The sequence below is a fragment of the Cellulomonas sp. GbtcB1 genome (genome assembly GCF_019091725.1).
GTDB lineage: Bacteria > Actinomycetota > Actinomycetes > Actinomycetales > Cellulomonadaceae > Cellulomonas.
Map to the genome: position 1 here is coordinate 1 of NZ_JAGXJG010000039.1, position 40,613 is coordinate 40,613.

General features: G+C 75.9%; 39 protein-coding genes and 1 riboswitch. Of the genes, 23 read left to right on the plus strand and 16 right to left on the minus strand.

The window, feature by feature from the left end; genetic code table 11:
• Window positions 1-1,192, minus strand: a 1,192-nt coding sequence (locus tag KVT14_RS13795) for a UvrD-helicase domain-containing protein (RefSeq protein ID WP_308161075.1), incomplete at its 3' end; no start/stop codon positions are given.
• Window positions 1,193-1,347: 155 nt separating this feature from the next.
• Here KVT14_RS13795 and KVT14_RS13800 point away from each other — a divergent pair.
• Together KVT14_RS13800 and KVT14_RS13805 are read left to right on the plus strand one after the other, a co-directional pair.
• On the plus strand, window positions 1,348-2,085 hold the full coding sequence (locus KVT14_RS13800; RefSeq protein ID WP_217616196.1) for a TetR/AcrR family transcriptional regulator: 738 nt from the start codon (window positions 1,348-1,350) through the stop codon (window positions 2,083-2,085).
• 42 nt (window positions 2,086-2,127) lie between these two features.
• Window positions 2,128-2,352 (plus strand): DUF3107 domain-containing protein, encoded by a 225-nt coding sequence (locus KVT14_RS13805; RefSeq protein WP_147794234.1) that lies wholly within the window; start codon window positions 2,128-2,130, stop codon window positions 2,350-2,352.
• 79 nt (window positions 2,353-2,431) lie between these two features.
• On the opposite strand, the gene KVT14_RS13810 is transcribed toward KVT14_RS13805, so the two are convergent.
• A complete protein-coding gene (locus KVT14_RS13810; RefSeq protein WP_217616197.1) occupies window positions 2,432-3,202 on the minus strand; it encodes a ferritin-like fold-containing protein in 771 nt (256 codons plus the stop codon).
• A 142-nt stretch (window positions 3,203-3,344) separates the two neighbouring features.
• Here KVT14_RS13810 and KVT14_RS13815 point away from each other — a divergent pair, with 142 nt between their 5' ends.
• Both KVT14_RS13815 and KVT14_RS13820 read left to right on the plus strand, forming a co-directional pair.
• Complete coding sequence (locus KVT14_RS13815; protein WP_217616198.1) at window positions 3,345-4,619, plus strand: MFS transporter; 1,275 nt, start codon at window positions 3,345-3,347, stop codon at window positions 4,617-4,619.
• Between the two features lie 263 nt (window positions 4,620-4,882).
• Complete coding sequence (locus tag KVT14_RS13820) at window positions 4,883-6,700, plus strand: DEAD/DEAH box helicase (protein ID WP_217616199.1); 1,818 nt, start codon at window positions 4,883-4,885, stop codon at window positions 6,698-6,700.
• Between the two features lie 191 nt (window positions 6,701-6,891).
• Here KVT14_RS13820 and KVT14_RS13825 read toward each other — a convergent pair whose 3' ends face one another.
• From KVT14_RS13825 to KVT14_RS13835, 3 genes are all read right to left on the minus strand, one after another.
• A complete protein-coding gene (locus KVT14_RS13825) occupies window positions 6,892-7,767 on the minus strand; it encodes an oxygenase MpaB family protein (RefSeq protein WP_308161076.1) in 876 nt (291 codons plus the stop codon).
• A gap of 215 nt (window positions 7,768-7,982) precedes the next feature.
• The gene (locus KVT14_RS13830) at window positions 7,983-8,606 is read right to left on the minus strand and encodes a MarC family protein (protein WP_147794239.1); all 624 of its coding nucleotides are present in this window, start codon (window positions 8,604-8,606) and stop codon (window positions 7,983-7,985) included.
• Complete coding sequence (locus tag KVT14_RS13835; RefSeq protein ID WP_217616200.1) at window positions 8,603-9,445, minus strand: PHP domain-containing protein; 843 nt, start codon at window positions 9,443-9,445, stop codon at window positions 8,603-8,605. The genes KVT14_RS13830 and KVT14_RS13835 overlap by 4 nt, the downstream gene beginning before the upstream one ends.
• Before the next feature lie 77 nt (window positions 9,446-9,522).
• On the opposite strand from KVT14_RS13835, the gene KVT14_RS13840 reads away from it, so the two are divergent.
• Window positions 9,523-11,091, plus strand: coding sequence for an aminopeptidase P family protein (locus tag KVT14_RS13840; RefSeq protein WP_217616201.1), 1,569 nt, complete (start codon window positions 9,523-9,525; stop codon window positions 11,089-11,091).
• Window positions 11,092-11,157: 66 nt separating this feature from the next.
• Here the strand turns inward: KVT14_RS13840 and KVT14_RS13845 are convergent, their stop codons facing one another.
• Window positions 11,158-11,907, minus strand: coding sequence for a general stress protein (locus KVT14_RS13845; RefSeq protein WP_217616202.1), 750 nt, complete (start codon window positions 11,905-11,907; stop codon window positions 11,158-11,160).
• A gap of 161 nt (window positions 11,908-12,068) precedes the next feature.
• Here KVT14_RS13845 and KVT14_RS13850 point away from each other — a divergent pair, with 161 nt between their 5' ends.
• The 9 genes from KVT14_RS13850 to KVT14_RS13890 all read left to right on the plus strand — a co-directional run bounded on the left by KVT14_RS13850 (window position 12,069) and on the right by KVT14_RS13890 (window position 21,218).
• Window positions 12,069-13,412: a CBS domain-containing protein gene (locus KVT14_RS13850; RefSeq protein WP_217616203.1), complete on the plus strand. Its 1,344-nt coding sequence runs from the start codon at window positions 12,069-12,071 to the stop codon at window positions 13,410-13,412.
• Window positions 13,405-13,950: a DUF1003 domain-containing protein gene (locus KVT14_RS13855; protein WP_217616204.1), complete on the plus strand. Its 546-nt coding sequence runs from the start codon at window positions 13,405-13,407 to the stop codon at window positions 13,948-13,950. The genes KVT14_RS13850 and KVT14_RS13855 overlap by 8 nt, the downstream gene beginning before the upstream one ends.
• Window positions 13,951-13,999: 49 nt before the next feature.
• The gene (locus KVT14_RS13860; RefSeq protein ID WP_217616205.1) at window positions 14,000-15,166 is read left to right on the plus strand and encodes an Mrp/NBP35 family ATP-binding protein; all 1,167 of its coding nucleotides are present in this window, start codon (window positions 14,000-14,002) and stop codon (window positions 15,164-15,166) included.
• 301 nt (window positions 15,167-15,467) lie between these two features.
• Window positions 15,468-15,755: a PspC domain-containing protein gene (locus KVT14_RS13865; protein ID WP_217616206.1), complete on the plus strand. Its 288-nt coding sequence runs from the start codon at window positions 15,468-15,470 to the stop codon at window positions 15,753-15,755.
• A gap of 107 nt (window positions 15,756-15,862) precedes the next feature.
• Complete coding sequence (locus tag KVT14_RS13870; RefSeq protein ID WP_217616207.1) at window positions 15,863-16,669, plus strand: DeoR/GlpR family DNA-binding transcription regulator; 807 nt, start codon at window positions 15,863-15,865, stop codon at window positions 16,667-16,669.
• A gap of 5 nt (window positions 16,670-16,674) precedes the next feature.
• Complete coding sequence (gene galK / locus KVT14_RS13875; protein ID WP_217616208.1) at window positions 16,675-17,937, plus strand: galactokinase; 1,263 nt, start codon at window positions 16,675-16,677, stop codon at window positions 17,935-17,937.
• A 238-nt stretch (window positions 17,938-18,175) separates the two neighbouring features.
• Complete coding sequence (locus KVT14_RS13880; protein WP_217616209.1) at window positions 18,176-19,204, plus strand: efflux RND transporter periplasmic adaptor subunit; 1,029 nt, start codon at window positions 18,176-18,178, stop codon at window positions 19,202-19,204.
• Window positions 19,201-20,019, plus strand: a complete 819-nt coding sequence (locus KVT14_RS13885) for an ABC transporter ATP-binding protein (protein WP_217616210.1) — start codon at window positions 19,201-19,203, stop codon at window positions 20,017-20,019. Before KVT14_RS13880 ends, KVT14_RS13885 begins: the two co-directional genes overlap by 4 nt.
• Window positions 20,016-21,218, plus strand: a complete 1,203-nt coding sequence (locus KVT14_RS13890; RefSeq protein ID WP_217616211.1) for an ABC transporter permease — start codon at window positions 20,016-20,018, stop codon at window positions 21,216-21,218. The genes KVT14_RS13885 and KVT14_RS13890 overlap by 4 nt, the downstream gene beginning before the upstream one ends.
• A gap of 4 nt (window positions 21,219-21,222) precedes the next feature.
• Here KVT14_RS13890 and KVT14_RS13895 read toward each other — a convergent pair whose 3' ends face one another.
• On the minus strand, window positions 21,223-21,795 hold the full coding sequence (locus tag KVT14_RS13895) for an ArsR family transcriptional regulator (RefSeq protein ID WP_217616212.1): 573 nt from the start codon (window positions 21,793-21,795) through the stop codon (window positions 21,223-21,225).
• A 56-nt stretch (window positions 21,796-21,851) separates the two neighbouring features.
• On the opposite strand from KVT14_RS13895, the gene KVT14_RS13900 reads away from it, so the two are divergent.
• Window positions 21,852-23,165 carry an MFS transporter gene (locus KVT14_RS13900; RefSeq protein WP_217616213.1) on the plus strand — a complete coding sequence of 438 codons (1,314 nt, stop codon included), beginning with the start codon at window positions 21,852-21,854 and terminating at the stop codon, window positions 23,163-23,165.
• Window positions 23,166-23,233: 68 nt separating this feature from the next.
• On the plus strand, window positions 23,234-24,460 hold the full coding sequence (locus KVT14_RS13905) for a hypothetical protein (RefSeq protein ID WP_217616214.1): 1,227 nt from the start codon (window positions 23,234-23,236) through the stop codon (window positions 24,458-24,460).
• Between the two features lie 96 nt (window positions 24,461-24,556).
• On the opposite strand, the gene KVT14_RS13910 is transcribed toward KVT14_RS13905, so the two are convergent.
• Both KVT14_RS13910 and KVT14_RS13915 read right to left on the minus strand, forming a co-directional pair.
• Window positions 24,557-25,369 (minus strand): exodeoxyribonuclease III, encoded by an 813-nt coding sequence (locus KVT14_RS13910; RefSeq protein ID WP_217616215.1) that lies wholly within the window; start codon window positions 25,367-25,369, stop codon window positions 24,557-24,559.
• Between the two features lie 58 nt (window positions 25,370-25,427).
• The gene (locus tag KVT14_RS13915; RefSeq protein WP_217616216.1) at window positions 25,428-26,711 is read right to left on the minus strand and encodes a TetR/AcrR family transcriptional regulator; all 1,284 of its coding nucleotides are present in this window, start codon (window positions 26,709-26,711) and stop codon (window positions 25,428-25,430) included.
• 86 nt (window positions 26,712-26,797) lie between these two features.
• Between KVT14_RS13915 and KVT14_RS13920 the strand changes: the two genes are divergently transcribed.
• Together KVT14_RS13920 and KVT14_RS13925 are read left to right on the plus strand one after the other, a co-directional pair.
• Entirely contained in the window at window positions 26,798-27,733 is a 936-nt protein-coding gene (locus KVT14_RS13920; RefSeq protein ID WP_217616217.1) for an ATP-binding cassette domain-containing protein, read from the plus strand.
• On the plus strand, window positions 27,730-28,539 hold the full coding sequence (locus KVT14_RS13925) for an ABC transporter permease (RefSeq protein WP_308161077.1): 810 nt from the start codon (window positions 27,730-27,732) through the stop codon (window positions 28,537-28,539). Before KVT14_RS13920 ends, KVT14_RS13925 begins: the two co-directional genes overlap by 4 nt.
• Here KVT14_RS13925 and KVT14_RS13930 read toward each other — a convergent pair.
• Complete coding sequence (locus KVT14_RS13930) at window positions 28,517-28,918, minus strand: phosphotransferase (RefSeq protein WP_217616218.1); 402 nt, start codon at window positions 28,916-28,918, stop codon at window positions 28,517-28,519. The genes KVT14_RS13925 and KVT14_RS13930 overlap by 23 nt on opposite strands.
• 165 nt (window positions 28,919-29,083) lie before the next feature.
• Between KVT14_RS13930 and KVT14_RS13935 the strand changes: the two genes are divergently transcribed.
• Both KVT14_RS13935 and KVT14_RS13940 read left to right on the plus strand, forming a co-directional pair.
• Entirely contained in the window at window positions 29,084-30,655 is a 1,572-nt protein-coding gene (locus KVT14_RS13935; protein WP_217616219.1) for a cytosine permease, read from the plus strand.
• Window positions 30,652-31,407: an isochorismatase family protein gene (locus tag KVT14_RS13940; RefSeq protein ID WP_308161078.1), complete on the plus strand. Its 756-nt coding sequence runs from the start codon at window positions 30,652-30,654 to the stop codon at window positions 31,405-31,407. The genes KVT14_RS13935 and KVT14_RS13940 overlap by 4 nt, the downstream gene beginning before the upstream one ends.
• 405 nt (window positions 31,408-31,812) lie before the next feature.
• Here the strand turns inward: KVT14_RS13940 and KVT14_RS13945 are convergent, their stop codons facing one another.
• From KVT14_RS13945 to KVT14_RS13955, 3 genes are all read right to left on the minus strand, one after another.
• Window positions 31,813-32,691 carry a bifunctional methylenetetrahydrofolate dehydrogenase/methenyltetrahydrofolate cyclohydrolase gene (locus tag KVT14_RS13945; protein ID WP_217616220.1) on the minus strand — a complete coding sequence of 293 codons (879 nt, stop codon included), beginning with the start codon at window positions 32,689-32,691 and terminating at the stop codon, window positions 31,813-31,815.
• A 13-nt stretch (window positions 32,692-32,704) separates the two neighbouring features.
• Window positions 32,705-33,994 carry a serine hydroxymethyltransferase gene (gene glyA / locus KVT14_RS13950; RefSeq protein WP_217616221.1) on the minus strand — a complete coding sequence of 430 codons (1,290 nt, stop codon included), beginning with the start codon at window positions 33,992-33,994 and terminating at the stop codon, window positions 32,705-32,707.
• Window positions 33,995-34,058: 64 nt separating this feature from the next.
• Window positions 34,059-34,146, minus strand: a riboswitch (ZMP/ZTP riboswitch).
• Between the two features lie 61 nt (window positions 34,147-34,207).
• A complete protein-coding gene (locus KVT14_RS13955) occupies window positions 34,208-34,714 on the minus strand; it encodes a GNAT family N-acetyltransferase (RefSeq protein ID WP_147794258.1) in 507 nt (168 codons plus the stop codon).
• A gap of 135 nt (window positions 34,715-34,849) precedes the next feature.
• Between KVT14_RS13955 and purU the strand changes: the two genes are divergently transcribed.
• Genes purU through KVT14_RS13970 form a run of 3 tightly spaced genes read left to right on the plus strand, consistent with a single transcriptional unit; the run spans window position 34,850 to window position 36,827 of the window.
• A complete protein-coding gene (gene purU / locus KVT14_RS13960) occupies window positions 34,850-35,713 on the plus strand; it encodes a formyltetrahydrofolate deformylase (RefSeq protein WP_217616222.1) in 864 nt (287 codons plus the stop codon).
• Window positions 35,714-35,773: 60 nt separating this feature from the next.
• Window positions 35,774-36,418, plus strand: coding sequence for a nucleotidyltransferase domain-containing protein (locus KVT14_RS13965; protein WP_217616223.1), 645 nt, complete (start codon window positions 35,774-35,776; stop codon window positions 36,416-36,418).
• Between the two features lie 4 nt (window positions 36,419-36,422).
• Window positions 36,423-36,827 carry a hypothetical protein gene (locus KVT14_RS13970; protein ID WP_217616224.1) on the plus strand — a complete coding sequence of 135 codons (405 nt, stop codon included), beginning with the start codon at window positions 36,423-36,425 and terminating at the stop codon, window positions 36,825-36,827.
• A 14-nt stretch (window positions 36,828-36,841) separates the two neighbouring features.
• On the opposite strand, the gene KVT14_RS13975 is transcribed toward KVT14_RS13970, so the two are convergent.
• From KVT14_RS13975 to KVT14_RS13985, 3 genes are all read right to left on the minus strand, one after another.
• Window positions 36,842-37,627, minus strand: a complete 786-nt coding sequence (locus KVT14_RS13975) for an ATP-binding cassette domain-containing protein (RefSeq protein ID WP_217616225.1) — start codon at window positions 37,625-37,627, stop codon at window positions 36,842-36,844.
• 46 nt (window positions 37,628-37,673) lie between these two features.
• The gene (locus KVT14_RS13980) at window positions 37,674-38,792 is read right to left on the minus strand and encodes an ROK family transcriptional regulator (protein WP_308161079.1); all 1,119 of its coding nucleotides are present in this window, start codon (window positions 38,790-38,792) and stop codon (window positions 37,674-37,676) included.
• Window positions 38,793-39,014: 222 nt separating this feature from the next.
• On the minus strand, window positions 39,015-40,232 hold the full coding sequence (locus KVT14_RS13985; protein WP_217616226.1) for an NADP-dependent isocitrate dehydrogenase: 1,218 nt from the start codon (window positions 40,230-40,232) through the stop codon (window positions 39,015-39,017).
• Between the last annotated feature and the right edge of the window lie 381 nt (window positions 40,233-40,613).

Below are 40,613 nucleotides of genomic sequence, written 5' to 3' on the forward strand. Positions count from 1 at the left end.
GGCCCCCCACTCGGACCCCGGGCGCCGCGGTCCCGCACACCGGCGCCCCGGCCCCCGGCACCGGCAGCGCCCGCCGGTGCGCCGCGCCGCCGACCACCGCGATCCGCTCGGCCACGCGCGCCGCCACGCCCCGGAGCACCGGCCCGTGCCGCCGCACGCCGTCGAGCACCAGCCGCGCCGCGCCGAGCTCGCCCGGCCCGGTCCCGGCCACGTCGGCCCGCCCGACGAGCGCCGGCGTCGCCCCGCGGAACGTCTGCACCGCGGCGTCCGGGTCGGCGAGCAACAGCAGCCGCGCGCCGTCGTCCTGCAGCACGCGCAGCAGCCGCGCCGTCGCCTCGGTCGCCTCCTGGTAGTCGTCGACCACCACCAGCCGCCACCGCGGGCGGGGCCCGGGCAGCTCGTCCTCCCAGGTGCGCAGCACCTCGGCCGCCTCCTCGACGACGACCGCCGGGTCGTAGCGCGCGCCGGCGTCGGGCGTGCTCGCCCGCAGCGTGGTCACGTCCACGTACTCCTGGTACAGCCCCGCGGCCGCGACCCACTCGGGCCGGCCGTGCCGCTCGCCGAGCAGCGCCAGGTCCTCGGGCTCGACGCCGCGCTCGGCCGCGCGCATGACGAGGTCGCGCAGCTCGCCGCGGAACGCGCGCAGCGTGAGCGCCTCCTCCGGCACGCCGGGGGGCCAGGCCAGCGGCACGCCCTCCCCCGCCGCGTGGCCGGCGAGCAGCTCGGCGAGCGCGAGGTCCTGCTCGGGCCCGGAGATGAGGGTCGGCGCCGGGTCCCCGAGGAGCGCCGCGCGCGCCCGCAGCACCGCGAACGCCGCGGCCGCCGGGGTGCGCACCATCGCCTGGCCCGTCGTGCGCCGGACCCGCGCGCCGATCCGGTCGCGCAGCTCGGCGGCCGCGCGGCGCCCGGACGCGAGCACCAGCACCTCGTCCGGCGACGGCAGGTCCGGCGAGGGGAACAGCCCGTCGTCGTCCGCCCCCAGCGCCGCCGCCACCGCCTCGACGGCGAGCAGGGTCTTGCCCGTGCCCGCCGCGCCGACGACCAGCAGCGCGGGGTCGGCGCCCGCCACGACCCGGTCGACCACGGCCCGCTGGTCCGCGCCGAGCCGGACCGGCGGCGGCACGTCCGCGAGCGCGGGCCGCACGAGGCGCAGCCCGGCCGCGGAGGGCGGGCCGGCGGGGGTCGGGGTCACGGCCCCGATCCCATCACACGGCACCGACACCCGAGGCACCCCGAGCGCGCGCGTCCCCAGCCCGTCGGCGGGGCCCTCGGAGGGCGGCCGGGCCGGTGCGTGCGTAGCCGCGGACGCCCCGCTGAGCGCCCGCCCGCCGTGGCTATCATCGCCCGATGGACCAGCCCCCCGCCGGCCGCGGACGCCCGGCGCGCATGCCCCGCGCGCTCCGCCGCGCGCAGGTCCTGGCGATCGCCCAGGAGCTGTTCACGTCCGAGGGCTTCCACCACGTGTCGATGGACGACATCGCCGACCGCGCCGAGGTGAGCAAGCCGGTGCTGTACCGGCACTTCCCGTCCAAGCTCGACCTCTACCTCACGGTCGTCGACGCCCGCGGGGACGAGCTGCTGTCCGCCGTCGACGCCGCCGTCGCCATGCACCCGCCGGGCGAGGTCCGGCCGCACGACGCGCGCGCCATCCTCACCGGCGTGGTGCGGGCCTACGTGGACTTCGTCGACGGCGCCGGGGAGTCGTCCGCCCTGCTGTTCGAGTCCGACGTCCGGCACGACCTGGAGGTGCGCGCGCGGGTCGAGCGGGCCACCGAGGCCGTCACCCGCCGGCTGCAGTCCGTCCTCGGCGAGGTCGCGGGCGTGCCGGCGGAGACCGCCGCCCTGCTCGCGCCGTCCGTCGCCGCGATGGCCCAGGCGGCCGCGACCCGCCGGCTCCGGTCGCCCGACGGCAGCACGGCGCGGGACACGGCCACGCTGGTCGCCCGGCTGGCGTGGGGCGGTGTCGCCGACTTCGTGCCCGGGGACGCCGGGGCCGCCGCGGACCCCGGCCCCGAGCCGGACGACGTGTCCACCCAGGGCGAACGCGGCCCGCTGGACGGCCCCGCGGGCGTCCGCCCGGCCTAGGATGACCGGGCAGCGACACGACGGACGAGGAGACGACGAAGCGTGGACATCACGATCGGTGTGCAGAACCTGCCCCGCGAGCTGGTGATCGAGTCGGACCAGACGGCCGACGAGGTCACCGCCGCCGTCACCGAGGCCCTGAACGGCAAGCCGGTGCTCGAGCTGACCGACAACCGGGGCCGGCGCGTCATCGTGCCGTCCGCCTCGATCGGCTACGTCGAGATCGGCACGGAGTCGAAGGGCCGCGTCGGCTTCGGCGCGATCTGAGCAGCACCCGCAGACGCAGCGACGCCCCGCACCGGTGATCCGGTGCGGGGCGTCGTCGTCCCCGGCGGGGCTCCCGCCGTCAGGCCGTCAGGCCCAGGCGGGACATGCGGCGGGTGTGCTCGGCCGTGAGCTCGCCGAACAGCTTCGCGGGGGCCGCACCGTCGGCCTCGGCCGCAGCGGCCGGCGCCTCCGCGACGGGCGCGGCGGCGGGCTCCTCGGCCGCGGCCCGGGCCTCCGCCTCGCGGCGGGTCACCAGCCGACCCAGGGCGGGGTGCGCGGACATCGCCTGCTGGACGACGCCGAGCGCCTCGCCGACCAGGCGGCGGCCCCACAGCGCGAGCCGGGACACCAGCACCTCGTCCTGCGCCCCGGCGGCCTCGAGCTCGCCGACGGCGAGGTTCGCGTGCGCCGCGTCGTCCAGCACCTCGAGCAGGAGCGCGCGCGACCGGTCGTCGACGGCGGACGCCGCGATCCGGCAGAAGTCGTCGGACACGCCGTCGGCCACGTAGGACCGGAGCAGCCGCTCCCACCAGGTGCTGGGCTGCGTGCGCGAGTCGAAGTCCTCGAGCAGCCGCGCGTACGCGCCGAGGCACCGCTCGGGCTCCCCACCGAGCTCGACGACGCGGGCGAGCACCCGGTCGCGGCGGTCGACCGCGGCAGCGGCCAGCCGGCTGAGCTCGAGCTGCTGGGCGGTGGTGGGGGCGACGCGGGCGTCCTCGGCGAGCCGGTTGAACGCGACGTGCTGCAGGTGGGCGACCAGCCCCAGCAGCTCGACGGTGTCGGCGGCCTCGGGGGCGTGCTGCGCCGGCGGCTGGGCCTGCGGCTGGGCGTCGTGGGCGACCTCGGTCATCCGTCCAGGGTAGCGCCGTGCCCGCAGGGGGCCTCGCCCGGGCCGGGTGCACCCGGCTACGATGGGGCCAGCTGAGGGACACCGGACGCGACCTGGAGGCGGGGAGGCGCGTCGCCCGTCTCGTGCACCCGGAGGGTCCCTCGTGTCCGCCCTGAGCGCCTACGCGCGTCTGTTCCGCCTGGCCGGCCCGGCCTACGTCCTCGTCGCCTTCCTCGGCCGCCTGCCGATGGCGATGGCCCAGCTCGGCACCCTGCTGCTCGTCTCGACCGCCACCGGCACCTACGGGCTCGGCGGCCTCGCCGCGGGCGCGCTCGCCGTCGCGAACGCGGTCGGCGCGCCGGTCGCCGGCGGCCTCGCCGACCGGTACGGGCAGCGCCCCGTCGTCCTCGTGCAGTCGCTCGCCGGCGCGGCCTCGCTCGGCGCGCTGACCCTGCTCGCGCACCAGGGCGCGGGCGGTGCCGCTCTCGTCGCGGTCGCCGCCGTCACGGGGCTCACGCTGCCCCAGGTCGGGCCGCTCGCCCGCGTCCGCTGGCGCCCGATCACCGCCGGCACCGGCCCCGAGCAGCGCCGCCTGGTCGACGCCGCGTTCTCCTACGAGGGCGCGGTCGACGAGGCGTCGTTCGCCATCGGCCCGGCCCTGGTCGGCGTCGTCGCCGTGTGGCTGTCCCCCGCCGGCGCGCTCGTCACCGCCGCCGTCCTGCTGGCCGTGTTCGGCACCGCGTTCGCCCTGCACCCGACCGCCCGGCGCACCGCGACCGGCCCGCACGCCCGCCCCTCCGGCCGGCTGCTCACCCCGGCGTTCGCGGTGCTCGTCGTGGCGCAGGCCGCGGTCGGCGTGCTGTTCGGCGCCACCCAGACCGGCACCACCGTGCTCGCGACCCAGGCGGGCCAGCCCGGGCTCGCGGGCCTGATCCACGCCGTGCTCGGCGTCGGCAGCGCGGCCGCCGGCATCGGCACCGCGTTCATCCCGGCGCGGATCGGGCAGGAGCGCCGGGTGCTCGTCGCCGCGTGCGCGCTCGTCGCGCTGTCCTGGCCGCTGCTGCTGGTCGACTCCCTGCCCGCGCTGACCGCCGCCGTCGCGGTGCTCGGGTTCGCCGTCGCGCCGTACATGATCGGCGTGTTCTCGCTGGGCGAGCGGGTCGTCCCCGCGGGGCGCACCGGCGCGGCGATGACGGCCCTCGCCTCGGCGACCGGCGTCGGCTACGCGCTCGGGTCGAGCATCGCCGGGCGGCTCGCGGACGCGTCCGGGCACACCGCCGCGTTCGCGGTCACGGTGACGACGACCGCGGTGGCGCTGCTGGTCGCGGCGACGCAGCAGCGCCGGCTGCGGGCCGCGGTGCTGGCGGCGGGGACCGCGCGCGGCGCGGACGGGGAGGCCTCCGAGGAGCGCTCCCCGGAGGGGGCCGTCGCGGGCTGACGACCGGCCGCGCGCCGCAGCGGAGGGGGCGGCGCGCGGGCGGCGGGCCGGTCCCGGCGCGCTCCGGGCGGTCTCCGCCGGACTCCCGGCACGCCTGCCGCCCGCCACCTCCCCGCGGTGCCGGCGCCCCTGCGCGTATCATCGGGCGTGTTCATCGGTTGCCCGGTCGTCCCGACCACGGTGCGCCGAGCGAACCGCGGCGCCCACGGCGCCCGGCCCGCTCTCGCTGACTTGCACGATCGGCTGCCGGACCACCTGTGGCGATGCCCGTCGCGGACCCCCTCGCGGGGCGCGACGCGCGGCACGCCACCTTCACGAGTGAAGAGCAGTCCGTGACCTCGACCGAACCCAGCACCACCGACGCCCTCGCGCCCGAGGACGTCGCCGTGGAGACCATCGACACCCCCACCGCCGCCTCCGTGCAGGCCGCCGACGTGACCTTCGCGGACTTCGACGTCCGCCCCGAGATCGTCCAGGCGCTCGCCGACGCCGGCATCAGCACCCCGTTCCCCATCCAGGCGATGACCCTGCCCGTGGCGCTGTCCGGCCACGACATCATCGGCCAGGCCAAGACCGGCACCGGCAAGACCCTCGGCTTCGGCGTCCCGCTGCTGCACCGCGTCGTCGCCCCCGGCGAGGAGGGCTTCGACACCCTGCCCGCGCCCGGCAAGCCGCAGGCGATCGTCATCGTCCCGACCCGCGAGCTCGCGGTGCAGGTGGCCGGCGACCTGGAGACCGCGTCCAAGCGCCGCTCCGTGCGCATCGCCCTGCTCTACGGCGGCCGCGCCTACGAGCCGCAGATCGAGATGCTGCAGCGCGGCGTCGAGGTCGTCGTCGGCACGCCGGGCCGCATGATCGACCTGATGAACCAGGGCCACCTGGACCTGTCGCGCATCAAGTGCGTCGTGCTGGACGAGGCCGACGAGATGCTCGACCTCGGCTTCCTGCCCGACGTCGAGAAGCTGCTGGCACGCACCCCCGCCTCGCGGCACACGATGCTGTTCTCGGCCACCATGCCGGGCGCCGTCGTCGCGATGGCCCGCCGCTACATGACCCAGCCGACGCACATCCGCGCGAGCGAGCCGGACGACGCGGGCCAGACGGTCAAGAACATCAAGCAGGTCGTCTACCGCGCGCACGCGCTCGACAAGGTCGAGGTGCTCGCCCGGATCCTGCAGTCCGAGGGCCGCGGCCTGACCATCGTGTTCGCCCGCACCAAGCGCACCGCCGCGAAGGTCGCCGACGAGCTCGTCGAGCGCGGGTTCGCCGCCGGCGCGCTGCACGGCGACCTCGGCCAGGGCGCCCGCGAGCAGGCGCTGCGCGCGTTCCGCAACGGCAAGGTCGACGTCCTCGTCGCGACCGACGTCGCCGCGCGCGGCATCGACGTCGACGACGTCACCCACGTCGTGAACTACCAGTGCCCCGAGGACGAGAAGACCTACCTGCACCGCACCGGCCGCACCGGCCGCGCGGGGCACAAGGGCACGGCGGTCACGTTCGTCGACTGGGACGACGTCCCGCGCTGGTCGCTGATCGACAAGGCGCTGGAGCTCGGCTTCCCGGAGCCGCAGGAGACGTACTCCTCCTCGCCGCACCTGTACACCGACCTCGGCATCCCCGAGGGCACCACCGGGCGCCTGCCGCGCTCGAAGCGGACCCGCGAGGGCCTGGACGCCGAGGTGCTCGAGGACCTGGGCGAGACCGGCAAGCGCCACTCGTCCGGCCGGGACTCCGGCTCGCGCGACGGCGGCCGCGGCGGCCGGGACTCCGGCGGGCGCGGCGGCTCCGGCCCCCGCGAGGGCGGGCGTGGCGAGGGCCGCGGGCGCTCCGAGGGTGGCGCACGGTCCGAGGGCGGCGAGGGCGGTCGCTCGCGCAGCCGGCGTCGTGGCGGCTCGGGCGAGACCCCGGCGGCGTCCGGCGCGGTCGAGGGCTCGACCGGCCCCGCCGAGTCGACCACGGGCCCCGCCGAGGGCCGCGAGGAGGGCGCCGCCCCGCGCCGCCGGCGCAACCGCCGCCGCACCCGCGGCGGACGCCCGGGAGGCGAGGGCGAGTCGGCCCCGGCCGCTCCCGCGGAGGCCTGAGCCTCCCGCAGCACGACGACGAGGGCGCCCCGGCCACCCGGCGGGGGCGCCCTCGCACGTCCCGGGCGGGACCGAGGGTTTCCCGGCGAGGTCGAGGGTTTCCGGGCGAGGTCGAGGGGTTCTCCGGGGGTCTCAGCAGCAAACACTCGACCTCGGCGCGCGCCGCGCGGCGCGTACGCAGCGCGGCGGCGTCAGGCCGCGGCGTCCGCCGTCGGCGGGGCCGGGGTGGTCGCCAGGGCCCAGCGGATCAGCCGGGTGATGGCGTGCCCGCCCGCCGGCGCCAGCGTCGCGTCCAGCCACGGCACGTCCGGCAGGCCGAGCGGGGCCCGCGCCGCTCGCGGCAGGCCGGCGATCGCCGCCGCCGCGAGCACCCCGTACGGCAGCCGGACCGGCACGGGCAGCGGCGGGTCGGCGAGCAGGAACTCCGCGGCCTCCCGCGCCGCCGGCGTCCCGCGGAGCTCCGGGAGGTAGGAGTCGAGCGCCGCGTGCAGCCCCGCGGCCGTCTCGGGCAGGTCCTCGGCGCCGAGCGCCCGCCCCACCCGCGCCGACTGCGCCACGTAGGCGTCGCAGCCCGCGGCGTCGAGCGGCCGCGCCCCGTACCGCTGGTGCGCGGTGAGGAACGCGTGCGCCTCCGTGATGTGCACCCAGCGCAGCAGGTGCGGGTCCGAGGCGGCGTACGGCTCGCCGTCCTCGGTGACGCCGATGATGCGGTCGTGGATCGCCCGCACGGTCGCGACCGCCTGCGCCGCGTGCTCCGCGGTGCCGAACGTGGTGACCGCGAGGAACGTGCTGGTGCGCTGCAGCCGGCCCCACGGGTCGCCGCGGTACCCGGAGTGCGCCGCGACGGCGGCCATCGCCAGCGGGTGCCAGGACTGCAGCAGCAGCGCGGTCAGCCCGCCGACGAACATCGACGCGTCGCCGTGCACCCGCCGGATCGCGTCGTCCGGGCCGAACCAGCGCGGCCCCGGGGTCAGGTGGATGCGGTCGCGCACCTGCGGGCCGCGCGGGCCGGCGACTCTGGCGAACAGCTCGTCGCCGAGCCGCCCGCGGAGGGAGGGAGTGCTCACGCGCCGATCCTCGCCCCGCACCCCCGCGAGGGCCACCGGGGCGGCCGCCGACGCCATCCCGCTCACCGAGTGCCTACCCGACACGTCGACTGCCTATCCCCTGGGTAGGCAGTCGACGTGTCGGATGTGCACTGGCAAGCGCGGCGAGCGCGGCGAGCGCGGCGTGGCCCCGGAGGCGGGCGGCGGGGGCCGCGTCCCGCGGGCGCGACCGCGCGCTACGCCGCCTTGACGAACGCCGTCACCGCGTCCGCCACCAGCTGGACCGCGATCGCCGCCAGCAGCAGACCGGCGATCCGGGTCACCAGCGTCGTGCCCGAGTCGCCCAGCAGCCGGTGGATGAACCCCGCGAATCGCATGGCCAGCCAGAGGCACACGTGCACCAGCACGATGCCGACCGCGATCGCCACCCAGTCGGCCAGCGTCCCGTCGCTCTGCTGCACGAACACCATCACCGCGACGATCGCACCCGGCCCCGCGAGCAGCGGCGTCCCGAGCGGCACCAGCGCCACGTTGACCTTGGAGTTCCCGGACGGCTGCGGCTCCTCGGACTTGCCGGTCAGCAGCTCCATCGCGACGAGGAGCAGCAGCAGCCCGCCGGACGCCTGGAGCGCGGGGAGCGAGATGTGCATGTACGACAGCAGGCTCTGCCCGAACACCGCGAACGCCAGCACGACCCCGAAGGCCACGAAGATCGCCTGCCGGGCTGCGCGGTTCCGCTGCTGCCGGGTCATGGCGCCGGTGAGCCCGAGGAAGATCGGCACCGTCCCGGGCGGGTCCATGATGACGAACAGGGTGATGAAGACCTCGGACAGCAGCCGCCAGTCGAGCACGGCGCTCATCCGCGCACCACCGCCGTGCGGCCCCGGCGCTCGATCTCCGCGAGCACCTCCGGCGCCGTCGTGTTCTCGCCGAGCACGTTGTCCTTCCCCGTCCCGTGGTAGTCGCTCGACCCCGTGACCAGCAGCCCCAGCCGGTCGGCGAGCGCCGTCAGCCGCGCGCGCTGCTCGGGGGTGTGGTCCCGGTGGTGCACCTCGAGCCCCGCGAGGCCCGCCTCGGCCAGCTCCTCGATGTCGGAGTCCGGCACCACCCGGCCGCGGCCGTCGGCGCCGGGGTGCGCGAACACCGGCACCCCGCCGGACGCCAGCACCGCCTCGACGGCCTCGACCGCCTCCGGCGCGTAGTACGGCACGTAGTACCGGCCGCGCGCGGACAGCAGGTCGGCGAACGCGGCGGTGCGGTCGGGCACCACGCCGAGCGCGACCAGCGCGTCCGCGATGTGCGGCCGGCCGACGACGGTGCCGGGCGACTGCTGCGCGAGCACGTCGTCCCAGGTGATCGGCAGGTCCTCCGACAGCCGCTCGACGATCGCCCGGCCGCGGTGCAGCCGCGCGTCCCGGGTCTGCGCGACCACGTCCGCGAGCGCCGGGTGCGCCGGGTCCTGCAGGTACGACAGCAGGTGCACGCTGACGCCGCGCGACAGGGCGGACACCTCGGTGCCGGGGACGAGGGCGACGCCGAGCCGGCGGGCGGCGTCGGACGCCTCGGCCCAGCCGGCCGTCGTGTCGTGGTCGGTCAGCGCGACGACGTCGAGGCCGGCCGCGGCGGCCGAGGCGACCAGCTCCCCCGGGGTCTCGGTGCCGTCGGAGACCGACGAGTGGGTGTGGAGGTCGATGCGCACCGCGCAAGGCTACTCACCGGTACCGGTGACCTGCGCCGTCCGCCCCCTGGTCCCGCCCGCGGTGCCAGACTGGGCGCATGGCCACCGACCCCACGCCCGAGACCCCCGCGCCCGCCCTGTCCGAGCCCGCCGAGGGCGAGCAGACGCTCGCCGACCGCGGCTCGAACCGCAGCCAGCGCCCCCAGTCGGCCGCGTTCCTCGACTGGGTGACCTCCGGCTGGGCCGAGCGCCCGGCGAGCACCGCGGTCGCGGGCCCGGCGGCCCCGTTCACCGCCGCACGCCGCGCGCGCCTGGCCGCCGCCTTCCCGGGCGAGCGCCTGGTGGTGCCCGCCGGCGCGTACAAGGTGCGGTCGAACGACACCGACTACCGGTTCCGCCCGCACTCCGCGTTCGCCCACCTCACCGGCCTGGGCGCCGAGCAGGAGCCCGACGCGGTCCTGGTGCTGCACCCCGCCGCGGACGGCGAGGGCGACGAGCTGCCCGGCGGCGGCCGGTCGACGCACCGCGCCGTGCTGTACATGCGCCCGCTCGCGGGCCGGGACACCGAGGAGTTCTTCTCCGACGCCCGGTACGGCGAGTTCTGGGTCGGCCCGCGCCCGACGCTCGAGGACATGGCGACGGTCACCGGCATCGCGACCGCGCACAGCGACGACCTGCGCGACGCCCTGGCCAAGGACGCGGGCGCCGACGGCGTCCGGGTGCTGCTGGTCCCGGGCGTGGACGAGGCGGTCGAGGCCGTCGTCGAGGAGATCCGCGCGACGGAGGACGCCGGGGAGCGCGACGCCGCGCTGGTCGAGGCGCTGTCGGAGCTGAGGCTGGTCAAGGACGAGCACGAGGTCGCCGAGCTGCGCAGCGCGGTCGCCGCCACCGCCGAGGGCTTCGCGGAGGTCGTCCGCCGGCTGCCCGAGGCCGTGGCGCACCGCCGCGGCGAGCGCGTCATCGAGGGGACGTTCCTGTCCCAGGCGCGCGTCGAGGGCAACTACGTCGGCTACGAGACGATCGCCGCCGCCGGCCCGCACGCCACCACCCTGCACTGGACGGACAACGACGGGCAGGTCCGCGAGGGCGAGCTGGTGCTGATCGACGCGGGCGTCGAGGTCGACTCGCTCTACACCGCGGACGTCACGCGCACCCTGCCGGTCGACGGCACGTTCACCGACGCGCAGCGCCGGGTCTACCAGGCGGTGCTCGACGCCGCGGACGCCGCGTTCGCGGTCGCCGTGCCGGGCAACCGGTTCCGGGACGTGCACGCCGCCGCGATGGACGTGATCGCCGGCCGGCTCGGCGCGTGGGGCATGCTGCCCGTCTCCGTCGAGGAGTCGCTCAGCCCCGAGGGCCAGCAGCACCGCCGCTGGATGGTGCACGGCACGAGCCACCACCTCGGGCTGGACGTGCACGACTGCGCGCAGGCCCGCCGGGAGATGTACCTGGACGCGGTGATCGAGCCCGGCATGGTGTTCACCATCGAGCCGGGCCTGTACTTCCAGGTCGACGACCTCCGGGTCCCGGAGGAGCTGCGCGGCATCGGCGTGCGGATCGAGGACGACGTGCTCGTGACGGCAGACGGCAACGAGAACCTGTCGGCCGCGCTCCCCCGCACCCCGGAGGACGTCGAGGCGTGGATGGCGGGGCTGCTCCCCCGCTGACGCCGCGGTCCCGGCAGCACGACGGCCCGGTCCCCCTCCGCGCGAGGGGGACCGGGCCGTCGGTCGTCAGTCCTGCTTCTCGGCGCCCGGCTGGGTCTCGGGGGCGCCCGACGGCGGAGCGGCCGGCGGCTGGGGGGCGAGCTGCCCGTAGCGGGGCTCGGCCGGGGGCTGCGGCGCGAGCTGCCCGTACCGCGGCTGCGCGGGCGGCTGGCCGGGGGCGACCGGCGGCTGGCCCGGCGCGGGCTGCCCCGGCGCGGCCTGCTGGTACGCCGCGGTCGGGTCGGAGGGTCGTGCGCCCATCGGGTGCGCCGGCGGCACCGGCGTCGCCGCACCCACCCGCACGCCGCCGACCTCGCGCAGCATCTGCCGCGCCTCGTGCGCGCGCTCGGCCCGGCACAGCACCGCGTACTGCGCGGCGACGATCTGGCTCTGGGACGTGAAGTCCCGCTTCCCGCGGCTGGTCGCGTAGACGAGCACCGCGAGCAGCAGGCCCGCCGCGCCGCCGAACAGCACGGCCGCGAACAGGATCCCGGAGGAGCCGCCGGACAGCAGGAACAGCAGGCCGATGAACACGCCGAACCACGCGCCCGACCCGAACCCGCCCATCGCGACGCGGGCGTAGGTCAGACGACCGGTGACGCGCTCGACCATGCGCAGGTCGGTGCCGACGATCGTCACCATCTGGACCGGGAACTGGTGGTCCGAGAGGTGGTCGACGGCCTTCTGCGCCTCGAGGTACGTGCCGTAGGACGCGACCGTCTCGCCCTGGGGCAGGGTGGGCGTCTGGGGGATGCGGGCACCGCCGGTGAACGACATGCGTCCATCCTCGCCCCGCGGGGGGTCGCGGCGCCAGGCGGCACGGCCGATACGCAGGGGTTTCATGGTCCGCGTCCAGGCTCCGGCCAGGGTCGCCCGGGCTCCGGGACCACCCGCGTCGCGGCGCGCCGCACGGCCGGGCGCCGTCTACGCTGACCACCGTGAGCGGCACCGGGACCCGAGTCTTCGTCGCGCGCCTCGCCGGCACCAACGTCTTCGACCCCATCGGCGACCAGGTCGGGCGGGTCCGCGACGTCGTCGTGCTGCTCCGCCCCAAGGGCGCCCCGCGCGCCGTCGGGCTGGTCGTCGAGGTCCCGGGCAAGCGCCGCGTGTTCGTGCCGCTGACCCGGGTGACCGCGATCGACGCCGGCCAGGTCATCTCGACCGGCCTGGTGAACATGCGCCGGTTCGAGCAGCGCCCGTTCGAGACCCTGGTGGTCGGCGAGCTGTTCGACCGCACGGTGCAGCTCGCCGACGGCACCGGCTCGGCGACGGTCGAGGACGTCGCGATCGAACGCCAGCGCAACGGCGACTGGCTGGTCGCCAAGGTGTTCGTCCGCAAGCACACGGGGCGCGGCGGGCTGCTGCGCCGCCGCGGAGTCCCCGAGCTGCTCGACATCGACGAGATCGCCGGGCTCGCCCGCACGGCCGCCGACGCGCAGGGCGCCGCGCTGCTGCTCGCGCAGTACGACGAGCTGAAGCCCGCGGACCTCGCCGACGTGCTGCACGACATGGGCTCCACGAGGCGGATGGAGGTCGCGGCCGCGCTGGACGACGAGCGCCTCGCCGACGTGCTCGAGGAGCTGCCCGAGGACGATCAGGTCGCGATCCTGTCCCACCTCGAGCGCACCCGCGCCGCCGACGTGCTCGAGGCGATGCAGCCCGACGACGCCGCCGACCTGCTCGGCGAGCTCCCCGACGACCAGCAGGCCGAGCTGCTGGCGCTCATGGAGCCCGAGGAGGCGCGGGACGTCCGCCGGCTGCTCGCGTACGAGGACAACACCGCGGGCGGCCTGATGACGACCGAGCCGGTCGTCCTGGGCCCCGAGACGCCGATCGCCGCGGCGCTCGCCCACGTGCGCCGCAAGGACCTCACCCCCGCCCTGGCGTCGATGGTGTTCGTCGTCCGGCCGCCGCTGGAGACGCCCACCGGGCGGTTCATCGGCGTCGTGCACCTGCAGCGCCTGCTGCGCGAGCCGCCGCACGAGGCGATCGGCGCCCTGGTCGACACCGACATCGACCCCGTGCCCGCCGACGCCCCGCTGCTCGCGGTGACCCGCCGGCTCGCCACCTACGACCTGCTCGCGATCCCCGTCGTCGACGACGACCGCCGCCTGCTCGGCGCCGTCAGCGTCGACGACGTGCTCGACCACCTGCTGCCCGAGGACTGGCGCGAGACCGACGAGGAGGTGCAGCCCGTCCCGACGGGCGAGGTGCCCGCCGTCGGCGCCCGCGGCTCCCGCCCCGCGGCACGCCCGACCCCGAGGGGAGGCCGCCGTGGCTGACCGTCTCGACACCCCGAAGACCGCGCGCCGCAGCCTGCTGCCCAAGCTCGAGGACGACGCGTTCGGCAAGGTCTCCGAGGGCATCGCCCGGTTCATGGGCACGCCGAAGTTCCTGCTCTGGCTCAGCCTGTTCTGCGCCGCCTGGCTGGTCTGGAACTCCTGGGGCCCGGAGCACCTGCGGTTCGACAAGGCCGCCAACGGATTCACCGCCCTCACGCTCATGCTGTCGCTGCAGGCGTCGTACTCCGCGCCGCTGATCCTGCTCGCGCAGAACCGCCAGACCGACCGCGACCGCGTGCAGGCCGAGCAGGACCGGCAGCGCGCCGAGCGGAACCTGGCGGACACCGAGTTCCTCGCCCGGGAGATGGCGGCCCTGCGCATCGCCCTGTCCGAGGTCGCCACGCGCGACTTCGTCCGGTCCGAGCTGCGGAACCTGCTGGAGGAGCTGGTCGAGGAGCGCGAGGCGGCCGCCGAGCGCGACACCGGCGACGACCCCGCCGGTCCCCGCGAGCGCGAACGGGACCGCGCGACGCCGTAGGCGCCAGGTCCCGGAGGGTCGCCGCGCGGGCGCACCTACGATGGACGACATGTCGCCCGCGCTGGACACCCGTGACCCCGAGGCCGTCGCCGCCGCCGTGCGGGAGGCCCTCACCCGGGTGCTCGACCCGGAGATCCGGCGGCCGATCACCGACCTCGGCATGGTCCGGTCGGTCGACGTCGACACCACTCCGGCTGCGGGCGCGCTCGTCACCGTCGGCATCGACCTGACGACCGCCGGGTGCCCGCTGCGGGATACCATCACGAAGGACGTCACCGCGGCCGTGCGGACCGTCGAGGGCGTCGCGGACGTCCGGATGGCGCTCGGCGTGATGAGCCCCGAGCAGCGCGCGGCCCTCACCGAGCGGCTGCGCGGCGGCGCCGAGCCCGTGATCCCGTTCAGCAAGCCCACCTCGCTGACCAAGGTGTTCGCGGTCGCGTCGGGCAAGGGCGGCGTCGGCAAGTCGTCGGTGACCGCCAACCTCGCTGTCGCGATGGCGCAGCAGGGGCTGCGGGTCGGCGTCGTCGACGCCGACATCTACGGCTTCTCGATCCCGCGGATGCTCGGCGTGACCCAGCCGCCGACCCGGGTCGACGAGATGCTGCTCCCGCCGATCGCGCACGAGGTCAAGGTCATCTCGATCGGCATGTTCGTCCCGCCGGGCCAGCCGGTCGTGTGGCGCGGGCCGATGCTGCACCGCGCGCTCCAGCAGTTCCTCGCGGACGTGTTCTGGGGCGACCTCGACGTGCTGCTGCTCGACCTGCCGCCCGGGACCGGCGACATCGCGATCTCGGTCGCGCAGCTGCTGCCGGGCTCGGAGCTGGTCGTCGTGACGACCCCGCAGCTCGCGGCGGCGGAGGTCGCCGAGCGCGCCGGCTCGATCGCCACCCAGACCCGGCAGGGCGTCGTCGGCGTCGTCGAGAACATGGCGTGGCTGGAGCAGCCGGACGGCTCCCGGCTCGAGCTGTTCGGGTCCGGCGGCGGCGCGCGGGTGGCCGAGGGGCTGTCCCGGTCGACCGGCACGACCGTCCCGGTCCTCGGCCAGGTGCCGCTCGACATCCGGCTGCGCGAGGCGGGCGACGGCGGCACGCCGGTCGTGCTGACGGACCCGGACTCCCCCGCCGCCGTCGCGCTGCGCGGGATGGCGACGGCGCTCACGGCGCGGTCGCGGGGCCTCGCGGGGAAGTCGCTGGGCCTCACGCCCGTCGGCCGCTGACCGCACCGGGCGCTCCCCGGGCGTCCCGTCCGCGACCGGGGTCCGTCCCCGGTCGCTGCGGCGCGCACGCCCCCGGTCGGACGGCCGTGGCCGCGCGCCCCGGCGCCGTCCCCCCGCGGACGGACCCCGCTCGTCCGCGCGGGCGACCCGCGACCGGCGCGGCGGGGCCGCCTGCGTCGCCCGTCCGGCCGACCCCGGTCCCGGCGATCTCAGGGGCGGTCCCGGGTCGTCCCCCGATGTGCCGCACCCCCGCTCCCCGGCAGTGTTCTCGGCATCGCAACCGACCGGAGGAGAGATGACGATGAACGGGATCTACGGCTTCATGTGGCGGCACGGCCTGGTCCGGCCCCGGGAAGGCCGGGTGCTCGGCGGGGTGTGCGCGGGACTCGCGCGGCGTGTGGGCATCGGCGACTGGCCGATGCGCTGGCTCGCGCTGATCGTGCTGGTGGTGCTGCCGGGCACCCCGGTGCTCCTGTACCCGCTGCTCTGGATCCTCCTGCCGCACCAGGAGTGGGTCGAGCGGTGGCACGGTCCCGAGGCGTACGCCCGGGCGTTCCCCCTCGCGCCGGCCGCCGCCGCGGCCGCCTGAGCCGGCGGCGCACCGCGGGCGTCCCTCCGGCCCGCGGTGCGCCGCCACCCCGCGCCGCCCGCGCCTCGGATGTTGGTTCGTGTGCGGTCCTGGTGGATACTGTCGCGGTGCTCGCCAGCCAGCGTCAGGACCGCATCCTCGCGGAGGTGCGCGCGCACGGGGCCGTCCGGGTCGCCGACCTGGTCGAGCAGCTCGACGTCTCCGAGATGACCGTCCGCCGCGACATCACCGAGCTCGACCGCGCCGGCCTGGTGCGCCGCGTGCACGGCGGGGCCGTGGCCGCGGACGGCGGGCCCGGCCGCCCGACCGACGAGCCCGGCTTCGCCGAGAAGAGCACCTGGGCGACGGCCGAGAAGCGGGACATCGCCGCGCTCGCCGCCCGCACCATCGAGCCCGGCCAGGCCGTCGCGCTGTCGGCCGGGTCGACCGTGCACCTGCTCGCGCAGCAGATCGCCGCCGACCCCGCGCTGCGGCCGCTGACCGTGGTCACCAACTCGCTGCCGGTCGCCCGCACCCTGCACGAGGCAGCGGGCGGCGCGCTCGACGTGATCCTCACCGGCGGCAGCCGAACCCCGTCCGACGCCCTCGTCGGCCCCGTCGCCGACACCGCGCTCGCGACGCTGCGGGTCGACCGGCTGTTCCTCGGCGTGCACGGGCTCGACGAGTCGGGTCTGATGACCCCGAACCTCGCCGAGGCCGCCACCGACCGCGCGCTGCTGCGGTGCGCGGCCGCGGTGACGGTGCTCGCGGACCACACGAAGTGGGGCGTGGTCGGGCTCGCCCGGATCGCGTCCCTGGAGGAGGTGGACGTCGTCGTCACCGACGCCGGCCTCCCCGAACCCGCCCGGGCGGTGCTGGCCGACGCCGGCTGCGCGCTGCTCACCCCGACCGACCACCAGCCCGAGGAGCGATGACGCGCATGGAGCAGCAGCACGAGGACACCCCGGTGTGGGTCGGGGCCTGGGAGCCCGCCGCGGGGGCCGAGCGCGTCCGCGCGCTGTTCGCCGACCGGTTCGGCGCCGAGCCCGACGGCACCTGGTCCGCGCCGGGCCGGGTGAACCTCATCGGCGAGCACACGGACTACAACGGCGGCCTCTGCCTGCCGTTCGCCCTCCCCCACCGCACCTACGTCGCCGTGCGCCGCACCGACGGCGACACCGTGCGCCTGGTGTCGGCGCAGGAGAGCACGGGCGTCCGCGAGGTCGCGCTGTCCGAGGTCGCGCCCGGCGCGGTGAGCGGCTGGCCCGCCTACGTCGTCGGCGTCGCCTGGGCCCTGCGCCAGGCGGGCCACGAGGTCGGCGGCTTCGAGATCGCGGTCGACTCGTGCGTCCCGTACGGCGCGGGCCTGTCCTCGTCCGCGGCGCTCGAGTGCGCGGCTGCCGTCGCCCTCGACGCCCTGTACGGCCTCGGGCTCGCGGGCACCGCCGACGCGCCGGACGACGCCGGGCGCGCCGCGCTGGCCGACGCGTGCATCCGCGCGGAGAACGAGATCGCCGGCGCGAGCACGGGCGGCATGGACCAGGCGGTGTCGCTGCGCGCCCGCGCCGGCCACGCCCTGCTGCTCGACTGCCGCGACGGGTCGACCCGGCACGTGCCGTTCGACCTGTCCGCGCACGACCTCGCGCTGCTCGTCATCGACACCAAGGCGGAGCACGCGCTCGTCGACGGCCAGTACGCCGCCCGCCGCGCCGCGTGCGAGGAGGCCGCGTCCCGCCTCGGGATCGCGACCCTGCGCGAGATCGACCTGGACGGTCTCGGCGACGCGCTGGCCGCGCTAGCGCACGGCACCGGGCCGGTCGGCGAGGGCCGCGACGAGGTCGAGGTGCTGGTGCGCCGGGTCCGCCACGTCGTGACCGAGATCGCGCGCGTGGAGGAGTTCGTCGGGCTGCTCGACGACGACCGCGTCGAGGAGGTCGGGTCGGGGATGGACGCCTCGCACGCCTCGCTCCGCGACGACTACGAGGTGTCCTGCCGCGAGCTCGACGTCGCGGTCGAGGCCGCGCGGGAGGCCGGCGCGCTCGGCGCCCGGATGACGGGCGGCGGGTTCGGCGGCTCGGCGATCGCGCTGGTGCGGGCCGACGCGGTGGACGCCGTGGCGGGTGCCGTCGCGGCGGCGTTCGCGGCCGAGGGCCTGCACGCGCCGGCGTTCCTGGTGGCCACCGCGAGCGCCTCGGCCGCCTGACCCCACGCCGGGCGTTCGCCGAGATCGGTGCTTCTCGCCGAGATCGGTGCTCCGGACCACCGATCTCGGCCCGGAGCACCGATCTCGGTGCGCGACGGCGCGGGCCGCGGGCGCCCGGTTCGTCCTCGTGGGAAGTCGGTGGCCGAAACCGGCCCCGGTAGTCCGCTTCGCGCGGTAGCGTTCGCCGCGAGATAGCGTGCGGCACCCCGGACCGCGCGCGTGGACCGGAGGAGGCGCCGTGGGCGTCACGCGCCGGATCGTGTTCCCCGCGATCCGCATCGTCCTGTGGGCGGTCATCGCCGTCGCGCTCGCGAAGATCGCGTTCGCGGGCGCCGACCGGGTGTCCGCGGCGGAGGACCCGCTGCGGCCGTCCGCCCAGGTCACCGAGCCGCAGGTGCAGGTCACCACCGGCACCGTCACCAACGCCGTGACCGTGTCCGCGTCGGTGGTCGCGGACGCCCCGAAGCCGGTGCGGGCGACGCTCGCCGGCACGGTGCACCGGCTGCTCGCGGAGGACGGGCAGGCGGTCGCCGCCGACACCCCGGTGCTCGAGCTGCGCTCGGAGACCCCGGTCGACCCCACGGTGACGACCGACCCGGAGACCGGGATGCAGACGGTCACCGAGAACAAGCCGAAGGTCACCCGGCAGACGGTGGTCGCGGGCACGGCCGGGACGCTGCGCCTCTCCGTGCTGAAGGACCAGGTCGTGGCGGTGGGCGACTCCGTCGGCACCGTGACCCCGGGCACGCTGTCCGTCCAGGGCACGCTGACCCCGGACCAGCAGTACCGGCTGGTCGACGCGCCGGGCGAGGCCACCGTCACGCTCAAGGGCGGCCCCGCGCCGTTCACCTGCACCGGGCTGCGGATCGGCGCGGCGGCGCAGGACGAGCCCGCGGACCCGCAGACCCCCGACGCCGGCGCCTCCACCTCCGGGACCGTCTCCTGCGCGGTGCCGGCCGAGGTCACCGCGTTCCCGGGGCTGGGCGCGGACATCGAGATCGTGAACGGCACCGCCGAGGGCGCGCTCGTCGTGCCGGTGACGGCCGTGCAGGGCTCCGTGCAGAACGGCAACGTGTGGGTCGTCGGCGCCGACGGCGCGAGCGAGCAGCGCGCGGTGGTCCTGGGCCTCACCGACGGCAAGCAGGTGCAGATCGCCGAGGGGCTGGCCGAGGGCGACACCGTCCTGGAGTACGCCCCGGTGTCGAGCCTGACCGACGTCGACTGCACCGACCCCGCCACCGCCGACCCGAACGTGTGCGGCGGATGAGCCTCCTGGAGCTGACGGACGTCACCCGGTCCGTGCGGCTGGCCGACGACCGGGTGCTGCACATCCTGCGCGGCGTCACGCTGAGCGTGGACGCCGGCGAGCACGTCGCCGTGGTCGGGCGCTCCGGCACCGGCAAGTCGACGCTGCTCAACCTGCTCGGGCTGCTCGACTCCCCCACCGAGGGCGAGTACCTGCTCGACGGCACCTCGACCCGGCGGCTGTCCGGCCGCCGGCGGGCGCGGCTGCGCGGGGCGTCGTTCGGGTTCGTGTTCCAGCAGTTCAACCTGCTGACCGGCCGGACCGTGCTGGAGAACGTCGCCGCGCCGCTGCTGTACGCGCGGGGCCGGCAGTTCTGGTCCCGGAACCGGCTCGCGGCCGAGATGCTCGAGCGCGTCGGGCTGGGCGACCGGCTGGACGACCTGCCCGACAGGCTGTCCGGCGGCGAGCAGCAGCGCGTCGCGATCGCCCGGGCGCTGGTCCGCCGGCCCCGGGTGATCCTCGCCGACGAGCCGACCGGCGCCCTCGACGTCGACACCGGTGGCGCGGTGATGACGCTGCTGGACGACATCGCCCGGGAGTCCGGTGCGGCGCTCGTGACGATCACGCACGACCTCGCCGTCGCCGCGCGGTCCAGCCGGCACTACCGGCTGGCGGACGGCGTGCTGGTGCCGGTGACCCTGGTGGCCCCCGACCGGCCCGGGTCGCTCGCCGAGTGGGTGGGCGACGTCCCGACGCTCGGCGCGACCGCCGACGGGACGCCGGCCGCAGTCGGCGCCGGCCCCGACCGCCCCGCGCTCCCCGGCGGCGCCGCGTGACCGGGCTGGCCGGCGCGCTCGTCGAGGCCTGGGACGAGCTGCGGGTCCACAAGCTGCGGGTGCTGCTGTCGCTGATCGGCGTCGCGGCGGCGGTCACCGCGATCACCGGCGTCACCGCCGCCGTCGACATGCTCGGCCAGGCGATGCGGGAGCAGACCGAGCGGTGGAACGGCCGGGAGACCACGATCAGCGTCTCCGCGTGGTCGATGACCGGCACGGCCGACGGCTCGGCCGCGTCCGCCGCGATGCTCGACGTCGTCGACCGCTACGCGGTGACCTACGCGTCGCGCACCACCTGGGGCCAGGTCGCCGCCGAGCTGCCGGGCGGCGCGCAGGTGCTGAACGGCCAGATGGTCGACCCCGCGTACGGGATCATCCACCGCATCACGCCCGCGGAGGGCCGGTACTTCGTGCCGGGCGACGCGGACCGGCTCTCGCCGACGCTCGTCGTCAACGAGTCGTTCCTCGCCGCGCTCGGCGCGGACGACCTGTCCGGGCACCCGACCGTCGTCCTGCAGGGCCAGCAGCCCGTCACGGCCGAGGTCATCGGGGTGGTGCCGAACCAGTACACCGACGAGCCGCCGACGTACACGGTGCTGTTCGACCAGGCCGACCGCTGGGGCCTGGCGGTCGACCCCTGGGGCCAGGGCTCCCAGCCGCCGACCCTCGAGCTGTGGGTGCCGCCCGCCGACGTGGACGCCCTGCGCGAGCGGGTGACCGCCGACCTGACCGCGGCGCTGCCCGGGTACCAGGTCGACGCCTACACCCCGGAGGGCGATCCCGCCGTGCTGGACGCCGCCTCGCGCTGGGTGGTGGTCGCGGTGAGCGGGTTCGCCCTGCTGCTCGGCGGCCTCGGGCTGCTCAACATCGCGCTGGTCACCGTCCGGCAGCGGATCCGGGAGATCGGCATCCGGCGGTCGTTCGGCGCCACGTCGGGCCGGGTGTTCTTCGGGGTGCTGCTCGAGTCGGTGGTCGCGACGCTGGTCGCGGGCGCGGTCGGGGTGGCCCTGGCCGTCGTCGCGCTCGACCTGCTGCCGGTCGACCGCATGTTCGGGACCGTCCTCCAGGACCGCCCGCCGTTCCCGCTGTCGGCGGCACTCACCGGGCTCGCCTGCGCCGCGGGCGTCGGCGCGCTGGCCGGCCTGCTGCCCGCCGTCTGGGCGGTGCGGGTCAAGGTGATCGACGCGATCCGGTACTGAGCGGCTACCCGCGGGGGAGCCGGCCGGCGTCCTCGTGCAGGGCGAACAGGATCGAGTACGGACGGCCCTCCGGCGTCGGGCGGCGCGCGGCCAGCTCGCCGAAGAACGCGTCCACCCGGGCCATGAGCTCGTCGTGCTCCGCCGCGCTGAGCCGGACCCCGAGCCGGGTCATCCGCACCGACTCGGGGTCCGCCTCGGCGACCTCCTCGAGGAACGTCGAGAGCATGAGCTGCCACATGCCGGGGAAGTCCGGGGCGTCCCACGACTTCCGGGTCGCCCGGTAGGGCACCTCGCGGGAGCCCCGCGCGCCGCGGCGCACCGGGTCGGCCGCGAGGAACCCGCGGTCGACCAGCGTGCGGACGTGGTGCAGCACGGTCGCGGGGTTCTTGCCGAGGCGGTCGGCGAGCTCGCGGTTGGTCAGCGGCTCGTCCAGGCACATCCGCAGGATGCGGAGCCGCAGCGTGGACGCGAGCGCGCGGGCGTCGGCGTCGAGCTCGGCAGTGCCCTCGGGGCTCGCCTCGGGACTCGCCCGGGGGCCGACCTCGGGCTCGGACGCGGGGTCGGGGGCCGGTGCCATGCTCCGATCCTAATCACTGATTGACTTCTCCCAATCAGTCGCGCCACCCTGGTGCCATGTCGACCCCCGCACCCGCCGGCCCGCCGCTCGGCAGCACCGCGCCCGTCGAGCCGGACCCGCCCGGCAGGCGGCGCTCGCTCGCGCGGCACCCGGACTTCCGGCGGTTGTGGGCCGGCGACGCGTTCGGCCAGCTCGGCTTCCAGCTGACGAGCATCGCGCTCCCGGTGCTCGCGGTGCGGGACCTGCACGCCACCGAGTGGCAGATGGGCCTGCTGACCGCCGCCGAGACCGCGGCGTTCCTCGTCATCGGGCTGCCGACCGGCGCCTGGGTGGACCGGATGCGCAAGCGCCGGGTGCTCATCACGGCCGACCTGGTCCGGGCCGCCGCGCTCTCGGTGGTCGTGGTGCTCGCGCTGACCGGGCACGCCTCGATGGCGGTGCTGTACGCCGGGGCGCTGGTCATGAGCGTCGCGACGGTGTTCTTCGACGTCGCGCACCAGTCGTACGTGCCCGGGCTGGTCGGGCTCGCGCACATCGGCGAGGGCAACGCGAAGCTCCAGGCCACCCAGTCGGTGGCGCAGGTCGCGGGGCCGGCGATCGGCGGTGCGCTGCTGCGGGTGGTGCTCGCCCCCGTGCTGCTCGCGGTGAACGTCGCGACCTACCTGGTGTCCGCGCTGGCCCTGTCCCGGATCCGCAAGGTCGAGGAGCTGCCGCCCCGCGAGCACCGCCGGCCGCTCAAGGAGGAGATCGCGGAGGGGTGGCACTTCGTCGTCCAGCAGCCCCTGCTCCGCCGGATCGTGGCCTGCACCGCGATCGGCAACCTGTTCACCGCCGCCGCGGGCGCGGTCACGGTGATCTTCGCGCTCCGCACGCTCGGTCTCGACGAGGCGGCGTACGGCACCGTGCTGTCCGCCTCGGCGGTCGGCGGCCTGCTCGGGGCGGTCGCCTCCGACCGGCTGGTGCGGTGGTTCGGCGAGGGCCGGGTGATCCCGCTGTCCGCGCTGGCGTTCGCGCCGGGCGCCGCGCTGACCCCGCTCGCGGCGGTGCTGCCGTTCCCGCCGCAGGCCACGCTCATCGCGGGCGGGGCGCTGTTCTTCTTCGCGGTCGTCGTCTACAACGTCGCGCAGGTGAGCTTCCGGCAGCGGGTGTGCCCGCCGCCCCTGCTCGGCCGGATGAACGCCTCGGTGCGGTTCATCGTGTGGGGCACGACGCCGATCGGCGGACTGCTCGGCGGCTGGCTCGGGCACACCTTCGGCGCGACCACCACGCTGTGGGTGGGAGCCGCCGGCGCCGTCGTCGCTGCCCTGCCGGTGCTGCTCTCGCCGCTGCTGCGGATGCGCGAGCTGCCGGGCGCACCCACCCCGGAGTGACGCGTTCCCGCACGTCAGCGACACGCCCGGTTTGAGATGCTTCGGGCAACTTGGGCAGAGTGGGGTCCGTGCTCCGCCTGCTGCTCTCCGCCGTCATCGGGTTCTTCGTCGCCTCGGTCGTCCTCCGGGTCGCCGACCTGGACGCCGGGTGGGAGTGGGCGTTCGGCGTCTCCCTCGGCGTGATGGTGCCGCTGATGGTCCTGGTGTCGATCGGGCGCACGTTCGCCGGCGCGCGGTCCGCCCGCCCGCAGGACGTCGAGGCCGCGCTCCGCGAGAACCGCGTCAGCCTGGCCAAGGTGCTCGAGACCCGGGCCACCGGCACCACGATCAACGACCAGCCGCTGTGCGAGATCCGGCTCGTCGTCGCGTCCCGCACCCGCCCCGCGTACACCACCACCACCCGGAGCGTCGTCAACCTGGGGCGGCTGCCCGGGCTCCAGCGCGGCGCGGTCGTCGTGGTGGCGCAGCTCGACGCGGAGCGACCCGACGTCGCGCTGCTCGACCCGGCCCCCGCGGGCTGGCAGGAGATCGCCGACCGCGACACGCACGTCCGCGACCTGCCCGAGGCGCCGGTCTGGGAGGCCGGACCCGCGCGGGGCCGCGACCGCCGGGGGCTGATCCGGATCCCGGCGGTGCTGCTCCTGGTCCTCGCCCTGGTCGGGTTCGGCGCGCGGGTCTGGCCGGTCCGCGACGAGGCGCTCGCGCTGGTGCAGGGCACGCCGCTGGAGGAGGTGCAGGCCGAGGCCGGCGCGGCGAGCGGCCCGGTCACCGACACCGAGACCGATGCACCGGTCGACCTGTTCGCGGCGGCGAACACGCGCGGGGCGGTCGACGACCTGGCCGCGGTGGCGGGCGGCACCCAGTTCACCGAGGTCGGGATCTACGGCGACTACATCGTGGCCGAGGGTCTCACCGCCCCTGGCGCGCCGACCACCGACCGGTACACCTGGCGGGACGGGGAGGCGGCCCGGGACGGCGCCGCCACGATCCAGCCCGATCCGGCCACGCTGCCCGACGAGCTGTTCGACGTGACCGCGGTCGACTGGTCGCTGGTCGAGCCCCTCGTGGCGCAGGTGCCGGAGCTGACCGGGATCACCGCGCCTGACGGGCCGTCCGTGCTCGTGCGGCGGGCGACCGACCCGGCGGTCACCACCCCGGTCGAGTTCCACCTCTGGCTCGGCGACGAGTACTACGACGCCTTCCTGACCGCCGACGCGACCGGGACGGTCGTGTCGATGCACGGCGGGCGGCCGGGCTCGCCGTCGGAGGCGTGGGAGGCGGCGCACGCCGGGTGACCTCGGCGCACGCCGGGTGACGCCGCGCGCGACCGACGCTCGCGGCACGGCGACGCAGGCGGGCGGCGCCCGACGTCGCCCGTCCCGCCGTGTCGGTCAGACGTCGTAGGTGACGACCACCGGGGCGTGGTCGCTGAACCGCGCGTCGTAGGTCGCAGCCCGGTCGATCTCCACCGCCCGGGCGCGGTCCGCGAGCGACGGCGTCGCCAGCTGGTAGTCGATCCGCCAGCCGGAGTCGTTGTCGAACGCCTGCCCGCGCCAGGACCACCACGTGTACGGGCCCGGGCCCTCGCCGCCGTGCTCGCGGCCCAGGTCGCGCCAGCCCTGCTCGTCGAACCAGGTGTCCAGGTACGCCCGCTCCTCGGGGAGGAAGCCGGCCGCCTTGCGGTTGCCGCGCCAGTTCTTGATGTCGACCTCGCGGTGCGCGATGTTGAGGTCGCCCGCGACGACCACGTCCGCGCCCTCGCCCGCGAGCTCGGCGAGCCGCTTGGTCACGACGTCGAGGAACGCGTACTTCTCGTCCATCTTCGGGGTGCCGGCCTGGCCCGAGTGCACGTACGCCGAGACGACGGTGAGCACCCGCGGCTCCGCCCCGTCGGCCGCGGGCAGCTCGAGGTCCGCCTCCACCCAGCGGCCGCTGTCGGCGGGCACGCCCGTCCCGATGCCGATCCGCACCGCGCGCATCGGCAGCCGCGAGGCGATCGCGACCCCCGCGCGCCCCTTGGTCTCGCTGGCCTCGTGCGCCAGGTGCCAGTCCGCCGCGGACAGGTGGTCGCCCAGGATCTCGTCCGAGGCGCGCACCTCCTGCAGCAGCAGGACGTCCGGTCGGCGGGCCTCGACCCAGTCGGCCATGCCCCGCTTGAAGGCGGCCCGGATCCCGTTCACGTTCACGCTCGCTACCGTCAGCACGCGGACCATCCAACCTCATGCCACCGACACGCGCGGACCGCCCCGGCGGCCGCCGGGGTCACCCCGCCCCGGCCGCCCGCGCCGCCTCGCGCGCCTCGGCGCGGGCCACCACCGCCGCCACGCCGTCGAGCACCAGCCGCAGCCCCCAGTCCGGCCGGCCGTCGTCGTCCTCGGCGACGGAGTCGGCGTCGAACGCCCCCGCGTCGAGCGCCTGCGCCAGCACGGGGTGCTCCTGCGGGTCGGTCACCGCGCGCAGCAGGGAGGCGTAGTCGACCAGCGCCGGGTGCGCGGCCGGCCCCGGGGTGCCGCCGTCGGCCTCCTGCGCCGCGGCCGCGTAGGCCCGTTCCGCCTGCGCCTCCGCGGCCACGACCTGACCCTCGGCGAGCAGGTGCAGCGACAGCCGGCCGACCACCGCCGTCCGCTCCGCCCAGCTCAGCGGCGTGCCGTCGAGCGCCCGCAGCCCGCGCTCGAGGAACGCCACCCTCGCCGGGCCCGGGAGCGCCGCGGCCGCGGGGGTCTGGACCGCCCAGGGGTGCCGCCGCGCCAGGTCGAGCTGGTCGGCGCACCAGCGCTCCAGCGCGGCCCGCCAGGCCGGGACGCCGTCGCGGGACGCGAGGCCCGCCGCGTCGTCTGCGGCCGGCTCGCCCGCGGGCGTCACCGCCTCGGCGAGCGCCGCGTCGAGCATCACGGCCAGCAGGTCGTCCTTGCTCGACACGTACCGGTAGAGCGCCATCGTCGTCACGCCGAGCCGTTCCGCGACCCGCGCCATCGACACCGCGCCCAGCCCGTCCGCGTCCGCCAGCGCGATCGCCGCCTCGGCGATCCCGGCGACGGTCAGCCCCGGGCGCGGGCCGCGGCGCCCGACCGGGGCCGGGCGCCAGAGCACGGCGAGTCCGGGGGGCAGGTCCGGGCCCGCCTCCTCGTCCCCCGGCTCCCGTGCCGCGAGCGCGCGCAGCCGCGCCCGCTCGACCTGCCGGGCGGCGCGCTGGGCGGCGAGCTGCGCGTCGAGCGCGGCCCGCTGCGCCTCGCGCTCGGCCCGGTCGGCCTCGCGCTCGACCTCGCGGACGGCGCGCTCCTGCTCGGCGCGCAGCCGCTCGGCCTCCTCCTCGGCCGCGCGGGCGGCGCGGTCGCGGTCGCGCTGCGCCTTCTCGGCGTCCTTGCGGGCCCGCTCCCGGTCCTTCTCGGCCCGGGCGGCCTCCTTCTGCGCGGCGCGCTCGGCCTTCTCCCGGTCGCGCCGCAGGGCCTCGGCGTGCTTGCGGGCGTCCGGGTCGGCGGGGTCGGCGGGGTCGAGGGCGGAGGCAGTCGCGTCCGGGTCGGCCGGCCGGTCGTCGTCGGGCTGCATCGGACTCCTTGACCGTGGGTGGATCAACTGTGTACAACATACACACCGCACCATCCGTGTACGACGTAGACAGAAAGGAGCCGACGATGGACACCCCGATGATCGAGACCCGGGCGCTGCGCAAGGCGTTCGGGTCGACCACCGTGCTGACCGGCGTCGACCTCGTGGTCCCGCAGGGCCAGGTGCTCGCGCTGCTCGGGCCGAACGGCGCGGGCAAGACCACCACCGTCGAGATCCTCAGCACGCTGCTGCGCCCCGACGGCGGCACCGCGACCGTCGCCGGGCACGACGTCGTGCGCGAGCCCGACCGGGTGCGCGAGGCGATCAGCCTGACCGGCCAGTTCGCCGCGGTCGACGAGCTGCTGACCGGCCGGGAGAACCTCCGCCTCATGGCCCGGCTCGCCCACCTCCCGCGGGCCGTCGGGCGGGCCCGCGGCGACGAGCTCCTCGAGCTGTTCGACCTCGTCGGGGCCGCCGACCGGCTCGTCCGCACCTACTCCGGCGGGATGCGCCGGCGGCTCGACCTCGCCGTCGGGCTGCTCACCCGCCCGGCCGTGCTGTTCCTCGACGAGCCGACCACCGGGCTCGACCCGCGCAGCCGGTCCGACCTGTGGGCCGTCATCCGCGACGTCGTCGCGCAGGGGGCCACCGTGCTGCTGACCACGCAGTACCTCGACGAGGCCGACGCCCTCGCCGACCGCGTGGCCGTGCTCGACCACGGCCGGGTCATCGCGCAGGGCACCGGTGCGGAGCTCAAGCGCCAGGTCGGCGCCGCGCACGTCGAGCTGCAGCTGGCCGGCGGGCGGACCGAACGGGTCGCGACCGACGCCTCCGTGCCGGACGTGCGCCGCATCCTCGCCGACGTCGAGGTCCGCCGGCTGCCCGTCGAGTCCTGGCGGGTCGCCGTGCCCACGCTCGACGACGTGTTCCTCACCCTCACCGGCCGCCCGGCGGACGCCGTCCCGGCCGCCGACGCGCCCGAGCCCGAGGCCGCGGACCTGCTCACCCGGGAGGCGTCGTGACCGCCACCGCCCTCGCGCCCACCCGCACCGCCACCCGCCCGCCCGCCGGCGGGTGGGCGCTCCAGGACACCGCCGCGATGATCGGGCGGAGCCTGCGCCGGTCCCTGCGGACGCCCGACACCCTGATCATGGGCATCGCCCTGCCGGTGATCCTCATGCTGCTGTTCGTCTACGTGTTCGGCGGCGCCATCCAGACCGGCCAGGCCGCCTACGTCGACTACGTCGTGCCGGGCATCGTCCTGCTCTGCGCGGGCTACGGCGCCGCGACGACCGCCGTCTCCGTGGCGTCCGACATGACCGGCGGCCTGATGAACCGGTTCCGCACCCTCCCGGTGCGCCCGGTCGCGGCGCTGACCGGCCACGTCGTCGAGTCCGTCGTCCGCAACGCCGTGTCGACCGCCCTCGTCGTCGGCGTCGCCTACGTCACCGGGTTCCGGCCGACCGCCGGACTCGCGGAGTGGCTCGCGACCGCCGGCCTCGTGCTGCTGTACGTGCTCGCCCTCACCTGGACGGCCGTCTGCATCGGCATGGTGTCCTCGGGGCCGGAGGCCGCCAACGGGTTCACCTTCGCGATCATGTTCCTGCCCTACGTGTCGAGCGCGTTCGTCCCGCCCGAGTCCATGCCGCGGGTCCTGGAGTGGATCGCGACCTACCAGCCCGTCACGCCGGTGACCGACACCGTGCGCGCGTGGCTGGTCGGCGCGCCGGGCGGGCAGCCGCTCGTGGCGCTGGCGTGGTGCGCGGGGCTGCTCGTGGTCGCACGACTCACGGCGGCCTGGCTGTTCAGGCGACGCGCGGCGCGCTGACCCGCGTCGGGGCCACCCCGCGCAACCGCGCCAGCACGTCGACGAGCGCGTCCTGGACCGCCCTCCGCGTCGCATCCGCCACGGAGGGATGCACGTCGGACCACCGCGACCCGGGGACGTGCTCGGTCACGTGCACCTGGGTGCCGTCCACCACCCGCGCCGCCACCGTCCGCGGCACCGGCACCCCCGCACGGCGCGCCGCCTCCTGGGCGTGAGCCGCCCGGAGCAGGTCGGGCGCCGCGCCCGCGGGCGCGGTCTTCACCACCAGCGGCTCACCGGCGGCGCCGGTGACCGCGCGCACCTCCGCGCCGCCGTCCCCCGCGAGCACGGCGGTCACCCGCGCGCGGCCTCCGAGCACCGCCGTCAGCACCGCGTCCACGGATCACCTCCCGGTCTGCCCCTCATCGTGGCAGCCACCCGACCGCGACCGGTAGCCCGCGCCGCGGCGTCGTCCGCGCGGACGCGAGCCGGGGGCCACGCCGTCGTCCCCAGGCTCGCGCCGGAGGGGGTGACCGCGAGCGTCCGCGGTGGTGGGATGGGGCGCATGACCCTCCCTCCCCCGGCGGGCGCCGCACCCGCCACCGGCCCCGGAGCCACTCCCGACGCCGAGCCCGGCGGCGCCGTCCCGCCCGGCCGCGCGCTGGCCGTCGAGTCCGCCGGCGTCGACGTGATCGCCGACCGCGACCGCAAGGGCACCCCCCGCCAGCTGTTCTGGCCGTGGTTCGCCGCCAACGTGTCCGTGCTCGGTCTGTCCTACGGCGCGTGGGTCCTCGACTTCGGCGTGTCGTTCACCCAGGCCGTCGTCGCGAGCGTCGTCGGCATCGTGTTCTCGTTCCTGCTGTGCGGGATCGTCGCGCTGGCCGGCAAGCGCGGGTCCGCCCCGACGATGGTGCTGTCCCGGGCTGCGCTCGGCGTGCAGGGCAACCGGGTCGCCGCGGTGCTGTCCTGGCTGCTCACCGTCGGCTGGGAGACGATCCTCGCCGCGCTGGCCACCCTCGCCACGGCCACCGTCGTGGAGGCGCTCGGCTGGGGCGGCGGCACCGGCGTGCAGGTCGTGGCCCTCGTGGTGGTCGCGGCGCTCATCATCGCGGGCGGCGTGTTCGGCTTCGACCTGATCATGCGGATGCAGACCGTCATCACCGTGGTCACCGCCGTGCTGACCGTCGGCTACGTGCTGCTCGTCCTCGACCACGTCGACACCGCCGCCGTCACCGCGCTGCCGTCCGGCACCGCCCAGGCGTTCATCGGCGCGCTCGTGTTCATGATGACCGGGTTCGGGCTCGGCTGGGTCAACATGGCCGCCGACTACTCCCGCTACCTCCCGCGGCACACCTCCGGCCGCGGCGTCGTCGGGTGGACCACGTTCGGCGCCTCGCTCGCGCCGGTCGTGCTGCTGCTGTTCGGCCTGCTGCTGGCGGGCTCCGACCCGGAGCTGCGCGCGGCCATCAGCGACGACCCGATCGGCGCGCTCACCACCATCCTGCCGACCTGGTACCTCGTGCCGTTCGCGGTCGTCGCGGTGCTGGGCCTCATCGGCGGAGCCGTGCTCGACATCTACTCGTCGGGCCTCGCGCTCGTCTCGACCGGCCTGCCGATCACGCGGCCCGTCGCCGCCGGGATCGACGGCGTGATCATGGTGCTCGGGACGATCTACATCGTGTTCGGCTCCGACACCTTCTTCGGCGTGTTCCAGGGCTTCCTCATCACCCTCGGCGTCCCGATCGCGGCGTGGGCGGGCATCATGATCGCCGACGTCCTGCTCCGCCGACGCGACTACGACGACCTCGACCTGTTCGACCCGCGGGGTCGCTACGGGCGGGCCGCCGGGGTGCCCCTGACGCTGCTCGCGCTCGGCACCGTCCTCGGCTGGGGCCTGGTCACCAACGCGTCCGCCGGGTGGCTCTCTTGGCAGGGGTACCTGCTCGGGCCGATCGGGCTCGGCGGGACCGAGGGCGCCTGGGCCTACGCGAACCTCGGGGTGCTGGTGGCGCTGGCCGTCGGGTTCCTCGGGACGCTGCTGCTGCGGCGCGGGGCGGTGCGACGGCAGGAGGCGCTGCCTCCGGCCGGCGGCGTGGTGGGTGCAGGTGCGGGCGCCGACGCGGGGGTGGTCCGGTGACGGCCGGGCCGGGGTACGAGGACGCCGGCAGCGCGGCGGGGGCCGGGCCGGGGCACGAGCAGGCCGGCGGCGCGGCGCGGGCAGGGCAGGGGCGCGAGGACGCGGGCGGCCCGGTGACGGCCGGCGAGCACGACCCGGCGGCGGCAGCTGGGCACGGCGCGGCCGGCGCGACGCCCGGGCGGGCCGTGCTGGTCGTGATCGACATGCAGCCCGTGTTCGCCGACCCGGGCAGCCCGTGGGCCGCGCCGCGGTTCGCCGAGACGCTGCCCGTCGTCCGCGCCCTCGCGGAGCAGGCCGGCGCCGACCGCACCGTCTTCACGCGGTTCGTCGCCCCGGAGCGACCCGAGGGCGCGTGGGTGGCCTACTACGCCGACTGGCCGTTCGCCCTGCAGCCCGAGGACGCCCCGGCGTACGCGATCGTCCCGGAGCTGGCGGCCCTCGCCGCGGCGTCGTCCGTCGTCACCGCGACGACCTTCGGCAAGTGGGGCCCGGACCTCGCGGCGCACGTCCGCCCGGGCGACACCATGCTGCTCGCCGGCGTCTCGACCGACTGCTGCGTGCTGTCGACGGCGCTCCCGGCGGCCGACGCCGGCGTGGCCGTGCGCGTGGTGGCGGAGGCGTGCGCGGGCGCCGACGACGCCAGCCACGCCCGCGCCCTGGACGCGATCCGCCTCTACGCCCCGCTGGCCGACGTGGTCGACGCGACCACGGCGGGCGCGATCCTGGCGACCACGACGGCCCCACCGGACTGACGCGGCACCCCGCGGTACACCCCTGTCCGGCTCCCTCGTCAGCCGGTGACCTGCGTACGCGCGACCGCCGATCGCACCGACCGCGCCATCGCGCCGATCGCGCCACCGCGCCGCTCGCACCGATCGCGCCACCGCGCCGGTCGCGCGGACACCGCGCTGCGCCGCGCGGCGGCCTCGCGCGCCCGCCGCACCTGAGACCCCCGCGAGGTCGGCGGTTCCGCCCGAGGTCGGCGGTTCCGCACCGGTCGCCGTGGCCGCAACCGCCGACCTCGGCTGGCGGTGACGACCTCGCACTGCACCCCGCACGCCGAACGCCGGGTGACGCCCCGCCGGAAGCGCGACGCCCGGGTGCGCGGCCGGCCCCGTGGGACCGGCCGCCCACCCGGGCGTCGGCGATGCGTGCCGTCAGGCCTGGCGCTCGGCGGACTCCACGACGTTCGCCAGCAGCATTGCGCGCGTCATCGGCCCCACCCCGCCGGGGTTCGGGCTCACCCACGCGGCCACCTCGGCCACGCCGGCGTCCACGTCGCCCGCGATGCGGCTCTTGCCCGTCTCCGGGTCCGACACCCGCGACACGCCCACGTCGACCACCACGGCGCCCGGCTTCACCAGGTCGGCCGTGAGGATCCCGGGCACGCCGGCGGCGGCCACGATCACGTCGGCGTTGCGGGTGTGCTCGCCGAGGTCGGCGGTGCCGGTGTGGGTGAGCGTCACCGTGGCGTTCACGGCCCGCCGGGTCAGCAGGAGCCCGATGGACCGCCCGACCGTCGTGCCGCGCCCGATGACGGTCACGTCGGCCCCCGCGAGGGAGACCCCGTGCCGGGTGAGCAGCTCGATGATGCCGCGCGGCGTGCAGGGCAGCGGGGAGTCGATCTCCTCGTTGACCCGCAGCACCAGGCGCCCGAGGTTGGTCGGGTGCAGGCCGTCCGCGTCCTTGTCGGGGTCCACGAGCTCGAGCACCCGGTTGGTGTCGATGCCGCGCGGCAGCGGCAGCTGCACGATGAACCCGGTGCAGGCCGGGTCCTCGTTCAGCCGCTGGACCGCGGCTTCGATGTCCTCCTGGGAGGCGTCGGCGGGCAGGTCCTCGCGGATCGAGGCGATGCCCACCTCCGCGCAGTCCCGGTGCTTGCCGGCGACGTAGGACACCGAGCCCGGGTCCTCCCCCACCAGCAGCGTGCCGAGCCCGGGCGTGATGCCGCGCCCGGCGAGCACAGCCACCCGCTCCTTGAGCTCGCTCTTGATCGCGGCGGCCGTGGCCTTGCCGTCGAGCGTCTTCGCCGTCATGTCGCGGCCCCGGTCAGTACTGCTGCAGGCCGGGGTACAGCGGGAACGCGTCGGCCAGCTTGGCCACCCGCGCCCGCAGGCCCTCGACGTCGGCGGACGCACCGGCGGTCAGCGCGGTCGCGATGATGTCCGCGACCTCGGTGAACTCGGCGTCGCCGAACCCGCGGGTCGCGAGCGCCGGGGTGCCGATCCGCAGGCCGGAGGTGACGCGCGGGGGGCGCGGGTCGAACGGCACCGCGTTGCGGTTCACCGTGATGCCGACGTCGTGCAGGAGGTCCTCGGCCTGCTGGCCGTCGAGCTGCGAGTTCCGCAGGTCGACCAGCACCAGGTGCACGTCGGTGCCGCCGGTCAGCACGGACACGCCCGCGGCCGCGACCTCGGGCGAGACGAGGCGGTCGGCGATGATCCGCGCGCCGTCGATGGTGCGCTGCTGGCGGTCCTTGAAGTCCTCGCCGCCCGCGATCTTGAACGACACGGCCTTGGCGGCGATGACGTGCATGAGCGGGCCGCCCTGCTGGCCCGGGAACACGGCGGAGTCGATCTTCCTGGCGTACTCCTCGCGGCTCAGGATGAAGCCCGAGCGGGGGCCGCCGATCGTCTTGTGCACGGTGGACGACACGACGTCCGCATACGGCACGGGCGACGGGTGCAGGCCCGCGGCGACCAGACCGGCGAAGTGCGCCATGTCGACCCAGAGCTTCGCGCCGACCTCGTCGGCGATCTCGCGCATCGCGGCGAAGTCGAGGTGCCGCGGGTAGGCGGACCAGCCGCCGATGATCACGGCCGGGCGGTGCTTGAGCGCGGCCTCGCGGATCGCCTCGGGCTCGATGAGGAAGGTGTCCGGGTTCACGCCGTACGCGCCGACGTCGTAGAGCTTGCCGGAGAAGTTGATCTTCATGCCGTGCGTCAGGTGGCCGCCGTGCGCGAGCTCGAGGCCCAGGATGCGGTCGCCGGCGTTGGCGAGGGCGTGCAGCACGGCCGCGTTCGCGGTCGCGCCGGAGTGCGGCTGGACGTTGGCGTGCTCGGCGCCGAACAGCTCCTTGGCGCGGGTGATCGCGAGGGTCTCGGCGATGTCGACCTGCTCGCAGCCGCCGTAGTACCGGCGGCCCGGGTAGCCCTCGGCGTACTTGTTGGTGAGCACGGAGCCCTGCGCCTGCAGGACGGCGCGCGGGACGAAGTTCTCGCTCGCGATCATCTCGAGCGTGCCCTGCTGGCGGGCGAGCTCCCCGTCCAGGACCGCCGCGATCTCCGGGTCCACCTGGGACAGGTTCTGGTCGAGCAGGGGCGTGTTCTCGGCGCTCATGCGTCTCCTCGGCAGTCGGCGGGCGCGGTCTGTCGACCGCACACCGATCGATGGTGTGGGGTGACCGCGGGGCCCAGGCGTCCGACCCGACGTCGTGCTGCTGCGTCGCTCCCCGGTGGTGACCCACCTGTGCGCCAGTCGCGACCGGTTCAGCCTAGCAACGTCCCCGCCGGGGCGGGGCGGGCCGTCCGCGGACCGGTCGCGGGACGAGGATCACGCCGAGGCGGGCGCCTCCGCGTCGGCCTCGCCGAGGATCCGCCGCAGGTACGCGTACGTGAGGTCCCCGACCGTCTGGTCGTGCTCGTGCGTGTAGCCGTGCTTCTCGTACAGCGCGAGGTTCTGCACCGAGTCGCGCCCGGTGAACACCCAGATCTCCTCCACGTCCTCCGGCAGGTGCGGCAGGATCGCGAGCAGCAGCTGCGTCCCGATGCCGTGGCCCTGCTGGTCGGGCGCGACCGCGAACCGGCCGAGCGTGGCCTTCTTGCCCTCGAGCACGACGCGGATCGAGCCGACCAGGCGGTGACCGGCCCAGGCGCCCAGCGTGACGACGCCCTCGGCCGCGAGGTCCGCGCGCAGCTCCGACAGGGTCTGGGTCAGCGGCGGGATATGCGGGTCGTCGTACTGCTGGGCCTCGGTGACGAACGCCGCGCGGCGCAGCGTCAGGAGCTCGCCGGCATCGGCGTCGGCGATGGGCCGGATGGTCACCTCGGTGTCGCTCATGCCCCCATCGTCTCAGGACGTGCGCGAGGTCGACAGCCCGGAGGTCCCGATGTCGCCCGGATTCCACCCGGTGGACACCTCCGGCCCGCGGACGCCCCGGGCTGCCGCGCGTCGCGCGCGGGTACCCTCCCCTGCGTGACGACCTCGACCCCTGCGGCCACCTCCTGGGTGCTGTCGCTGTCCTGCCCCGACCAGCCCGGCATCGTCGCCGCCGTCGCGGGGCTGCTCGCCGAGCACGGCGGGAACATCACCGAGTCGCAGCAGTTCGGCGACCCGCTGTCGGGGCTGTTCTTCATGCGCGTCGAGGTCGCCGCCGAGCGGACCCGCGAGGAGCTGGAGCAGGCCCTGGCCGCGCTCGCCCCGCGGTTCTCGATGGACTGGTCCCTGGACGTCGCCGGCCGCAAGGTCCGCACCCTGCTGCTCGGCTCGACCGCCGCGCACTGCGTGAACGACCTCGCGTTCCGGCAGCGGTCCGAGGGCCTGCCGATCGACATCGTCGGCCTGGTGTCGAACCACACCGCGCTCGCCGACCTGGCGGCGTTCTACGCCATCCCGTTCCACCACGTGCCCGTCACGAAGGACACCAAGGCGGCGGCCGAGGCCCGGCTCCTCGAGCTCGTCGAGGAGCTGGACGTCGAGCTCGTCGTGCTGGCCCGGTACATGCAGATCCTGTCCGACGACCTGTGCCGCGCGCTGGCCGGGCGGGTCATCAACATCCACCACTCGTTCCTGCCGTCGTTCAAGGGCGCGCGCCCCTACGCGCAGGCCCACGACCGCGGCGTGAAGCTCATCGGCGCGACCGCGCACTACGTGACCGGCGACCTCGACGAGGGCCCGATCATCGAGCAGGACGTCGAGCGCGTCGACCACACCCGCGGGGTCGCGGACCTGGTCGCGCTGGGCCAGGACGTCGAGCGCCGGGCGCTGGCCCGCGCGGTGCGCTGGCACGCGGAGCACCGGGTGCTGCTCGACGGGCACCGGACGATCGTCTTCCGCTGACCGGGGTCTGATACTTTTTCATCAGACCTGATGAAAAAGTAGTAGACCGCGAGGTCACCCGTGAACCTGAGCGACCCGATCTCCGCCGTCGTCCCCAGCCTCGAGGGGCGGGTGCTCGTCGTCCTCAGCAGGGCCCAGGCGCCGCTGACCGGGTCCCGCGTGGCCGACCTCGTCCCTGGGTCGTCGAACCCCGGGGTACGAGCGGCGCTGGGGCGACTCGTCGAGCAGGGCACGGTGCTGGCCGCCCGGTCGTCGCACGCCGTGCTCTACCGTGCGAACCGGGAGCACCTCGCCTGGCCCGCCATCGAGGCCGCGGTCCGCTTCGCGGCGCACACCCTCGACGCGCTGCGGGAACGGCTCGTCGCTCTCCTCGTCGAGCACCTGGGCCCGGATCGCGCGGCTCGGACCACCGTCGCGCTCTACGGCTCGGTCGCACGCGGGACGAGCGACCGGCGGAGCGACGTCGACCTGGTGGTGCTCACCCCCGACGATGTCGCCGCCGACCAGGCGGAGCACCTGCTCCTCGACATCACCGTGGGTGTCGAGCGGTGGACCGGCAACGCCTGCTCCGTGTACGAGCTGTCCACAGATCGCCTGACGGCCCTTGTCCGGGCCGCTGACCCGATGGTTCGTTCGTGGCTGGACGATGCCACCACGATCAGCGGCCCGGACCTGAGGGAGCTGCTGCGAGCCCACGGAGCGTGACCACATGCCGCCACGGACGACGCGGATGACCCCGGCGTCCGCCCGCGAGCGCGCCGAGATCGCGCGCGAGCACCTGCGCGTCGCGGAGGAGCGGCTCGCGGCGTGCGCCGACGGGCCGTCCCGGGAGGCGAGCGTGTCCGCGGCGAACGCCATCAGCGCCGCGATCGCCGCGGCCGATGCGATCTGCGGCATCGTGCTGGGGCACCGCAGCAGCGGCCCCGACCACCGGGCGGCCGCGGCGCTGCTCGCGCAGGTCGCGGACGGCGCCCCGCTCGCACGACGGCTGGTGCGGCTGACAGCGCAGAAGTCCCAGGCCCAGTACGGCGACTACGTCACCGCCCGGGTCGCGCGGGACGTCACGGCGTCCGCCGCCCGCCTCGTCTCGGCACTCCCCCAGTACGGCGTCTGACGCCGGCCGACGACTCAGAGCGTCGCCGGCCGGGTCGTCGGCCGCGCCGCCCGCCCCGTCGGCGTGATCCCCGTGATCGCCGCGATGAGGTCCTCGTACGACGCGTGCTCGGCGTCGAAGTCGCCGTTGATCCTCCCGAGCCGCAGCACGACGATCCGGTCGGCGACGGCCTGCACGTCGACCATCGAGTGGCTGATCATCACGACGCCGAGGCCGCTCTCGCGGAGCCGCTCGACCATGTTGAGCACCTCGGCGGTCTGCGAGATGCCGAGCGACGCCAGGGGCTCGTCCAGCACGACGACCCGCGGGTTCCCCACGAGGGTCCGGGCGACGGCGACCGCCTGCCGCTGGCCGCCGGACAGCGCACGCACCGGCGCCCGGACGGACGGCACGCGCGCGGCGAGCTGGCTGAGCACCTCCCAGGCGCGGCGCTCCATCCGCCGCTCGTCGAGGATGCCGGCGCGGCGGAGCTCCTGGCCGAGGAACAGGTTCTGCACGACGTCGAGGTTCTCGGCCAGCGCGAGGTCCTGGAAGACGGCCGCGATGCCGAGCTCCCGCGCGGCGCGCGTGGACGGCATGGTCACGGGGACGCCGCCGACCTCGATGTGGCCGGAGTCGGGGGCGAGGGCGCCCGACATCACCCGCGCGAGCGTCGACTTGCCGGCGCCGATGTCGCCGACGATCGCCACGACCTCGTGGGCGTGGATGTCGAGGTCCACGTCGACGAGCGCGCGCACGGCGCCGTAGTTGCGGGACACGCCCCGCACCGACAGGACGGGGGTGCCCGGTGCCCTGGTCATCGGTCCTCCTCCGCTGCGTCCTTGCCGCGTGCCGTGCTGCACCGGCTCATCCTGCCACCGCCATGGACTGGGCAATACCGGCGTGGTCGAGCGCGAGCGCCAGCGCCCCCCGCACCTCGGCCGCGGTCCCGAGCTCGGACACGACCACCTCGACCGGCCCGGCGGTGCTCGGCAGGGTCCGCTGCGCGAGCACGCTCCGGAAGGTGTCCAGCAGGATCGGGCCTGCGTCGGCGAGCCGCCCGCCGACGACGACGAGCTCCGGGTCGAACAGGTTGCAGGTGTTCGCGGCGGCGACCGCGAGCAGCCGCCCGGCGTCCGAGATCACCCGCCGGCAGCCGGGGTCGCCGTCCTGGGCGCGCGCGATGACGTCCGACAGCGTGAGGTGCCCGTGGCTGGACTCCAGCATCCGCAGCAGGGCGGGCGCGCCGATGAGCGCATCGAGGCAGCCGCGGTTGCCGCACCGGCAGATCGGGCCGTTGTCGTCGATGGTGATGTGCCCGAACTCGCCGGCCGCGCCCGTTCGACCGTGGAAGACGCGCCCGTCGACGATCAGGCCGCTTCCGACGCCGTGCGAGACCTTGAGGTAGGCGACGTGCCGTTTGCCCCGGGCGGCGCCGTGCCGCAGCTCGGCCAGCGCGCCGAGGTTGGAGTCGTTGTCCACCTGGACGGGCACGCCGAGCCGGCGCTCGAGCACCTCGGGGACGGACACCCCGTCCCAGCCGCGGAGCACGCCCACCGACACGATCCGGCCGGTGACCGGGTCGACGGGGGCCGGCACCCCCACCCCGACGGCGAGCACCTCGGACATGGTGGCGCCGACCGAGTCGACGAGCTCGGTGAGCAGCAGCGACGCGCGCTCCAGGCCGGCGTCGGCGCGGTGGTCCGGCGGCAGCGGCATGCGCTGGTCGGCGACGACGCGCTGGGCGACGTCGGCGATCGTGACCCGCAGCGACCGGGAGCCGAAGTGGATGCCGCCGACCAGTCCGAGGTTGCGCGCGAGGGTGACCTGCTGGGCCCGGCGACCGCTGCGGGAGGTGGGTGCCGTGGCGAGCACGCCGGCGCCGGTGAGCTCCTTGACGATGTTCGACACCGTGGCGGGTGACAGCCCCGTGACACCGGCCAGCTCGACCTGCGTGAGTGAGCCACGCTGCTGGACGGCACTCACGATCCGGGCCCGGTTGGCTTCACGGAGTGAAGATTGCGATCCCGGGGTCACTCTCTCAGTGCCCACGTAGCCGAGGATACAGGCGCCACGACCCCGATCCGCACGCCGCGCACCACCCACGCAGATGCGTTCGAGAGGTGACGGCACCGGCGTCCTGATTACGGCGACGGCCGCCGCCCGCGGGGTGCGGGCGGCGGCCGTCGAGGTCGTGCGGCGCGGGCGTCAGCCCAGGCGCGCGGCCAGGTTCTCGTCGAGGGCCGCGAGGAAGCCCTCGGTGGTCAGCCACTCCTGCTCCGGGCCGACCAGGAGCGCGAGGTCCTTGGTCATCTTGCCGCTCTCGACCGTCTTCACGACGACGTCCTCGAGCGTCTCGGCGAACTGGGTCACCTCGGGGGTGCCGTCCAGCTTGCCGCGGTGCTTGAGGCCGCCGGTCCACGCGAAGATCGACGCGATCGGGTTGGTCGACGTCGGCTTGCCCGCCTGGTGCTGGCGGTAGTGCCGGGTGACGGTGCCGTGCGCGGCCTCGGCCTCGACGGTCTGGCCGTCCGGGGTCATGAGGACGGAGGTCATCAGGCCGAGCGAGCCGAAGCCCTGCGCGACGGTGTCCGACTGGACGTCGCCGTCGTAGTTCTTGCAGGCCCAGACGTAGCCGCCCTCCCACTTCATGGCCGAGGCGACCATGTCGTCGATGAGGCGGTGCTCGTAGGTGAGGCCGGCCTCGGCGAACGCTGCGGCGTACTCGGCGTCGAAGACCTCCTGGAACAGGTCCTTGAACCGGCCGTCGTAGGCCTTGAGGATCGTGTTCTTGGTGGACAGGTACACGGGGTACTTCCGCTGCAGGCCGTACGCGAACGAGGCGCGCGCGAAGTCGCGGATCGACTCGTCGAAGTTGTACATGGCCATGGCGACGCCGCCGCGGTCCGGGTACGTCACGACCTCCTGGCGGATCGGCTCGGAGCCGTCCTCCGGCGTGAAGGTCAGGGTCAGCGTGCCCGCGCCCTTGACCACGAAGTCGGTCGCCTTGTACTGGTCGCCGTGGGCGTGGCGGCCGATGATGATCGGCTTGTTCCAGCCCGGCACCAGGCGCGGGATGTTGCTGATGATGATCGGCTCGCGGAAGACCACGCCACCGAGGATGTTGCGGATCGTGCCGTTCGGGGAGCGCCACATCTTCTTGAGGCCGAACTCCTCGACCCGGGCCTCGTCCGGGGTGATCGTCGCGCACTTGACGCCGACGCCGTGCTCCTTGATCGCGTGCGCCGCGTCGACCGTGACCTGGTCGTCCGTCGCGTCGCGGTTCTCGATCGACAGGTCGTAGTAGCGCAGGTCGATGTCGAGGTACGGATGGATCAGGCGGTCCTTGATGAACTGCCAGATGATCCGCGTCATCTCGTCACCGTCGAGCTCGACGACCGGTCCAACCACCTTGATCTTCGCCATGCGGGCCAGATTACTTGACGTCGAGAGACTTCGCGGGCGGGCCGGCCGCGAACCGGCCCGCATCCAGGCGACGCACAGCGATCGGTGGCATGCTCGAACCGTGTGCCCGACCGGGCGGCGCGCTGCGCGCCCGCAGGTCGGACCCGGTGCGGGGCCGCCGAACGGCGCGGCCCGCGCCCGTCATCGCACCCGGACGAACGGATGATCATGTCGCAGGACAAGCCCGAGCCCGACGAGGCCCCGGACGCCCCCACCGGCGCGACCGACCCGCAGCAGGGCACCCCGGCCGAGCCCACGGCCCCGGCCGCCCCCGTGACCCCGACGCCGTCCGCGCCGCCCGCCGGCTCGGCCGTCCCCGCGCCGGCGCCGGCGAGCGCCCCG

What these genes read in the sequence shown, in the direction of transcription:
- KVT14_RS13800 (WP_217616196.1), top strand. Translation starts at nt 1,348, where the DNA reads ATGGACCAGCCCCCCGCCGGCCGCGGACGCCCGGCGCGCATGCCCCGC.
- KVT14_RS13810 (WP_217616197.1), bottom strand. Translation starts at nt 3,202, where the DNA reads ATGACCGAGGTCGCCCACGACGCCCAGCCGCAGGCCCAGCCGCCGGCG.
- KVT14_RS13820 (WP_217616199.1), top strand. Translation starts at nt 4,883, where the DNA reads ATGCCCGTCGCGGACCCCCTCGCGGGGCGCGACGCGCGGCACGCCACC.
- KVT14_RS13830 (WP_147794239.1), bottom strand. Translation starts at nt 8,606, where the DNA reads ATGAGCGCCGTGCTCGACTGGCGGCTGCTGTCCGAGGTCTTCATCACC.
- KVT14_RS13840 (WP_217616201.1), top strand. Translation starts at nt 9,523, where the DNA reads ATGGCCACCGACCCCACGCCCGAGACCCCCGCGCCCGCCCTGTCCGAG.
- KVT14_RS13845 (WP_217616202.1), bottom strand. Translation starts at nt 11,907, where the DNA reads ATGTCGTTCACCGGCGGTGCCCGCATCCCCCAGACGCCCACCCTGCCC.
- KVT14_RS13860 (WP_217616205.1), top strand. Translation starts at nt 14,000, where the DNA reads ATGTCGCCCGCGCTGGACACCCGTGACCCCGAGGCCGTCGCCGCCGCC.
- KVT14_RS13865 (WP_217616206.1), top strand. Translation starts at nt 15,468, where the DNA reads ATGAACGGGATCTACGGCTTCATGTGGCGGCACGGCCTGGTCCGGCCC.
- galK (WP_217616208.1), top strand. Translation starts at nt 16,675, where the DNA reads ATGGAGCAGCAGCACGAGGACACCCCGGTGTGGGTCGGGGCCTGGGAG.
- KVT14_RS13885 (WP_217616210.1), top strand. Translation starts at nt 19,201, where the DNA reads ATGAGCCTCCTGGAGCTGACGGACGTCACCCGGTCCGTGCGGCTGGCC.
- KVT14_RS13895 (WP_217616212.1), bottom strand. Translation starts at nt 21,795, where the DNA reads ATGGCACCGGCCCCCGACCCCGCGTCCGAGCCCGAGGTCGGCCCCCGG.
- KVT14_RS13900 (WP_217616213.1), top strand. Translation starts at nt 21,852, where the DNA reads ATGTCGACCCCCGCACCCGCCGGCCCGCCGCTCGGCAGCACCGCGCCC.
- KVT14_RS13915 (WP_217616216.1), bottom strand. Translation starts at nt 26,711, where the DNA reads ATGCAGCCCGACGACGACCGGCCGGCCGACCCGGACGCGACTGCCTCC.
- KVT14_RS13920 (WP_217616217.1), top strand. Translation starts at nt 26,798, where the DNA reads ATGGACACCCCGATGATCGAGACCCGGGCGCTGCGCAAGGCGTTCGGG.
- KVT14_RS13935 (WP_217616219.1), top strand. Translation starts at nt 29,084, where the DNA reads ATGACCCTCCCTCCCCCGGCGGGCGCCGCACCCGCCACCGGCCCCGGA.
- KVT14_RS13945 (WP_217616220.1), bottom strand. Translation starts at nt 32,691, where the DNA reads ATGACGGCGAAGACGCTCGACGGCAAGGCCACGGCCGCCGCGATCAAG.
- glyA (WP_217616221.1), bottom strand. Translation starts at nt 33,994, where the DNA reads ATGAGCGCCGAGAACACGCCCCTGCTCGACCAGAACCTGTCCCAGGTG.
- KVT14_RS13955 (WP_147794258.1), bottom strand. Translation starts at nt 34,714, where the DNA reads ATGAGCGACACCGAGGTGACCATCCGGCCCATCGCCGACGCCGATGCC.
- KVT14_RS13970 (WP_217616224.1), top strand. Translation starts at nt 36,423, where the DNA reads ATGCCGCCACGGACGACGCGGATGACCCCGGCGTCCGCCCGCGAGCGC.
- KVT14_RS13975 (WP_217616225.1), bottom strand. Translation starts at nt 37,627, where the DNA reads ATGACCAGGGCACCGGGCACCCCCGTCCTGTCGGTGCGGGGCGTGTCC.
- KVT14_RS13985 (WP_217616226.1), bottom strand. Translation starts at nt 40,232, where the DNA reads ATGGCGAAGATCAAGGTGGTTGGACCGGTCGTCGAGCTCGACGGTGAC.